A 56,144-nucleotide genomic window follows, 5' to 3' on the forward strand; every position below is an offset into this window, starting at 1 on the left:
TAGCGGCGCTTTCGGCAATTTGACTACAACTAACTTTGATGCTGTTAGCGGTAGTGCTCCTGATATTACTGGTAAAGAGTTGGTGATTTTTACCGGCGGTACTTATGCCACTGTCGAAGCTGCTCAAACTAAGGCTCTAGGCTCTTCCACCACTCCTGGTTTCTTCGTATTTACGAATGCAGCTAACGAGACTGTGTTGGTGTTTGACTCCAACGGTACTGCACCTGGTGGTTCTACCACAGTGGCTAACTTTGGTACTGCTGCTGTGAGTTTGGGCACCTCGGACTTTGTATTCACAGGTTCCCTAGGCTCTGCTCCGGCTGGTAATACTACTGTTTCTGCTTCTAGTAGTGTGGTTGACTTGACTGCTGCTGGAAATACTTTCCCGGTTGCTATTAACAACTTCGGTTCCGGCGCAGGCGGTTACAACTTTACCACCCCTGTATTGTTTACAGGCAATAGTGCTGTTAATAACGTCACCGGTACGGACTTTGCTGACATTTTGAACGGCGGTTCTGGTGCTGATATTTTCAATGGTGGTTTGGGTAACGACAGTCTCTCTGGGGATGACGGTAACGACAGTCTCTTCGGTGGCCCTGGTAACGATACCATTAATGGTGGTGCCGGAAATGACACTTTAATCGGCGGTTTGGGAACTAATGTTCTCAACGGCGGTGCTGGTTCGGATGTGTTTGTCTTCAGTGGAACTTCTGTTGGTGGCGGGGATTTAATTACCAATTACAGCACTGCTGATGATGTAATTAACCTCGACAAAACTGGTTTTGCTGCCTTTACGACTGGTTCTGGGCCTTTGGGTTCGAGTTTCTACGCTTATAGCAGCACAGTTGCTACTGTAAGTGGGATCGAGTCAACTTTGACTGGCCCGTCGATTATTGCTCTCTACGATGGTGCAGTTACTAAACTGTATTACGATAGCAACGGTTCTACGCTTGGTGGCAACAGTTTGTTTGCAACTGTCGATGTCAATTTGGGAGCTTCGGGCAACTCTGAGTTGTTCTTGTTCTAACCCATTGCTCTAGTATTCCCGTTCTTAAACTGAATGGGAATACTAGACGACTGATTTTAGGTGGCATCAAGCCACCTAAAATTTCAAATATTTTTTTAAGTAGAAGGAAGAATTCACCCCCCCCTACCCCCCCCCAAGGGGGGAAATTCAGGAAGAAGATCGATGTGAAGAATAGCAAGCCAGTAAGCTTTTGAGCGATTTGGATCTTGCATTTAATTAGGTGGACTTACTTATTATTTGACCGATCGCTGGAAATAGATCGCGCTTTTGAAACTATTTTAAATTTTAGATTTATGTCAGGGGAAACTTAACCGAATACAGCAATGCTGGTAAACTAGCAGCTTCTGCGGGTTTAATTCCCTCATCGCAAATTGATAGCTGTTGGTGCCAATGACAAGGGGTTAAAATTGGGTTATGGTGGTGAGCAAGCCTTCCCTACAAGGATCATTGGCATGAAAAAGTTTTTCGTTCTGTGCTTATTTTTTATCGGACTCGGCTGGGCAATTTCTAGTTTCCCAGGATTGGCGACTCAAGGGACCTATGATTCTATTTTGCTGGATTTCCGCGAAGATGTTGGTGCTGTTGAGATTGTCAAACAAGTAGAGGCGATCGCCAACAAGTACCACGTCAATCCCCAACTCAATAGCGAGTTTTCCCAACAGGATAATGTGTATGTTGTCAAGGGCGATCGCAGTTTGTTAAATGCCCTGAAAAAATCAAATTTGGCTAAAGATACCGAATACATTGAACCAAACTACGTTTACAGCGCTTTCGAGATTCCCAACGACCCCATGTATAACAAACAGTGGAATCTCCGCAGCATCAATGTAGAATCTGCCTGGAACGAAACCAAAGGCAGTGGCACAACAGTAGCGATAATTGATACGGGAATCTCCCCAGTTGCGGACTTAAAAGAAACCAAATTTGTACCGGGCTACGACTTTGTAAACGATCGCGCCGAAGCCTTTGATGACAACGGCCATGGTACTCACGTCGCTGGTACAGTCGCCCAATCAACTAACAACAATTACGGTGTTGCTGGCATTGCTTACGAAGCAGCCTTAATGCCACTCAAAGTCTTGGGTGGTAGTGGTGGCGGTACCGTTGCTGACATCGCCGAAGCCATCAAATTTGCGGCGGATAATGGGGCTGATGTGATTAACATGAGTCTCGGTGGTGGTGGCGAAAGTCAGTTAATGGCAGAGGCGATCGACTACGCCCACAGTAAAGGCGTTGTCGTCATCGCAGCCGCCGGCAATTCGGGCGATAGTTCCGCCTCTTATCCAGCCCGTTATCCCCACGTCATCGGCGTTTCTGCCCTCGGCCCGGACGACGAAAAAGCTTCTTACTCCAATTTCGGCGCGGGAGTTGACATTTCAGCCCCCGGTGGTTCTGAAACTGGGAAAATTCTCCAAAGTACGATCGACCCAGAAACTGGTGCAGAAATTTTTGAAGGCTACCAAGGTACAAGCATGGCATCTCCCCACGTTGCCGCCGTTGCAGCCCTGATCAAAGCCTCCGGTATCCAAGAACCAGACCAAATTCGCAGCGTACTTTTACAATCGGCGCGAGTTGTGGGCGAAGACCCCCTCAACCATTTTGGTGCCGGAAACCTCGACGCCGCCGCGGCTGTTCAGCTAGCCCGCAGAGGCCAAATCAACTTCCGCGATTTCTTCCGCTGGTTGCATGACAATGGCTATCTCAGTCCCCATTTCTGGATCGATGGCGGTGCTGTGGCGCTGTTACCTAAGATTGCAATGGTACTCGGTTCCTATCTGCTGGCTTTCTTGTTGCGGAACTATTTCCCCTTCCAGTGGACTTGGGGTTTTTCGGGCGGTTTGATGGCTGGTAGTTCTGGGTTCTTTTTCCTCAGAAATTTGTTTGTATTTGACCTGCCGCAATGGCCGCTGCGGGTGATGGGCAGTTCTATTCCCGAACTTGGTGGCGCAATTAATGGCAGCAGTATGCTAAATCCGATGTTTGCTAGTGTGTTGATTCCGGGGATTTTAATTGTGTTGCTGTTGGGACATCCACAGTGGAAATGGATTGCGATCGCCACATCTATCGGCTTTGCTAGCAGTTTAGCAGTCAATGCTTTTGTGTCTCCCAGTGTTTGGGGATTGGGAACTGGTTTAGTAGCACAAACATTTTTAATTGTCAATGCTTTTCTATGTTTCGGGCTAGCACGTTTAGCAATTAAAACAGAGGTTCAGTCAGCATGAGTATTACAGTCAAGGGTGTAATTGAACGCCAAGGCTTCGGACCTGGTACTTGGGCCTTGGTGGGCGAAGATGGGGAAACTTATGAACTTAAGGATGCTTCTTCTGAACTGAAAAAAGAGGGTTTGAAAGTCCGTGTCAAAGGTTTGGTGCGTAAGGACATTATGACTTTTGCGATGATCGGGCCTGTGCTTGAGGTGCAGTCTTTTGAAGTGCTTTAGGCTAAACGATTCCTTCGATGGCAAACAGTCGTAGACGCAAAAAACCCACTTTCTTTGAAAAATCGTCTTGGCTGTCCTAGACAAAAAAAACCCCGGCCAAATTTGGCTGGGGTTATTAATCAGGGTGCATCTACTGATCAAGTTTCCGGTAGGTTCTGACATCTTTCAGGATGAATTTGATTTTTTTACGGCAGAAGGACGCAGATGTTTGGCGCTGGGGCTTTAGTAGACAAAAAAAACCCCGGCCAAATTTGGTCGGGAGTTAATTAATCAGGGTGCATCTACTTATCAAGTTTCCGGTAGGTTCAGACCTCTTTCAGGATGAATTTGATTTTTTGCACCGCCGAGGGACGCAGATGTTTGGCGCTGGGGCTTTAGTAGACAAAAAAAACCCGGCCAAATTTGGTCGGGAGTTAATTAATCAGGGTGCATCTACTTATCAAGTTTCCGGTAGGTTCAGACCTCTTTCAGGATGAATTTGATTTTTTTTACCGCAGAAGGACGCAGATGTTTGGCGCTGGGGCTTTAGTAAACAAAAAAAACCCGGCCAAATTTGGTCGGGAGTTAATTAATCAGGGTGCATCTACTAATATAGTCTCCGGTAGGTTCAGACCTCTTTCAGGATGAATTTGATTTTTTCACCGGAGAAGGACGCGGAGGTTTGGCGCTGGGGCTTTAGTAGACAAAAAAAACCCGGCCAAATTTGGTCGGGAGTTAATTAATCAGGGTGCATCTACTAATATAGTCTCCGGTAGGTTCAGACCTCTTTCAGGATGAATTTGATTTTTTTTACCGCAGAAGGACGCGGAGGTTTGGCGCTGGGGTTGTACTAGACAAAAAAAAACCCGGTCAAATTTGGTCGGGAGTTATATCGTTTCCGGTTGTATGGGAATGATTAAACCACAGAGAACACAGAGGACACAGAGAAAGAGAAGAGAGAAATAATAATTCCGATGTCAACGGATTTGATATTAGTAGACAAAAAAAACCCCGGCCAAATTTGGCTGGGGTTATTAATCAGGGTGCATCTTTATTTACTTTTCATGGGCTGGAGGGATGTTCAGGATGAATTTGATTTTTTGACCGCAGAGGGACGGATATGTTTGGCGCTGTGGCTGTCATAGACAAAAAACCCGGCCATGTTTGGTCGGGAGTTATCAATCAATCAGGGTGCATCTACCAATCTACTTTCCCAGGGATGTTATCTAGATCCGGAAAATCCTCAGTTAAAAATCCAAACTATTTTCGGTGAACTAGGGTTGCAGTGGCTTGGTCTGTGGGAACTAGCAAAATTTCGCTAATATTAACGTGGGGCGATCGCGTCGCACAAAAATACACGACATCGCCTACATCATCACCAGTAAGCGGTGTTAATCCTTGATAGACATTTTTGGCTTTTTCTGCGTCGCCGTGAAACCTGACATTGCTAAATTCTGTTTCCACTAAACCTGGTTCTATCTGTGTGACTCGGACTGGTGTTCCTAATAGGTCTTGTTTTAACCCTTCGGAAATTGCTTTTACCGCCGCTTTGGTAGCACAATAAACATTGCCTTTTGGGTATGTTTCGCGACCTGCAATGGAACCAATATTGATTACATGACCGCGACTTCGATTTACCATTCCGGGTACGATGTAGCGAGTCATGTAAAGCAAGCCTTTTACATTGGTATCAATCATTTCTTCCCAGTCTTGAAAGTTCCCTTCGTGCAGTTTGTCTAAGCCTCTACTTAACCCGGCATTGTTAATCAGAATATCGATCGCTTTCCAAGCTTCGGGAAGTGTATTTACAGCGGATTCGACTTTTGGGCGATCGCGCACGTCTAACTCTAGCAAATAGATTTGGTTGGCCGATGCTATTAATCCGGTTTCTACCAGTTCCTTTGCCAGTCGATCGAGCTTGTCGATGCGTCGCGCTGCTAAAATTAGTTTAGCGCCACCCCTAGCAAATATCTTGGCACAGGCTGCTCCTATACCGCTACTGGCACCGGTAATTAAAACAATTTGATTTTGGATAGAAATCATTTTTGTTATTAGTTATTAGTTATTAGTTATTAGTTATTGGTCATGAATGATTAGTTATTAGTTGTGGGTTTTTGCCAATAACCTGTTACCAATAACCAATAACATCTTTACTTGACAACTCGCAAGCGCACAGTGACTGTGGTTATACCACCTTGTCGCATCAATACTGCTGAAACGAAGCGATTTTCCGGTGTGGCTGGAGCTTTACCTACTTTAAAAATTCCCCCGGAATTCAACAACTCTAAATCGACTTGTGGGGGCTTGATGGATGTTTGCTCGCCGACTGGTGCTTCCACCACAGTTCCTATTAAAATGTCATCCCCGATCGGCTCTCGAACAATTGCATCAAAATGGTAGTCTTCACCCACCTTAACTTGCTCTGGCAAGTTCACTTGAATCGTGGGAGGATTTTTGCCCGAACTAAGCTGAGTTTGTTCTGCTAAAATCTCTTGTTTGACTATTTTTTGACCTTCAAAGCGCTGCTGAGAACGAATAGTAGCTTTGAGAGTTAAGTCTCTGCCGTCTTTTTTCTGAGTGCCGGCGATTGTAGTCACGGTTTCAGCAACAATCGCGCTGCCTTCGGCTTTCCAAGATTTGAGCTCTGTGCGGTAATTTAAACTGGGATAGCGCTGCCAAAGTTGAGTTAATGCTGTTTCCATATTCTGACTGTTCAATCCGTCAGAATGAGTGAAGTTTTGACCATAAAATGCCATGACTGCTTTGACATCGCGACGATTTGCCGCTGCGTCAATTTCTGTTAGCAGTTTTGTCAATTCCGCCGGTGCCGCTGTAGGGGTTTGAGCTTGTACTCTGGGATTCGCCTCCCGCACTCCTTGGGCTCTGGCCTGGGCCGGATGCAGTATGCTACTACTGAGAACTGTCAAACAGATCAACAAAGGGGCGATCGAGCTTTCGACTACGCTCAGGGGAGCCGACAAGCGGATGTACGGGCGATCGGCTTTTTTGCGCCGATCGCTGGTCCAATACTGAGATACACTTGGCACTAAATTCAAAAAATTACGCATTAGATGATAATTTGGTTATTTGTCAGGGGTCGTGCAGCGGACAATGGTTCGCCTGCAACGAAGACTGACAACTGAGCGGAACACGGCACTATCTAATTTTAGATGGCTGATGGGAAATTGGCTGAAACTGCCGGAAAAATCAGCATAATAATCTAAAACGTTAAACCCAAAATCGATCGAGCTGTGGAACTTGTAACAGAGACAAATACCTTGACAAAATCCCCTATCCGGTTGTTGATTGCAGCTAGTGGCACAGGAGGACATTTATTTCCGGCGATCGCCACCGCTGAACAGTTGCATGACTGTCACATCGAATGGCTGGGAGTTCCCGACCGCATGGAGACTCAGTTAGTCTCCTCCCTTTACCCCCTCCACACCATCGCCGTTGAAGGCTTTCAGCAGCGATTTGGACTCGGTACAGTGCGAATTTTAGGTGGTCTCGCTAGCTCGATTCTGCAAGTGCGCCGATTGCTCAAACAGGGAAAGTTTCACGGAGTATTTACTACCGGAGGTTACATCGCAGCACCGGCAATTTTGGCCGCTCGCTCTTTGGGTTTGCCGGTGATTCTTCACGAATCTAATGTTTTTCCGGGTAAAGTGACTCGTTGGTTTAGTCCTATTTGCAGTGCAGTGGCGATCGGATTTGAAGCCGCAGCCCAGTATTTACCCCGCGCCAAAACTGTGTTTGCTGGTACGCCGGTGCGATCGCAATTCCTGACTCGCGAACCTCTCAATTTACCAATTCCTGACAACGTACCTGTAATTTTAGTTATGGGTGGCTCTCAAGGTGCTGTCGCAGTTAATCAGTTAGTGAGACAGTGTGCTCCTGCTTGGTTTGATGCGGGTGCTTGGGTAGTTCACCTCACCGGAAATAATGACCCGGATGCTGAAAGTTTGCAGCACGCACAATATATATCGATGCCATTTTATGATAATGTGGCTGGTTTATTGCACCGGGCAAATTTAGCAATTAGTCGATCGGGTGCTAGTGCTATGACAGAATTAGCAGTGACGGGAATGCCTGCTATTTTAATTCCTTTTCCTTTCGCCGCGGACAACCACCAAAGTTTTAATGCCGAAGTATTTGCCGCTTCGGGAGCGGCTTTGGTATTTCGTCAAAGTGAATTAACTGCTGATATTTTGCAAAGTAAAGTTTTACATTTACTTAGCGACACTCAATATTTGGCAAAAATGTCCCAAGCTGCTGCTCAATTAGCTGTGACAGACAGTGCAGAGCGTTTGGCTAATTTGGTTAGGGAATTGGTGGGTAACTAAAATCCGGCTAGATCTCAATTCTATCTTTGAGTTAGCTTTCAAAATTTTACCTATAATTGGTAAACTGCAACGCTACGGGGTAATCTTCTTGCTTCAATCGTTGAATTACCAACTGCAAATCATCTTTATCTTTGGCAGAAACCCGCACCGCATCGCCTTGAATCGATCCTTGAATCTTTTTAAATTCATCTCGAATTAATTTAGTAATTTTTTTGGCAATTTCCTGGTCAATCCCTTTTTTTAGTTTAATTTCTTGGCGAACCCGACTGTTACTAGCCGCTTCAATTTTGCCATAATCAAAAATTTTCAGAGACAAATTGCGTTTGGCAGATTTAGTTTGCAAAACAGTGTGAATTGCATCCAAGGTGAATTCACTGTCGGTATTGACAATAATGGATTCAGCACCTAATTCCACGGTGGTTTTGGTGTCTTTCAGGTCGTAGCGACTTTGAATTTCCCGTGTTGTTTGGTCAACAGCATTAACTAATTCTTGACGGTCGAAGTCGCTCACAATATCAAAGGAATAACTGGCTGCCATAAAATGATAATTGGGAATGGGGAATGGGGAATTGGGAATTGGGAATTGGGAATGGGGAATGGGGAATGGGGAATGGGGAATGGGGAATGGGGAATTGGGAATTGGGAATTGGGAATTGGGGATTGGGAATAGGGAATTGGCTTACCCCCCCAAGGGGGGAGGAAATTGGGAGATTGGCGATTGGAATTAATACAAATAACCAATAACCAATAACCAATCACCAACAACCAATCACCAATCACCAACAACCAATCACCAACAACCAATAACCAATCACCAATAACAATTAGTTATTAACAGCCATCAAACTGAAATAAAATAGAGTGACAGTGCAAGAAGAACTAATGGCAAACATGAGCGATCGCCCCAGTGGTACATTCAGGATATAGAAAACGGAAAACAACAACCGGGCGATCGTAAAAGCGATCGCAGCCCAACCAGCCACCTCCGAATCTACCCCCGTCACAAAAGCCATCAAAGCTGCCGCTGAAAACAGCATAAACGTCTCAAAGGAATTTTGGTGAGCCCAAGTAGCCCGTTGAGCGTAAGCAGGTAATTTCTCAAACATAGCGCGGGGCGCTGCTTGATCGTAGCCTAACTGCAAGCGGGCGTAGGCAACCACCAAAAACGGGGCGTACACCAGGGCGGCCGCAGCAACAATACAATCAAGCAGAATAACCGAAACAGGTAATCCCAATAGCATTATCCGCCTCGCATTTCAATCAAAATAGAATAGAGTAACGACCTTGCGCTGTTCCTCTGCATCCTGACAAGTTTTCAGCAAAGTGTGACTTTCGTGAAAAGCAAAACAGAGCAGTTGCTGACACCGAGAAATAATCTCCTGATTGCACAGGGCGCTTGCTTCTGGGAGAGACAAACTGTCATTTTTGGGATTTTCTACCAAATGTATCACTTGTTCTAGCTGCTCGCGAGACTCTCGTGGCTGGCGGCTCATGCTTTGTGGCAAAATCACGGTCAGCAGATTGGGATCTGCTCGCATCGCCCCCCGAATCGCGGCTGAATTGGTGCCTGTAGCGCCAGAAGTTATGAGCTGATTACCAGACAAAACTAAGGCGTAGCTCAGCATCTCAATTAGCTGCTGGTGGGTAATTGGAACATGGCGAGAACCCAAAAGAGCAAGCCGCTTGGAGCTTGTTTGCTGGATTGCCGCAAGTTCTTGTAAAAAATCATCAACTCTGGGTAGCTCAATTGATTGACTCAAAGAATTTATTAAATTAAATAAAACTACGTTGTGGATTCTAGCAGACGGAATAGCTATTGGAGCCAAAAAGAAGTTAAGAATTACAGATTTACCCGATCGGACTGGATGAGGAATAAATCCTCTCATCACAAATATACCACCCGGAACCAGCAAAAAGCCACAAGGAAGAAGGCCAATGCCATAAAATCAATAGCTTGGGGAGACAAACCCTCTGAGGCTATCTAAATTAAGCTCGATATTTGGTTCTTTTGAACGGATACCTGGTTTAAACACTGCCGCAAGGATAGATAGTTTTAAGGTATGTCGCAGAACCAAGAATCCCCTCGCCTTCAGGCAGGGGAGTGTCAACTATCATAAGCAGAAGTAGGAAGAATCAAAAATTGAGACTTCCTTTTTGCTTCTGGCTACTTATTTTTTCCTTAGATAGGAATTTAATCACCCAGGGTTAGGGAAGCCATCAGTGCGTTAATGTCAAAATGCTCTGCCATTAGTTGAGTAACGCATTCCACCTTAATGGTCTCGTGCAGGCGCACGTTGCCAAAGGTGCTGTCGATAATTTCCACAGTGGTTAAGGTATCTAAATCCACAGACAACACTGGAATTTCCATTTCTTCTGCTCTGCCGATGACCAGGGGAGAAGGAGGCAAGTGTCCTGTCAGAATTAAGCACTGAGTAGAGCTTTCCAGAGCGGCCAACTGGATGTCGGTGCGATCGCCCCCTGTCACCACTGCCATATTTCTGGCTTTGCGGAAATACTTGAGAGCGGAACTAACATTCATTGCACCAATTGTCAAGGTTTCGACCATCAAATCCAAACGGTCTGGGCGACACAGTACCTCAGCTTTCAATTGGTGAACCAGTTCTTTGACGCTGACACTGCGTAGCAAAGCGCTTCTCGGTAGCATTCCCAACACAGGAATTCCTTTTGCTTCCAGAAAAGGTCGCACAGTGGAGGCGATGGATTCGAGTTTGTCGGAGGGAACGTCGTTGAGGACGACACCTAGCAAACGGGAACCTAAACGTTGCTTAGCTGAAAGCAAATCATCTACAAACAGATCGATCGGGCGTGTCACCAGCAGCACAGAGGCATCAACGGCCTGGGCCACTTGAGGCAAAGACAAGTCAAACAGACTGCCTTCCTCCAAATTAGCAGGACCTTCTAGCAGCACTAAGTCTGTACTTTGGCCTTGGACATATTCCGCTAGAGACTGGCGGTAATCAGTCCGATCTTCTCCTCGCAGTCGCTTGTGAACAGTTTCTTCGTCCAAAGCAAGCAGAGTAGATGGCATTTGGGTATCTTTGAGCTTCAGGGTCTCGATCGCGAAGCGCACGTCTTCCTCTTCGGCACCAGGTACATCAGAGTTAAAAGAAGTTCCCAGGGGTTTGCCGTAGGCGACGGTCAATCCTTGTTCCCGGAGTCCGAGTGCTATCCCCAGGGCGATAGCGGACTTGCCACTGTAAGCTTTAGTGGAACCGATCAGTAAATATTTAGTCAATTTCGGTAAGCCTTTACTCCTCAATTTGCACCTGTCTATAGCGTTTCTCAAATAGATGAAGTAGGTTAGACTCTTGCGATCGCCAAACCCAACACCTTATTTTAAATGAAGAATTGGGTAACGGGAACCTCAACCCAACCTCTCTATTTTGAACTTCACTCCTTTGAGAACCGTTATATTTCAATAAATTTAGTTTATTCAACAGTATTTCTGCACTGCGACTCAATTTGGCAATAATATTATACTCGATTTATAATTTTAAATCGATAGGTATTATTAGTGATTAATTATTAGTGGGATCGCGCTCGTTCAAACTGATATCTGGTGCTGCCAGCAATAAACTGTTTAGGAGAGGACTGGTAGATCTTGCCTAAACACATCAATTGTCTGGTGCAGTGGGCTGGCATTTCGAGCGCCCAAAGGTTGATTCGATGCCAGCCCGATCGAAGTTCAAGGGCTGTAGATTGAGTTTCGATCACAAGCGCCGTAGGCGTTGTCCTCTCAGCTACCGAGTCGCAAAATTTGAACGAAATCCGAGGGCGCGATCGCGCTTGCTTGCACCCCATTCAAAACGGCTAAGAGTTCCCCAGAGTTGGCAATTCTGATGAATGTAGTGGGACTGGCATCTTGCCCGTTTGTACTGTGGCTAATGCTCAGTTGAGCGAAAGTCAAACCGCCGGCTAAACTTAGCAAATCTTCCCCTTTCCTGAAATCATAAACGGTATCACTTCCTTGTCCTGATGTCAAGAAAAATAAATCGCGCCCGCCGCCACCGAGCAAAGTATCACTGCCCTCATCGCCGATGAGCAAGTCGTCGCCTTCCCCGCCCACCAAGCTGTCACTGTCTTTGCCCCCCAAAATCGTATCGTTGCCAGCATCGCCGTTGATGGTATCGCTGCCTTCATTGCCGAACAGCAGGTCATTGCCTTCCCCGCCACACACTTGGTCTTGACCGCCAACAACCCCGACAGGCAGGGCGCTGCCGATATCCCCATACACCGTGTCATCGCCCTCGCCGCCGCAGATAGAGTCATTGCCTTGGTCGCCCAACAGCGAGTCGCTGCCACCATCGCCTAAAATTACATCGTTCCCTTTGCCACCACGGGCAGTATCGCTCCCCTCACCGCCAGAAAGACTATCAGAGGCATCTTGACCGTAGAGTAAGTCATTTCCTGTGCCACCGAATAACAAGTCGTTTCCGGCGCGATCGCGGTCAGATTCGGTGTTGGTGCCACCGTAAAGAGTATCGTTTCCTTCCTCGCCCTCAAGGGTGTCAGCACCGAGTCCGCCCCAGATCGCGTCGTTATCTTTGCCACCGAAACCAGCGTCGTTGCCCTCACCGCCCAACAGGGTGTCGTAGCCTGCTTGACCGTTGAGGTAGTCGTCACCGGGCCCACCGTCTAGCAAGTCGCGATCGGCAGAAGGCCCAACAGGAATGTTGCTGATCAATCCGCCAAAGAGGTTGTCGTTCCCAGCCAAACCGACAAGAACGTCTTCTCCAGGCAAACCATTGATGCCATCACCGCCACTGCCGCCAGTAACCGTCTCGTTTGTATCTCCACCAACCAGGTTGTTGTCAACACGATTGAAACCCTGAAGACGACTGATCTCCGGTAAGGTAATTTGCGCGCAAATGCAATCTGGATCTTCGGTTGGCTGCGGGGTTAGGACAGGAGTTGTTTCCGAGAGGGGGGTTGGGGTTGGTGTCGGCGTCGGTGGGGGTGTCGGTGTCGGCACGATAATGGTGGGCGAAAAATTGATGATTGGTGTCGGCGTCGGTGGGGGTGTCGGCGTCGGCACGATAATGGTGGGCGAAAAATTGATGATTGGTGTCGGTGTCGGCGGGGCGATGTCGTTGTCGGCGATGGTGACGCTAACGGGCGCGATCGCCACTGGCAAGTATTCGGCAGCGCTGTCGGGGGCGACGCTGGAAAAAATCAACCCGGTGTGGGTTCCTTCCACTATGGTGTCGTCGGTAGCTTTGACGGTGACATTTTGCGCTGCATTCCAGTTAGCGGGAGTGAAAACCAGAGGCGCGATCGCATCTATTTGACTGCCGGCGGCAAAATTGACGGTGACATTAGCCGTCGGCGCTTTGGTGAGAACCACGCTGTAGCTGCCAGTTGCACCGCCTTCTGCGGCATTGGTACTGGTGGGGATGACAGCAATGCCGGGGGAGTCGTTGTCGAGAATCAACACATCGACTTTGGAAATGCCGATCTTGTTGTAAGCGAGATCTGTGCTGCTAGCGCTGAAAGTAATGGTGCTCAGGTGCGTTCCTTCCACAGCCGAGTCGTCCACTGCTTTAACTGTGGCGGTTTGAGGCAGGTTCCAGTTAGCGCTAGTGAAGGTGAAGGAGGCGATCGCATCTATTTGACTGTCTGTGGCGAAACTAACTTTAACGTCATTTTTGGGCTGGCTGTTGAGCGCTACTTGATAGGTGTCGGCTGTGCCGCCTTCAGCGACAATGGTGCTGCCGCCTGTTTGGGTAACAGTCACGCCAGCAGTAGTAGCTGTGTCGTTGTCGGTAATGCTGACGCTAACGGGGGCGATCGCCACTGGCAAGTATTCGGCTGCGCTGCCTGTTGCCACGCTGTGATCGATCGTGCCTGTGTGGGTTCCTTCGACAACAGTGTCGTCGGTGGCTGTCACCGTGACTGTTTGTGGCACATTCCAGTTAAGGGCAGTGAAAACGATCGGGGCGATCGCATTGATTTCACCGCCCGTCGCGAAATTGACGGTGACATTAGCCGTCGGCGCTTTGGTGAGGACAATGCTGTAACTGCCCGCTGCACCGCCTTCTGCTGCATTGGTGCTGTTAGGAGTGACGGCGATGCCGGGGGAGTCGTTGTCGATCACCAAGACATCTACTTTGGGAATGCCGATCTTGTTGTAAGCGAGATCGGTACTGCTAGCGCTGGCAGTGATGGTGCTAAGCTGCGTTCCTTCCACGGCCGAGTCGTCCACTGCTTTAACCGTGGCGGTTTGAGGCAGGTTCCAGTTAGCGCTACTGAAGGTGAAGGAGGCGATCGCTTCTATTTCACTGTCTGTGGCGAAGCTAACTTTAACGTCGCTTGCAGGCTTGGAAGTCAATACCGCACTGTAACTGCCATTGACACCGCCTTCTGCCGCTGTGGTGCTTGTCGGAGAGATTTTTACTCCAGCAGTTGAGGTAGCTGTGTCGTTGTCGGTGATGCTGACGGTGACGGGCGCGATCGCCACTGGCAAGTATTCGGCAGCACTGCCTGTGGCGACGCTGTGGTTGATCGTGCCTGTGTGGGTTCCTTCGACAACAGTGTCGTCGGTGGCTGTCACCGTTACTGTTTGCGGCGCATTCCAGTTAACCGGGGTGAAAACAAGCGGGGCGATCGCATTGATTTGACTCCCCGCAGCGACATTGACGGTAACGTTAGCAGTTGGTTTGGTGTTGAGGGAGACTTTGTAACTGCCTGTCGCGCCGCCTTCGGTAGCATTGGTGCTCGCAGGTGCGATCGTCACGCTGGGCGTACTGGGATTAGCGATATCGTTATCGGTAATGCTGACTGTTACCGGGGCGATGGCCACGGGCAGATATTCGGCCGCGCTACCGGCGGCGATGCTGTGGTTAATTGTGCCTGTGTGCAGCTCTTCTACTAAACTGTCGTCGGTAGCTTTCACCGTAACTGTCTGCGGTAGGTTCCAGTTGTCTGAGGTGAAGGTAAATGTGGAAATCGACTGGATTTGAATGCCCGTATTGAAGTTGACCTTAACAGGTGCCGTCGGTTTGCTAGTCAGGGCTACTTTGTAACTGCCTGCGGCGCCACCTTCAGTAGCAGTTGTGTTTGCAGGGCTAATCGTGACTCCGGCGGTATCGTTGTCGGTAATTTGGGCCGTCACTGAGGCCGTAGGAATCAGGTTGTATTTCGCGTCTGTACTGGTGACTTTGTGGGCGATCGTACTGGAGTGCGTGCCTTGGTCTACAGCATCGTCCACGGCTTGCACAGTCACCAGTTGAGGCACGTTCCAGTTGTCGGCAGTAAATTTCAGGGCGATCGGGTTTCCGCCTCCTGTCCCCACATCGCTTTGACTGTCTGGGAAGGCAGTGACAGTAACATCGGCCGTTGGCTGGCTGGTTAACACCGCCGTATAGTTATCGCTAGCCCCGCCTTCGCCGAGTTTTGTGGTGCCGCCAGTTTCGGTAATTTTTACCTGTGCAGTGTCGTTGTCGGTGATGTTAGCTGTGAGGGTAGAAATAGCAGTACCGTCTATTCTGATGGGTGGGGTGCTGCCGTCGTAGTTGGGATCGGCACTGCTGGCTGTGTGGAGAATAGTGCTGGTGTGGGGGCTGGCTTCCGCCACAGCATCGTCTGCTGCCTTGACAGTGACGGTTTGCGGAACGTTCCAGTTAAGGGGGGTGAAGTTGAGGGCGATCGGGTTTCCTGCGCCAGTCCCCAAGTCTGTCTGGTTGTCGGGTTTAACAGTCAGAATGACTAAGCTAGCGGGCTGGCTGTTGAGTACCGCTGTGTAGGTGTCTGTAGTGCCACTTTCGGTGACTGCCGTGTTGCCACCGCTTGAGGTAATGGTAATCCCTGTGGTGTCGTTGTCGGTAATATTTAAGGTCGCAGTATTCTGGGTGATGCCGATCCTGGCATTGGCGGGATTTGTTAATGTCAGAGTCAGATTTTCTGTCGGTTCAACTAAGCTGTCATCGTTGATGGGAATGATAACTTCCGCAGTGGTTTGATTGGGTGCAAAGTTGACAGTTTGGGTGGTGAATACAAAATCTACCCCTAATCCCAAGGTAGCGCCGCCTGTGGCGCTGCCGTTAGTTAATTTTACGTCAATATTGGAAGTGCCGTTGGTAATGCCTGTGCGGTTGATGGTAACTGCTGCCCCGATTACTTTTCCATCTTCCTTGACTTGATATGTAGGTTGGGAGAAATTGAAGCTGGGCGGAACGTTCAAGAAAATTGCCGAGTCCAAGGCACTATCGCGAGTGTCGGCGATCGCAATCCTCAGTTTATTCGTGATATTCGGGATTACGGTTCCTTGAGCGGTTAACAACTTGGTAAAACCGTCAAATTGCGTGTTATAAGGAGTTTTCCCCAAACCATAGGTAGTGGGGTCGTTGTCTATGTAAAATGCTGAGTTTTTGTTCTTATTAATAGTGTTGATGGAAACTGGTTGGTTCGTCCCAGGAATCAAGGGAATGTTGACCCCATTCAAAACAAAGGCAAATACATCGTTGAAGCTCCCGACGTACTCATTGTATTCTTCAGAAGCAAACACGTATTCCAAGCTAAACTGACTTTGCTTTGCGATGAACTCAAACTCCAAAACAGCAGCATTTTTTGTCGTGTCAGGAGCAACAAGCGGATCGAGAGTCACTGGATCGCCAGCACTCGCTAAGCTGGAACTCTTACCGTCTGAATTATTAGGCCCGTTAGCATTCTTAATTTCTCCGGTGCTGAAAATCACCCCAGCTTCGACATTTATCCCTTCTGATATCCCGCCGCCGAAAGTGCCCGACGCTCGATTGTCACCCGTAAATTTCGCAGTACCAGCAACAACAGTGCCTGTATCTCCAATGATAAATTCGGCAAGTTGCTGGGCAGTCAAAGCAGGAGTATTGAGATCCTTAGTTATCAGAGCCATAATATACCTCTTTGCAAATATTTGTCGGTTTTAATCTGTATATGATGAGTTAATTTTGATCGTAAGCTATATCAGTAATATCACGTAAGACTTTTACAAATATTAATACAGGACTTACGCGCGGGGTCAAAAACCCGGTTTCGGCGTCAAGATCTCAGGCTGCAAGAGCGACGATTTTTTCTCATAAACCAAGTTTTTTGCGTCCAGGATTGTAATAATTAGGATAAAAGTTGATATTTAGTGGGGGAAATTTGTGTTGCCGATAGATCGCACACAAATGTCAGAAATAGGCTTTGGGGCTGTTCGACAACAAATACAGCAGTTTTCAAATAGGAATGGCGCACCAGTAGTGTAAAGTCCCTGTGGTGGTCGATTTACACTACTGGTGCGCCAGTTATAGCGCCAGTCTATTGCAGAATTTCGAGAGTAGGGGTGTGAAAAAAATCACTCATCCATCCGCATTAGCTTCCGGTAAAAAACTTTAGAAAAATCGACGGTGCGAGTGCGCTGAAAAATCATCAGTACCTCAATCAAGCAATTCACAAAATCCGAGCTTTGCATCGTTACTTCGTAGCTGAGTTCAGCATTACCATCAAACAAGACCCGACAGCGGGTTAAATCGATCGGCAGTGATGAAATATTCCAACTAGCTACAAACGGAATCTCCTCGCCACCTTCAATTTTTCTGGCACCTTCCAAGGTTTTGAGCTTGTAGAGAGCTATAGCGTAGGGTAAAGACTTGCGCCTCTGCTCTGGAAAAAAAGGTGCATAGACTTTTGATTCTTTTTCATCAGCGGGCTTGAGTTGAGGAATAGACATATTTGTTAAGTAGAATATCGATGGGTCCAAGGCAGAAGGAAAAAGGAAAAATGCTCATTCAGCAAGCTTTTTAGCCATCCGTATCAGAGGTTTAATTAGGTGGATTTACTTAGAAAAAAAATTGGTAGAGCATCAGTGTCAGCAGAGTGGGGCTGAGTTGCTCTCTCCGTCAGCTTTCGACAAAATCCCAGAAACTGATAGAGTAGATACTTATCTCTACTAGGCATCTCTCATAATTCCTGTGGGGTAGGCATCCTGCCAGTCCTTGACAGGCTTTTTGGGAGAAGTCTATTAAATCCAAAACTATTGGTGATTGAATCAAGTAACCTATGCAGGAGAGTTCTTGGCAAGAAAACGATGTTCGCAGCGAGCTTAACTTGGATATCCCTGATTTAGCTCCTGAAGAACACGAGAGTTTGACCTCAAACCCGAAGGTTGGCACGATATTTGCTACAGCCTCCGGTGGTGAAAGGAAGTTTGACGTGGTTTCCACAGATCCAACGGTAGCGCTTAAGTTGCCTAATTCTCCCTCTTTTCCTCAAAAATTATACCAGGGACGCCGGAGGAAAGCTGCTATAGTCCTGACGGTGATTTGGGGCGGAACGATTACTTTGCACTTGGTTTCTTGGGGTGCTTGGGTAGTCTGGGGATTGACGGGACTGCTGTGGATGCAAGTATTTCGATTTTTGTTTGCTTCACCCAAGCCGACAATGCAGCCTCTTTCAGAATCCAATCAAGAGGATTGGCCTTACGTGTCGCTGCTGGTAGCTGCGAAAAATGAGGAAGCGGTAATTGCCAGACTGGTACAGTCCATTGGCAATTTGGATTACCCGATCGACCGTTATGAACTTTGGGCGATCGACGATAATAGCACAGACAGTACGCCTCTTGTATTGGAACAGCTAACCAAACAGTACCCCCAACTCAAAGTATGGAGGAGAGGAGCCAATGCTAGTGGTGGCAAATCGGGAGCCCTGAATCAAGTTTTACCCCTGACTCGCGGGGAATTTGTGGGGGTATTTGATGCGGACGCGACGGTGACACCAGACTTGCTGCGCTTGGTACTGCCGGTGTTCGATCGAGCCCAAGTTGGAGCTGTGCAAGTCAGAAAATCGATCGCCAATGCTCCCCTAAATTTTTGGACTCGCAGCCAAGAAGCAGAAATGGCGCTAGACAGTTTTTTCCAACAACAACGGATTGCGATCGGTGGTATTGGAGAATTGCGCGGTAACGGTCAATTTATGCGTCGCACAGCCTTGGAAAGCTGCGGAGGTTGGAACGAGGAGACGATTACCGACGATTTGGATTTAACAATCAGGCTGCACTTAGAGCGGTGGGATATTGAATTTTTGGCTGTTCCCCCCGTATCTGAAGAAGGAGTCACCAACGCTCAGGCTCTTTGGCATCAGCGCAATCGCTGGGCCGAAGGTGGCTATCAGCGCTATCTTGACTACTGGCAGCTCATTGTTCGTAACCGCATGGGAACGGGAAAAACTTGGGATTTATTTGGATTTTGGGTATCTCAGTATTTGTTGCCCACAGTAGCTGTACCCGACTTTTTGATGTCGATCGTACTGCGCCGAATGCCGATCGCCAGTCCCCTAACTTTCATGACTATTACCCTGTCTCTGGTGGGAATGTTTATCGGTTTACGTCGCACTCGCCAAGAGACCAAATTTGACCTCAAAAGAGTTTTTGCCACCTTGATGCAAACCCTGTTGTCTACTGTATATATGCTTCACTGGCTGCTGGTAGGTGCTGTGACAGCTAGGATTTCCGTGCGTCCTAAACAGTTAAAATGGGTGAAAACAGTCCATGAAGGCACTGCTAATATCAAGTGAAACTGGCAAAAAATCATCTAAAATTGCCAGGATTAAGGAAAATATCAACAATTAGAATTCTACTCACTAATGATGGTAGAATTTTAAAAGAAAATGTCTTTTATCAAAAAAATACACAAGAGGCGATGGGTAAGAGCAAATAAGTAATCGGTAATACAAAAGTCGTAAATTATAAATATCGCCAAGATTTTTAAATTTTAACTTGACAAAACACCAATTACTATCTATTAATTATGATTAATTGATAGATTGCGAATTACCAATTGCTTGTTGCCAACTACGAGTCACCAGTTATTGATAATGGATTTGTTAGAGTACCAAGCTAAAGCTTTATTTCGTCAGATGGCAATTCCGGTTCTGCCCTCCCAGCGGATTGACAATCCGGCAGACCTCAAAGGGCTGAAGATTCCCTACCCAGTCGTACTCAAGTCCCAAGTGCGGGCGGGGGGACGGGGTAAGGCCGGTGGGGTGAAGTTTGTGGAAAATACGATCGATGCGGTGGCTGCGGCTCAGACAATTTTTAATTTGCCGATCGAATCGGAGTATCCCGAAGTCCTGCTAGCAGAGGCAAAGTACAACGCGGACCAAGAATTGTACTTGGCTGTATTGCTAGATCCCGTAGCGCGACGCCCGGTACTTCTGGGCTCGCAACAAGGAGGTATGGATGTGGAAGGGTCGATCGAGAAAATGCAGCAAGTTGTTGTAGACCAAGAATTTTCGCCTTTCTACGCGAGGCGACTGATGCTGAAAATGGGATTGCAGGGAGATCTGATTCAATCAGTCAGCACAATTGTCGAAAAAATGTATCGGCTGTTTGTCGAAAAAGATTTAGATTTAGTAGAAATCAATCCTCTGGGCATCAGTCCCAAGGGAGAGGTAATGGCTCTAGACGGTAAAGTCAGTGCCAATAATGATGCCTTGGGACGTCATCCAGACTTGGCGGCCCTGGGGGAAAAGAAAGCAGATAGCAAGCTCCCAGGAGACAAGAGACGTCAGGCCGATCGCCGCAGTGCCCACTCGAACTTGCTGCACTCCCCCTTGGAATTGGGAGGGAGTTGTCAATCCCAATTCTCCAATGCTGAATCTTTGAATTTGGTGGAACTAGAGGGGAATATTGGGGTGTTGTGCAACGGAGTGGGTTTGACAATGGCGACTTTGGATGCGGTGACTCACGAAGGAGGCAAACCAGCTAATTTTGTGAATCTCGGTTCCCTAGACCGCTACGATGGAACCAAGACCCTGCGCGATCGCTTGGAGTTATCTCTGGAGTTAGTCTCTCAGGATAAAAGCGTGAAGGTGGTGCTGGTGAATATTTTGGCTAGTACCGCAGCCAGCGAGGCGACAATCTCCGCAGTGGTAGGCTATCTGGAACGGAAAGCCCGTGCCAATCGCCAAGTTCAGGTGGTGCTGCTCTTGGTGGCAATCGATCGAGATGGGGTGAAAAAGCGTTTGGGGCAGTTGCCTGTGCAACTAGCGAGCACTTTGGATCAGGCAGTAGCACAAGCTGTGTCTTTAGCTAAATAGCGGGAAGCCCAGACACTATAGAAACCTTCAATCAATGGCCGATCGACTCCGTAGTTGGGCAAACTTCCTCCTTCCTCCTTCTTTTCCCCCCTTGGGGGGGCAGGGGGGGGTGACTTCTTCCTTCCTCCTTCCTCCTTCTTTTCCCCCCTTGGGGGGGGCAGGGGGGGGTGACTTCTTCCTTCCTTCCTTCCTTCCTTCCTTCCTTCCTTCCTTCCTTCCTTCTTCCTTCTTCCTTCTTCCTTCCTTCCTTCTTCTGCGATATAAAAAATGAATTTAACTCCTGAGAGTAAAGTCCTCATACAAGGCATTACAGAATCTCCCGCGTCAACCCTTGTGGGGCTGATGATGAAAGCATACGGCACAAATGTAGTGGCTGGTGTCAGTCCCGGTAGGGGCGGGCAGGAGTTGGAGGGAATTCCGGTTTTTGATTTGGTGGAACAAGCTGTGGCGGCGGTGGGGCACATTGATACCACGGTGATTTTGGTGGAACCCTACTGGGTGCTGGATGCGGCTCTCGAAGCGATCGCTGCTGGAATTCGGCAAATCGCGATCGTCACTCCAGGAGTGCCTCCTCTGGATATGGTGCGCTTAGTCAGAAAAGCTGAAGCCATGGAAACTTTGGTGATTGGGCCCAACAGTCCGGGAATTATTGTGCCTGACAAGTTATTGCTGGGAACTCATCCCAAGGAGTTTTACACTCCCGGCCCGGTGGGGATTATCAGCCGCAGCAGCACTTTGACTTACGAGGTGGCTCTAGAATTGACTAATGCGGGGTTGGGACAGTCGATGGCTGTTTGTATTGGCTGTGATGCGATTGTGGGCTCTTCTTTTATGCAGTGGCTGCAAATTTTGGACGAAGATGAGACTACGGAGGCGATCGTGTTAGTGGGGGAAGTTGGCGGCTGGAGCGAACAAGCGGCTGCTTCTTATATCGCTGAGGCGATCGACAAACCCGTGGTGGCTTACCTGGCTGGCCGCTATGCTCCCAAAGGGCCGTCTTTGGGCCACGCCGGCATCCTGATCAGCTCTAGGGCTGCGGCGCGGACTGCCTTTGGGGTGACAGCAGAAAATAAAATGGCTGCCTTTGAAGAGGCAAATATCCCAGTCGCTTCTCGACCTTCCGAGGTACCTAAGTTGATAAATAAATTACTCAAGAAAAATCAAGACGTCTCCTAAATCCGATCGGCTTTATTCATTTTTTCTGAATCTGTATTTATTCATAGGTTTGGAAGCTAATATTTGGGTAGCTATGGTTACAAAACCTTGACAAAACCTCTGTTAATCTGGTAGCAATTAATGATATTGGAAGCTCGCTGCTGTGGGATGTCTTAGTATTTCAATTGTTGAAGGGAATCCGCACCTGCGATCGCTCTTGGGCTGGCATCTACAGCAAGTCGGTCACTGGGTGCATCAATCAGCGGATATCAATCATGCTAGGGAAATATTTTTCAGCCAACAGCCATCCCTAGTAATTCTGGATGCGGAATTGCCAGATGGAGACGGTTTGGAATTTTGCCGATGGCTACAAAAACAGCAGCAGTCGCTGATTTTAATGCTGTCAGCCCGGAATTCCGAAGCGGATATTGTTGAAGGTTTGAAGTCGGGGGCTGACGATTACCTAACTAAACCTTTTGGGATGCAAGAATTTATGGCGCGGGTAGAAGCTTTGATGCGTCGCAACCGCACGATGATACCACCGGCTACCCTGGAGTGCGGGCTGCTCAAAATTGATTTGGTGCAACGCCGAGTGCGTTTGTACGAACAACATATCGAACTCACTCCCCAGGAATTCAGCCTGTTGTACGTGCTGGCTCAAGCTGGAGGAGTCCCTCTGTCGCGATCGGATTTACTCCGCAGAGCTTGGCCCGATGCTATTGACAACCCGCGCACCATTGACACTCATGTACTGTCTTTGCGGAAAAAAATCGAAATCGATCCGCGACAGCCGAGTCTGATTCAAACTGTGCGGAATGTTGGCTATCGGCTGAATTTGGAATTGTTAAATGGGAATGAATGGAATTCACCGCTATCTAGGGTTGTAATTTCTTAATTTGCTTGCTGATTTGATGTTGGGAATTAATTGGCGATCGCCTCGGTTTTTCCTGACAGCATGAATTGGATTATTTGGGACAGGGCAATTGTCCGTTAGGAGTTACGTAAACATTGTGATTGAAGTCATTAATGAAACATACGAGCAATCCTTGGCGGTGATTTTTTTTGCCATCATTCCACCGGATTAGTTCGGTATTTGCAGTTGTCCGCCGTGGTGCATCGGCAATTTTTTCTAATGTACTTTCCCCTGGATTGAGGGATGATTCTACGGGAATACTTATTTTCTCGACTTCTCCGGTTCGTTTGCCAAATTCATTAACTTTGTGATTATGAAGGACAAAGTTTTTGATATAAATGCGCTGATTGGAAATATTAGTCAGCCTTAACATTCCCTGTTTGACTGTTTCTACTCGCAGCACGTAGGTAGGTGGAATGAAAGCAGCAAGAGATACAGACGCGATCGCCATTCCTGTCAAAAGTGATAAGATATTTTTCATATTATAATACTTAAACTCTGATTTTGAGTCTTTATTTTACTACAGTATTAACCATTCAAAAAGTCACCCGGCGGTTGAAACCGCGTCTATACAAACAAAGTCCGCCTCCGCGGACTAAGAAGATCCAGATCGAGAATCTGGCAAATCTCCCAGCAGACGTTGTGCTAATTCTAAAAATTGTTCGGCTTGGGCGATTAATTGATTAGCCTCATCTTCGGGAATGGCTGGATCGATATTGTAATCACCTTGGTTTCGTTGATTTTGAGCAGAAATTAGGTAACGGTGAAACTCCACCGGCACCCGCCCTGTACGAGCAAATTCTCTACCAAATGCAGAAATCACAGCAGCATGACTGGAGAAACTTAAACCCTCACCCAGTAAGAAAGCTTCGGCAACATAAAACATGGTGTAATAAGCTCGTGACGCTGCAAAGTCAGGAAGTGCATTAACTACTAATAACCTAGCTGCCCGTAAGCTTTCACTGGCTTTGGTTAAAAGAGCAATTTGTTCTGGTATCAAATCAATACTCCTTCTCTACGAACATTTAGAAAGAAAGGACTTTTCTCTTCCTGAAAACGTATGGAAGAAGCAAAAGCACTAGAAATTACTACAGTCCGATCTAAGCACAAAGCGGCAATAAATTCACTGGTGCTAGCGATTTCTTTGCCAGCATGAACTTGCCCGTCCAACACAACTAAAATATCAATATCAGAATCTGGTTTGGCATCTCCTCTAGCTTGGGAACCGTAGAGAATTAACTGCACGAGTCTTTCGCCGTATAAGTTATGAAAGTAGTGGCGGAGTTCTGCTAAAATTTCTGGTAATTTATCGTTCATTTTGATTCGTTATGTTTGTAATATCAATTCCGGCTGCACCGGAATGATATAGAGGAGATGGCAGTGCCGTTTCCCTACCCCGATTAATTGTAGGGACAGGGCACTGCCCATTGGTGTCAACTTAAGCTGTGGGCCCGCCAAGTTCGTTGGTCATCCCACCAGTCCGACAGGGGTTTAAACCCCTGTCTCATAGCTGAAGTCAGTTGAAACTGACTGAAGATTTGCCCCAAATTAAGACATATAAACCAACTCTTCAGTCCTCTTTGAGAGGACTTTCGCTATGAGACAGGGGTTTAAACCCCTGTCGGACTATTGGTTTGACCTGATTGTTGACACCTATGGGCAGTGCCGTCTCCTCCGTTTATATCATTTCAACCAATCACTTTTTTAATCAAATCTAACTTGCCCTGATAAGGAGCATATCTCCATTTCAAGTCCAGCCAAAAAAACTTTTGCAACACGCTTTTGTAATGGGAAAAAGTATCAAAACTTGCTTTCCCGTGATAACTCCCGATGCCGCTTTCTCCAACTCCGCCAAAGGGCAAGGTTGTTACTCCCACTTGCATTACTGTGTCGTTGATACAAACTCCCCCAGAAGAAGTTTCCCGCAGAACTCGTTCTTGTTTCTGCTTATCCTTGGAAAAGAAATATAAAGCTAAAGGTTTGGGGCGGGCGTTGATTTGGGCGATCGCCTCTGATAAATTATCATACTCCAACACTGGCAAAATCGGCCCGAAAATCTCATCTTCCATCACCGGGGAATCCCAGGAAACTTTATCTAAAACCGTCGGTGCAATATATCTATCTTCCGGTTTCACTTGCCCGCCGGTCACAATTTCTCCATCTTTGACGAAGGCACTCAAACGTTCTAATTGCCGCTGATTGATGATTCTGCAATAGTCGGGACTTGTTTGCGGGTCGTTGCCGTATAATTCAAGAATCGATGCTTTGATTGCTGGCATCAAATCCGGCTTAATTTTGCGATCGACTAACAGGTAATCTGGAGCGATACAGGTTTGACCAGCGTTGATAAATTTGCCCCACGCAATCCGTTTGGCAGTGTATTCTAGCTGCACGTCTGAGTCTACAATGCAAGGACTTTTCCCACCTAATTCTAAGGTGACGGGAGTCAGGTGTTTGGCGGCGGCTTCCATCACGATTCTACCAATTTTTGTACCTCCTGTAAAGAAGATATGGTCGAATTTTTCCACTAACAATTGTTGGCTAATTTCTACACCACCTTCGATGGCGGCTATGTAAGCTGGATCGAAGGTTTTAGCAATCATGTCAGCAACAACTGCTGAGGTATGTGAGGCGATTTCTGAGGGTTTGAGGATGGCACAGTTGCCCGCGGCGATCGCCCCTACTAAGGGTGATATCATTAACTGAAAGGGATAGTTCCAAGGTCCGATGATTAAAACTACGCCTAAAGGTTCGGGAAAAATGCGGGCTGAGGCGGGGAATTGGTCGATCGAAGTTGGCACTTTTCTGGGCTTTACCCAAGATTTCAGATTTTTGATGGCATACTTAACTTCAGCGATCGATGCGATTTCAAAGTAAGCCTCGAATTCCGGCCGATTTAGGTCAGCATTGACAGCATCCACTATTCGTGATTGATTAAGTTGGATTGCGCTTTTAAGTTTATGCAATTGTTCCAGCCGAAAATCCACCTCTTTAGTTTTCCCCGTCGCAAAAAATTGTCGCTGCTGCTGGAGCATATCGCTAACTAACATCTTTTGTCCTCCATGTTTATCAATAAATGTTAAAGCATTTCTGAAAATAGGCGATCGCAGCTAAAGCGCGATCGTATTTCCCGGAAAGTCCCTGCATTTGAGATTAATGTTAAAATAAAAGGGTTGACATGGGTATTGTGTTTATGGTAACACTTCTGCTTGCTGTGAGTATGTGTCAATGTCACCAGTGTAACAGCTTGGCATGGGACAGGGATACTCCCAAAAGCTCGGAAAAGCTCGGAAATTACTGACAAGAGTGAGGGCCGCGAATCTGTGACACCAGATTCAGCATTAGGGGAATTAGCCTAAAACAGGCAAATTATCTTAAAAAAGCGGGTTTCTGCCTAGGTCCACAGTTGACTCAAAAACCTTACTGTTTAAGAGTTTTTACTTAGTAATAGGAAGCAGAACAGTTGACTCTTGGCGATCGCCTAAGCAAACCTTTGATTAAGTGTCACACTTAGGCTCCTTTGTTTTCTCAAGCAGAAGCACTATCAATTAATGAGAGCAATTATCAAAGTAGCAACTCAGGTTCAGCGAGGACAACTGTCATACTCAGTTTCTATAGAGGATAACATTATGAAAAACATGACGACGCGACAAACTATAAGTGCCTTAGTAGCAATGCCTATTTTGCTCATGGCACAGACAACTCAATGTTTGGCTAGTATTAGTGCTATGACGGGAACTCCAATCAAACCAGTTTTGGTTGGTGGCGATGGGATGAATTCGGAGAATTTGCATTCACAATTCATCGCCGTTGAAGAAAGCGAAAATTGGGACTTACCTAATTTTTCTGAGGATGGGAATATGCAGACAACCAAAATTAAGCAATCTCCTGTTAAATCAGAAATTACTTCCCCAGAAACAAAGCTTTATATCAGTGCAGCTAGGGGTAGATCCAGCCGCAGTTGTCGTATTTCAGGACTCTGCTAATCAATCCATAGTCATTTCCAAAAATATAAGTCTTAGGCTGGCAAGAAGCCTACCCCACCAGAGTGGTACAATTTGATGCAGTAATTGTAAATTTTTCCCCTAATTTTTGGTTGATTTTTATCGAAATGTGCTAAGAACACAGAAAGGATTTTTTCAGGGTATGTATTTTTTCGCTGGACTGAAACAATCATCGGCTATGTGATATCAAATCCGTTGACATCGGAATTATGATTTCTCTCTTCTCTTTCTCTGTGTCCTCTGTGTTCTCTGTGGTTTAATCATTCCGATACAACCGGAAACGATATGACATCTCCAAAAAAGGCGATCCAGGGCTGGGAGGATGCCAACCCTACAGAAATTAGAGGAGATTTCTATTGGGCGATCGCCTTTTGGGAAGCAGAGAATTGTCCCACCGATTTCTCTATTTCTCGGTGGTTAATACCAACGGATTATTCAAATATTTTTTCAATATTTAATATGATTAATTCACACTACCAAGAAGATACACCAGGGCTGGAAAACAAAAATTCGCTGCAAACTCTCGCCCGCACTCTCAAAATGTCTCAGGGGCAGTTTTCTCTCACTTTGGTGCGCTGCAATTACGGTGTGCTCCGAGAGCAAATTGTCAGACAATTGCACCAAGCTTGTGCAGTGGATCTGCGAGAAATTTTTCTCCCGGCATCTGTAAAAACTCTTTACACTACCATAGAAGCAGAACTTGCTGGTAGCCAGCCCCAGGCTTTGATGGTGTTTGGATTAGAGTCGGTAAATGCGATCGATAAAGTGCTGACTTCTACCAACTATGTCAGGGAAGAATTTCGCAATAACTTTCCCTTTCCGGTGGTGCTGTGGGTTACAGACAAAATTTTAAAAAAACTGATTCGCTTAGTCACAGATATTGAAAGTTGGACGACAACTATTGAATTTGTACTCCGCCCCGATGAGTTAGTAGACTTTTTGGGAAAAAGTGCCGATCGCATTTTTTCGGGTATTTTAGAAAACGGCAATTGGCGTTTAACTAATTCTGCCATTCTGGGTACTGGTGCCTTGACTGAATTAGAGTCAGCCAGGAAAGATTTGGAAACTTCCGATATCCGGGTGGAACCAGCCATAGAAGCTAGTTTACAATTTCTGCGCGGCCGCAACGAATATGCTTGTCAGCGCATGGATACTGCCATTGCATTATATCAGAAAAGTCTCAATTTTTGGAAGTATCAAGTAGGATTACTTGGTCATCAAACAGAATTTAGCAACTTGTTATTTACGATTCACCCAGCACCGGTATTAGAGGGGATTCTGCTCTTTCACATCGGACTTTGCTACCGATTTCAAGCAGAACAGCACCGTAAAGGGAACCGTCCTTACTGGACGGAAGCTAAAAATTATTTTCAAGAATCTATTGATGTTTTAGAAAGAGCCGGACAGCAAGATCCTGTTGGTAAATTTATCAATCAATTAGGCGAAGTATTACAGTATTTAGAAGATTGGGATGCACTCTGGAATTTAGCTATCAAAGCTCGGAGGTTACATCAAAACATGGAAAATTCAGCAGTTAATTTAGCTCAAGATTATGGCTTTTTGGCTAAGGTAGCTTTAGAGCAGAAAAATTGGCAAGGGGCTAAGGAATGGGCTTTAGTGGCTCTAGATGTTCTGAACTCCAATTTAGATACCGCTGGACAAGGAACCTCGTTAAAGTCCCAGCATCAAGGCTTGTACCTGTTAATTTTAGCAGAAGCAGAGAAGGAAATTGGTGAAATTGAACAGGCGATCGCACATCTAGAAATGGCGCGAGCCCAAACCCCACCTTGCTACAACCCGCAGTTGTATTTGCGAGTGTTAGAACTGCTGCGATCGGTTTATTTTCAACGAGGGGAATATCTCGAAGCATTTCAAGTTAAGCAAGATTATCGATCGATCGAACATACCTATCGTTTCCGAGCTTTTATTGGTGCAGGAAAGTTGCAGCCCCACAGACAAGCAATGAATCCCACCACAGAAACTGTGGATGTCAATACTACAATTGCTGATGAAATTACTGCTTCCGGCAGAGAACAAGACCTCAACCGTTTGATAGCTAGGATGAACAGCGCCCAAAACAAAATAACAGTAATTTACGGTCAATCGGGAGTTGGTAAAAGTTCCATGGTCACGGGGGGATTAGTACCAGCGCTCAAACAAAAAAAGATAGAAAACCGCACGGTTTTACCAGTATTGCTACAAGTTTACAATAATTGGCCGCGGGAATTGACCAGACAGTTATCTGCTAGCAAATCGGAAATATTCGAGCGAGTAATTGCCGAAGATAGGTTAGGTTCAATCGAAGTCGAATCGGAAGGGGAAACCAGGGAAACCAATGACACTTTAATGGCGATATTAAATACCCACGAAAATCGCCCTACCGAAGATAAAATTGTTCCCGAACAGCCTGTAGAAGTAATCCTCAAAAAACAGACTATAGAATACGATAAAATCATCAAAGAGTTGCAAATAAATGCAGAACATCTAGTCACAGTTCTGATATTTGACCAATTTGAAGAATTTTTCTTTGTGTGGAAAGAACAAGCAGAAAGGGAAATATTCTTTGAGTTCTTGCGGGAATGCTTAAAAATCAAATACTTAAAAGTTATCCTATCTTTACGGGAAGACTATTTGCATTATTTGCTAGAATTTTGCAGACCAAAAAGCAATCAACAAATCATCAACAATGACATTTTAAGTGACATTCTCAGCAAAGATATTTTGTTTTATCTAGGCAATTTTTCGGTAGCAGATGCTACCGCGATTATTCAGAGTTTAACTCAACGTTCTCAGTTTTATTTGGAAGCGAGATTAATCAAAGAATTGGTCAAAGATTTAGCAGGAGACTTGGGAGAAGTTCGCCCCATAGAACTACAAGTTGTCGGTGCTCAACTGCAACAAGATGACATTACCACCTTCACTCAATATCAGGAACTAGGCAATAATCCTAAACAAAAATTAGTAGCCAGATTTCTCGAAGAAGTCATCCAAGACTGTGGTCCAGAAAATGAAGGAGCAGCCCGTAGAGTTTTGTACTTGCTGACGGATGAAGATGATATCCGTCCTCTGAAAACTCGTGCCGAACTAGCCTTAGATTTAGCCACCTTTGAAGAAGCTGATAAATTAGATTTAGTCTTAGAATTGTTGGTAAAATCTGGTTTAATTTTTCGTTGGACAGAACTGCCAGCCGAGCTTTATCAGCTAGTTCACGACTATCTAGTTGGTTTTATCCGCCAGCAACAGGAATTGGATAAAAAAGCCGAATTTGAGGAACTACGAAAACAACACAAAATTAATAGAGATGTCATCGAACAACTCCGCAAGGAAAAAGAACTAAATGCCCTGCTTTCAGAATCCAGAGACAAACAGCGTCAAGCTAAAGAAAAACAGCATGAGGCTGAAGCAAAACTCTACGAAAATCGCAAATGGCAACTGCGATTAGCAGTGCTGGGAGTGGTGGGATTAACCGGTCTTTCCTGCGTAGCGCTTTATCAAACAAAATTAGGAGACGAAGCGCGACAACAGGCTGAAAAAGCTCGCACTGATGCCCTAGATTCCGGTTCCCGTGCTCTCGTGCTTTCTAATGAAAAAGACCAAATGGGAATCTTGGAAACCAGTGTGAAAATTGCCAAAGATTCTGTCAATAGTACAGCCTTACCTCTGGATACTAAAAACCAGATTACAGAAAGACTCAGACGAGCAGTTTCTGGCGTGCAAGAATACAATAGTTTTGAGCAGCACACCAACTTTGTTTTGGATGTGAGTGTCAGTCCTGATGGTAATAAAGTTGCTTCGGCAAGTGCGGACAAAACTGTTAAATTGTGGAGCAAAGAAGGTAAATTATTAAATACTTTTAATCACAGCGATGGTGTCACGAGTGTTACTTTTAGTCCCGATGGCAAAACCATTGCTACTGGTTGTGGCGATGGCAAAATTAGAATTTGGCAGTTAGATAATAATAAAAAGCCCATGGCCACTTTAGAAGGTCACAAAGATATAGTTACCAGCGTCAGTTTCAGTCCCGACGGCAAAACCATCGCTTCGGGTAGTTACGACAATACTATCAAAATCTGGAACATCCCCAGCCAAAAATTGCTACAAACTTTAACCGGACACAAAGACTTGGTACTTGGTGTCAGATTCAGTCCCGACGGCGACACAATTGCTTCCGCAAGTGCGGACAAAACTATCAAACTTTGGGACAAAGAAGGTAAAAGCGATAAATTTAAAACTATACCCAAAAATTTAAATAAGCATTCTGACATTGTTTACAGTGTCAATTTTAGTCCCAACGGTAAAGAAATAGTCTCGGCAAGTGCGGACACCACAGTCAAAATTTGGAATCGAGAAGGAAAGGAAATTAAGACAATTAAAGGACACAACGAAGAAGTTGTGAGTGCGAGTTTTAGTCGCGATGGCAACAAGATTGTCAGTGGTAGTGCGGATAACACTCTGAAAGTTTGGAGTCGCACCGGCACTTTGCTGAACACTTTTCGAGGACATCAAGATGACGTGAGGGCAGTAACTTTCAGTCGCGATGGCACTATTGTTTCGGCAAGCAAAGACCAAATGGTTAAAAGTTGGAAACCAAACAATACTCCTTTGAATCAAATTTTGGCTGGGCACGGTGACTGGGTGAATAAAGTTAGTTTGAGTTCAGATGGCAAAATAATTGCTTCTGCTAGCAGAGACAAAACTGTGAAACTTTGGCTGGCTAATGGTAGTTTGTTGAGAAGCTTAGTAGGTCACGAAAATTCTGTTAATGGGGTGAGTATTGCGCCGGACAATCGCACCATTGCTTCGGCCAGCGATGACAAAACAGTGAAAGTATGGAGTATAGACGGGAAACTGTTAGATACTCTCCCACACGGCGACATTGTTAACAGCGTGAGTTTTAGTCCTGATGGCAAAATAATTGCCACAGGAAGCGATGATAATAAATTGTACCTTTGGCGTTGGCAGAATGGTCGGGCAACTGCGATCGCCAAACTAGACCACATGAATCAGGTAGTGAGAGTAAGTTTCAGTCCCGACGGTAAAACCATTGCTGCGCTGACAAACGACAAGCCAGAGCCCAAAAAAAATCCTTTAAAAGTTGCAGCAACCAAGAAAGTTTACCTGTGGCAAATTAATGGTATGTCGGCAAAATTGCTGACTACTCTCGACCACGACAATAGTGTTAAGGATGTTACTTTCAGTCCTGATGGAAAAACCATAGCTACGGGTTGTGCTGACCAAAAAGTTTACTTGTGGAATTTTGATGGGAAAAAAGCAGTTTTAGCCGAAAAATATAACCATAGCGATAGTGTGGAAAATGTGAGTTTCAGCCCGGACGGGAAGTTAATGGCTGCTGCTGCGGGCAATACTGTTAAATTATGGAATTTTGATGGTCGGAAGGCGACCCTATCTAAGACTTTGGAATCTAGCTATCGGATGTTTAGCGTTACTTTTAGTTCTGATAGTAAAAATCTGGCTTTTGCTATGGACAGAAATGTGGTTCTGTGGCCTGTGGAGAATTTAGAATTGAATCAGATAGTTGCTAAGACTTGCGATTGGTTGGGGGATTACTTGAAGAACAATCAAAATGTGACTGAGGGCGATAAAAAGCTTTGTGTTGGGTTGGGGAATCAGGGTTTAAATCAGGGAAATAAGTAAAATTACTGATAGAAATTTAGTTGTCACTATAAACCTGCGATGGTTCTTAGTAAGGACTTTAGGAACCGAACACAGTTCTCATAAATCTATCTATTGGCTAATCTTTCTAGTAATAAATTTACGGTAAAATTCCAGTAGTCAATTCAACAGCGAGGTAAGCCCGATGGACACCAACTCACAAAATGTCCAACCAGTTCCGCCATTCAACGAGAAAAATCAGGAAACGCCAGAGATAGGTGGCGGTTTGCCGGTAATTGAGTTTTGGGCAGAACATACCTTGTCACCGGAAGGCCCAAAACTTTGGAAAACTTTGCTGCATAAAAGCGCGTGTTTGTCTTGTTCTTGGGGGACGGGTGGCCAGAAAGGAGGCTTTACCAACGAAGAGGGTGAAAAGCTTCAGCGCTGTATGAAAAGTGTGGAAGCAATTTCAGCAGAAATTAAACCTGCTGTCTCCAGTCACTTCTTTGCAAACCAGAGTATTTCCCAACTTCAACAATTAACTTCCATGGAAGCTGACAGGCTGGGAAGGCTTGGTTTTCCGATGATTTTGCGGGCGGGAAAGTCTCATTACGATCGCATTTCTTGGCAAGAGGTTTATGAGATTGCCGCCGATGCTTTGCGAAAAATCCCGGAACGAGTGGCATCTTATAGTTCTGGTCGCTCCTCCAATGAGGCGGCTTTTTTGCTGCAATTGATGATGCGATCGCTAGGTTCTAACAATTTAGCAGATTGTTCGGATCTGTGTCATGCTCCTTCAACCACCGGGTTAAATGAAATGTTTGGTACCCGCACTTCGGTGGTGAGTCTAGAAAATTTGAAACAAGCAGATTGCGTGGTACTTGCAGGTGCTAATTCTGCTTACAATCATCCCCGCTTGATGAACGAGTTGATTAAAATCCGTGACAAAGGCGGTAAAATAATTGTGATTAACCCCATGATGGAAATTGGGTTAGTCAAGTTTGGTTCTCCCGCGTTTCCAGTCAAGTCACTAATCCCTGGTTCCGATATTTCTTCCCTATACTTGCAACCAATTCCCGGTAGCGATGCAGCCCTATTTGTGGGGATTCAAAAATCTGTTATCGAACAAGGGTTGCTGGATGAAAGTTATTTAAAAGCCTACACAGAAGGCTGGGAAGCAGTAGTACAACAAGCCCGCGAAACTACCTGGGAAACGATTACTGAAACTTGTGGAGTTTCCCGCGCTGAAATTGAAGCCGCGGCCACAATTATCGGTAGTTCCAAGCGAGTTGTCTTTGGTTGGGCGATGGGAATTACCCAACATGAGAACGGTGTAGATAATGTTTTCAGTATTGGCAATACTGCCTTAATGACCGGAAATGTCGGTAAAGAAGGGGCGGGATTAATACCGGTGAGGGGACACTCAAACGTCCAAGGATTTGGCTCTATGGGCGTGACAGTGAAGCTGAAAAAAGAAATCCAAGAAGCTTTAGAAAAATTGTTGGATCGCCCCCTCAGCCGCGTTAAGGGCTACGAAACGCGATCGCTCATTGAAGCAGCAGATGCAGGGAAAGTCGATACGCTGATTTGTCTGGGCGGTAATTTGTATGGGGCGAATCCAGATTCAACTCAAGCAAAACGCGCGTTAGGTAAAATTGAAACTATTATTTACCTCGCCACTAAACCCAATTTAGGGCATTTTCACGGATTGGCTAAACACAATACCATTGTGATTCCGGTTTTAAATAGATTTGAAAATCCTCACAAAACCACTGTGGAATCGGGGAATAATTTTGTGCGTTTCAATGATGAGGGCAAAACTCATCTCACTGATGCTGATTTGATTCCTGAAGTGACATTTTTAACAGAATTAGCTAGCAGAATTCACGGGACTTATCCCGTAGATTGGCGTCAACTTCAGGACACAAAATATGTGAGAAAACTGATTGCTCAAACTATTCCTGGCTATGAAAAAATTGGCAAAATTGATGAAACAAAAGAGGAATTTACCATTAGTGGTCGCATTTTTACCGAACCTAAATTCCCTACAGAGTCTGGTAAAGCGAAGATGTTTATCACGCCTTTACCTCATCTGAAACTACCGGAAGCCCAAGAGTTTGGAGTGTCACCATCAGTGCGGGGTATCGTTGTGGCATTGATGACGGGGCGCAGCTATTCTCAGCATAATACTGTGGTTTACAAAATTGATGACAAGTATCGGGGAATGCCACACCGGAATTGCATTTTGATGAATCCTGCGGATGCAAAAAGTGCTGGTTTGGCAGAACATCAGCGGGTTACGGTGCAGGGAAATGTGGGAAAAATGGAGAATGTTGAGGTGATTTATGGGGCGGTGCGTGTGGGTGCTGCTTTGATGTTTTATCCTGAAGTTAATGTGATTTTTCACCCGGAGATTGAAAAGCGATCGGGCACGCCTGCTTATAAGCGTGTACCTGCTTTTGTTTATGCGGCAGGGTAAAAACAGCGTACTTTGATCTCCGATTTTTTGCAGCAGCGGGGCTCAAAAAAACATACTTTAAGCAACTAAAAAATCAAATTTCCCGATCGCACTTATGGGAGTTCCGGGCAACTCGACCAAGACTTGTCCGGTGCTGCCGAGCTTAATTGCAGTACCATTAGCTGAAGGTACGATCGACAGTTGCTCGAATTTCAAACCTTGAACCAACGCCAGGTAGTCAAAACCATCGGCAAAATCAAGAATTGTATCTGTACCCCCATCCGGCTGTAACACAATGCGATCGCGACCGAAACCAGTGATAATAGTATCGTTCCCCTGACCGCCCCACAGCACATCGTCACCGCCCCCACCAGTTAACACATCGTTGCCTTTGTTGCCATAAAGATAGTCATCGCCTTCGCCACCATCCAAAGTATCGTTTTGTCGCAGCCCACTAATCGTGTCGTCCCCCGCACCGCCTAGAATACTGTTAGCTAATTCGTTTCCAACTGCCTCGTCATTTCCCGGCGAACCCACCAGATTTTCGATACTTGCGCCAAAAGCAATGTAGGTGCCAAAGTTTTCAGTCCAGTAAAAGCGATCGGGATCGGCACCTGGTGGCAACTGCGAAGGTTCTAAATAGTAGTTGAGATCTCCCAAAGCGCTTTTTGCTGTTAGCGACTTACCCTGATTCATGTCCAAACGATAAACATCGTTGGCAGGCAGTGCCGAAAAGTCCAAAGTATCACTACCACCGCCGTCCCAGATAGTTTCAACGGTATTAAAATTACTGCTGTCAAATTTGTAAACATTATCGCCGCCGTTCCAGTCGCTGCGGGTGCCGTAGAGATACTGCAAGGCCCGAATGTCATAAGGCATCAAACTCCGGGGATTTTCGGCGTTGGGGTCGTTAAATGTTTTATATGCGGCATTGTAGGACATGATCGTATTTCTGGTGTTGTCCTTGTCCAATGGAAGATAGGGAGGGTCTGCGGAGTTTGCTGTTCCATTGCTGCCGAAGTTGTAGTTGCCGGGGTGCTTTAAACCCATGGCGTGACCGATTTCATGAATTAAAGTATAGTAGCCGTAACTGCCGGGGCCTGTGGAAAAAGCTGTTTCCGGATCGTTTTCATAGAGCTTTTGAAGGTGGATGGCGCCACCGCGCAACAAACCCGGAGTATAACTGTAGGCATAGCCCTCAGCACCCGGCCCGTCGGAAAACATAATTCTGATGTTGCTTTGGGCGGAGTCTGGAACTTCTACAAAGTTGAGTGGTAAGACTGTAGCGTAATTGTCCCGCAAGATTTGGCGGACATTCTGTTTGATGCGATCGTTAACTTCCTGAATATTAGTTTCGTTTCTAGATGCAAAATAACTGTTCGCGCTGCTAGCACTCACAAAACTGTAGGTGAGGGTGCCACCGGGAGCAACGTTCCATTTTGCTGGCTGTTGGGGGTTGATGATGCTGCTGTCGAGCAGAGCATCGATATCGTTAGAGTTGCTGAAGGTGAAAGCTTGAGATGCCGATCGCTCGGCGCTGGCATCTGAGGTTTCAGGCAGGCTGTCACAGATGGGACAGCTATGTTTTGAAGCACCTTGCAACAAATCTGAATTGTGATTCGTGAAATCGCTCAGAGTGTAAACTGACATGAGCTTGCTTCCTATTCGATCTAAAAGAATGTTTATTAATATTATCAAATAAGCATATATCAAAGTCAATTCATAAAAGTCATAATTTTGACTTCATAAAAGTCATATAGCAGTCCTAAATGAGTCGCAAGTTTTTTACCCCACCCCAACCCTCCCCTTACTAAGGGGAGGGAGCAAGAAATTCACAAATGATTTAGGATTGCTATATAGCAGTCCTATATGAGTCGTAAAGTTTTTACCCCACCCCAACCCTCCCCTTACTAAGGGGAGGGAGCAAGAAATTCACAAATGATTTAGAATTGCTATAGCAGTCCTATATGAGTCGTAAAGTTTTTACCCCACCCCAACCCTCCCCTTACTAAGGGGAGGGAGCAAGAAATTCACAAATGATTTAGAATTGCTATATATAAATAAATGTTGCGAACTAATGCTCGGTTGTACTCAATTATCCCACATTAATAGTCGGACAGGGCAGTACCCATTAGTGTCAACAATCAGGTAAAACTCATAGTCCGGCAAGGGTTGAAACCCCGCTTAGGACTTGGGGGATGACTAGCGGACTTAGCGGGCTTTCTGGCGATTGTTGACACCTATGGGGATTGGCGAATCCTGATTTCTTGCTTGCGATTAAGTCTTGATTTGTAATGGTCTACCGCGCCAAGTCCATCCCCAACCAGTTTCGGTTTTAATTGCAGAACCGATCGCGATCGCCGCCACTAATGTTCCTCCCAAACCTCCCAACCACCAGTATTTCGTGGAACAGTCGGAAATCTGGGCACCTAAACGTCGCAGATTGTACTGTTGCCAAATTACGATTATTGCTAACAGGGAAGAAGGAAGAAGGAAGAAGTCACCCCCCCCTGCCCCCCCCAAGGGGGGAAATTCAGGAAGATGGAAGAAGTCACCCCCCCCTGCCCCCCCCAAGGGGGGAAATTCAGGAAGAAGCCAGAAGTCACCCCCCCCTGCCCCCCCCAAGGGGGGAAATTCAGGAAGAAGGAAGAAGTCACCCCCCCCTGCCCCCCCCAAGGGGGGAAATTCAGGAAGAAGGAAGAAGGAAGAAGGAAGAAGGAAGAAGGAAATTAGATCTTTGAGAATAATGAATAATCCGATCCAGGGAATTGGATAGAGAAATAACATAATTGTGGCCATGTAAATCATTGCTACCCAACTGCGGTTAGCACCCAGATACAAATTCTTTGTCCAGCCTTCCCACAAGGCGCTCCAAGACCGATACATCCGCACAAATGCCAAATTTGACCCTGCATAAAGTCCTAGCTTTAAACCCGCACGTTTGATGCGTCTGGATAATTCTACATCTTCGACAATTTCGCCAGCAACTGCTTCGTGACCGCCGATTTTTTCGTAGGCCGATCGCCTAAATAGCATGAATGGCCCAGCGGCAAAAGCACTGTCTACTGTCGGATCGTTGACGGCGGTAAAGTCGAAGCAAACTGCTAGGTGATTGAACATTAAGGGCTGGACTAACCATTCGGCGAAACACTCACAAACTAGGGCGGGCATACAGGTTAGTAGGTCAATTTTTTCGGTTTCGACGGTTTCCAGGGCGGTTTCGATCGCCTGGGGTTTGAGTCGAACATCAGCATCGATAAATAATAAGAAATCTCCCGTTGCTACCTGGACAGCTTGGGCGCAGGCCCAGTTTTTGCCCGCCCAATATTCGTTGGCCGGTCGGGACTGACCTGCTAGTATTTTGAGGCGGGGGTCATTAAGTTGCTGTTGGAGAGTTTGGGCGATCGCCAGTGTGTCATCTGTGGAGCGATCGTCTACAATCAAAACTTCTAGGTTGTCCACAGACAGCCGTGTACTCTCCAAAATCGCGATCGCGCAATCCCGAATATTCTCGGCTTCGTTGTATGCTGGTACGATTACAGAAAATTTAGGGAACTGAGCAGTAGAGGGTGCTGACTGCTGAGCCGGACTTTTACCCGTTCGAGGTGCATTTTCGACCGATCGGCGTAAATTCTTAGTGTAGGCTGTACTGACAATTAGGGAAAAAATCAGCAGGGTTAGCAATATCAAAGTGATGTTACCTCAAAATTTCGTCGCGGTCACGCAGTTGACTTGCTTAAATACTAAAAAACATTACAGCAAAAAGCTAGTCGATCGCCCGGAAAGTTATTTTGGCGATCGCTCTTGCTATAATTTGTGAGCATCTTTCGCTCAACGGGGCTTCATGGGTCAAACCAAACACCCGGTTAGCGAGGGAAAAACCGAGGATATATATCAGTTGTCAGAGGATACTGCAATGGGTGAATTTCTTACCGTCGATATATTAGCAGACGGGATAGCGATAGTGGGTGCTTTGGGTTTCTTCTTTTTGGGATACCAAGCTTTGCAGATGTTAAAAAAATAAAGTATGGCGGATGTTGAAGCAAGAAGATCCAACGACTGCGTTGATCCGCTCCCGTAGTCTAAGGACAGGAACCGAGTCAGGAAGAAGCAAGAAGGATTAGCTCCTTGAACCCCCGATCAGAGGATGGTTGCATCACCCCCCTACTCCCCTTGGGAAGGGGGAGAGGATGGGATGGAGACTCGACTACAACCGACCCAACAGTAAAACTGTTTCTGGCGAAAATCAACCAAAAAAAGGCTGCGTTATTATCATGGTGAGCCAACTTTTAGATGGACGCTATCAAATCATTGAAGTCATAGAAACAGGAGAATTTGGACTAACCTATCTGGCTAAAGATATTCGCCGTCCAGGTGAACCTCAGTGTTTTGTCAAGCACCTGCGTCCAGGTAGCAGCGAACCGAAATTAATTAATGCTACGCGCCGTCTTTTCCAAAAAGAAGCAGAAGTTCTAGAAAAGCTCGGTTTACATGACCAAATTCCTCAATTATTTGCTTATTTTGAAGAAAATGAAGAGTTTTTCTTAGTAGAATCATTTATTGCTGGTCACTCCTTATCCACAGAGATTGTCCCCGGCAAGCCACTAACAGAAGAAAAAATGATTTCTTTGCTGAAAGAACTGTTAGAAATTTTGGTATTTGTACATGGACATGGAGTAATTCACCGAGATATCAAACCTGCAAATTTAATTCGCCGCTATGCCGACAATAAATTAGTTTTGATCGATTTTGGGTCGGTGAAAGAAATACATATAGCCCAAAGACAAGCGCCGGTGACTGTGCGGATTGGGACTCTGGAATATATGCCGATCGAACAATTTCAATATAACCCCCAACTCAATAGCGATATCTATGCTTTGGGAATGATGGGAATCCAAGCGATTACTGGCGTGCCGGCTTACGATTTGCCGAAACTGCGAGATTTGAAAAATTCTAATAAAGGTGAAATAATTTGGCGGCATTTAGCAAACTGTTCCCAAGGGCTAGCTGATGTTTTAGATAATATGGTGCGCTACGATTTTCGGGAACGATATCAGTCGGCGTCGGAAGCTTTAGCCGATTTGAGAAAAATAGGCGATCGCTCGCGATCGCGCATTCCGAAACTCACCATATATCGCGAAGAAGTCGATCGACGCACTAGCAGTCGCGGCGACATTACAGTTGTCGGCCGCAGAATATTAGATGAACTGCGTGTCAGCTTGGAATTGCTACCAGAAGAAGCAGAAACCATCGAAGACGAGGTATTAAATCCTTACCGCAAATACAGGGAAAAAGGGGAACGCTACGAACAAGCACTGCAAGAAGCAATGCAGCAAGAATATCCGTTTTCGGCGACAACTCGCGACGAATTAAAACGATTGCAGCAAGTTTTAGGACTTACGGATGAAGATGCCGCCAACATAGAAGAATTAGTCGTCCCTAAATCTTTATTCTCGAAATTATATAAGGCAATTTCTACAGTCTTAGCAGGACACGGCAAGTCCAATCAGTCCCCTGGGGAAACTATTTCTCCACTCAACTTGCAGCCCCGTCAAGAAACCTACTCACCGCTTAATTTAAACGGTAAAACTGACTTGACCGTCAAGAATACCGCACCAACTGCCCCGCCGGAAAGTCGCAAATTCAATCCTTTACTTGCGGGAGCTGCAATGGCGGCTATTTTAGCGGCGATCGGCGGAATTTATGGCTATTTAAAATGGCAAGAATGGCAGCAGCGACTGGCGAGAGACTCGCAACAAGTTAATCAAATTAATGCTCTTTATCAAGAAAGCAATTATGAAGACTGCATCGGCGAAATACCCAAAATTGCTAACACTTCCACTAGCTATTTATCAGCTCAAAAATTACAGGAACAATGCCAAGCAGGCCTCCGCTGGCAACACCCGAAAGTCAAAAATTTTGCTCAACATTCCGATGCAGTTGGAGCAGTGGCTTTTAGTCCAGATGGCTTGATATTAGCCAGCGGTTCCAAGGATAAAACTATCCAAATTTGGGATTTAGCTACAGGTAAGTCGCTCCGTACTTTTCAGGGTGATTCATCCACCGTTTGGTCCGTTGCTTTTGACTCAAATGGCTCGCGATTGGTAACTGGTACGGGTTTTTGGAGAGTGATGCTGTGGGATTTGAAAACAGGGCAATTGATTCGCAGTCTTGACCATAATGCTTCTGTTTGGTCCGTGGCGATTAGTCGCGATGGTAAACTAATTGCTAGCGGCAGTGGAGATAAGACAACCAAGATTTGGGATGCTGTAGATGGCAGACTAATTAATAGTTTGCCAGACCATACAGATTTTGTTTATTCTGTGGCTTTTAGTCCCGATGGCAAAAGTTTGGTAAGTGCTTCTAAGGATAATAAAATTACAATTGTTGATGTGGTAACTGGGAGGTTGCTCAAGACTCTTGATGGTCATGCAGACCAGGTGAGAACCGTGGCTATTAGTCCCGATGGCAAAACATTAGTTAGTGGTTCTTATGATGAAAGTATTAAAGTTTGGAATCTGGAAACCGGGGAGTTGATTCGTTCTCTTAAGGGACATTCTGATGATATTGTATCGATTGCTATCAGTCCTGACGGGAAATTTATTGCTAGCGGTAGTAAGGATAAAACTATTAAAATTTGGGACTTGGCTACTGGTGAATTGCTGAATACTTTGACCGGACATTCCGATGAGGTTTATGTGGTGGCTTTTAGTCCCGATGGCAAAACTATTGCTAGTGGTTCTAAAGATAATACTATTAAGTTGTGGCTGAGATAATCATTGTCTGGGAGACTTTTAGATTTGAGATGGGAGATTTTAGATTTTCGATTTTAAATTTAGTCCACAATTGACAACTGACAACTGCTCTAATTCCTCGTGATTTGGATAAATGTCCATTGAGTCTTCTCGGAACTTAAAATAATAGTAGAGATTAGCTACAGTTAAATCTGATATTTCTTGCCAATTGGAGGGGGCTAAAGCTGGATATCCAGTGGCGATCGCCTGTTGGGTGATATAAAATTCCTGTCCTCGGCGGAGTTCCGGCTTCAGGGCGATCGCTAGCTGGTCCCGCAAGGAGAGAAAGTGAGACTTTTGCTTTAAATTTTCATAGAGTGAAAATTCCGGTGCTACTATAGTGAATGGAGTCTGGATAGTGCTTTTTAAATTATCTACACTTAGTTGATCTAAACTCGCTAATTGGTGCTGATCTTTTGGGGACAAAGTTTGCATCCAATCAACCTCCAGATGCCAAAATTCCAGCGCATTTAAATCGTGACCGAGAATTCTGATAACTTCGGGAAATAAAAAATCTAGTTCTAGTTCCGATTGGCATTCTTTAACCACAGTTAAACAATGTTGATGGATTTTTGATTGGAGTTCCTGGAGGCGATCGCTAACCATATCATAGGCCCGCTGCAACTGAAACGTAACGGCGATCGCCTGTTCTATCGCCCAAACGCATTCCATTTTCCTCATTTGTCCCGCGGAACACAACCCCTCCAAAAAACAGGAATTTTCATAAATTTTTAAAGCCTCAAACAACTCTTCGCGCCCGCTATTAATTTCCGAATTCCGCAGTTTCACATCCCCTACAGTCAGGGCAGACTGGCAGCGTTTAATCCCTTTAGAAAAAACATCATAACCATTAACCAGTTGCAGGCGGTGTACCTCAAATTTTGAGTCATGAGCCACCTTATACATGTGCTGAATTACCTCTACTCCTTTGTCTTTGAGGATATGCCTGAGATCGATAAAACCATCTTTAATTTTTAGCCTTTGCTGCTTTGCTTCTTCTTTTAATTGTAATATTTGTTCGAGATTTACTGCTGACAAAATGGTGGGGGATACATTCCCGACACCAATAACAGCAGTAGTGGCTTGCATCACAGCCAAATTAATTTTTAGGGAATTAAGCACTCTGTATATTTTTTGAAATCCCACATGAGTTTGAGCAATCTGCAAGGGTGCCATTGTCAGATGCACAGGGGCTACCAGTGGCTCTAGGGGGCTACCTCCTGCCAAGTGTGCTAGCAATCCTAAAACTCCGCGAGTTTCTGGAATTTCACTCGTTGATTGATAAAATATTTTGGCAATCTCCACAAACTCCCCAGTCACTGGATCTCTAGCAGCCGGCAGCAATTTTCCTGTTTGGGTAGCAGGCTGCACCAGGTTGCCAGTATTGAGTAGAGCCTGAGTTGTAGGGGTGAATACATAATTCATGTTGTGGCTCAGTTTGCATTCAAAAAGGCAGATGTTCTGTATTGTATGCTATTTAGGGAGAGAGAGGAATAAAACGAAATGAATGAATATCTCAAGGTATTCCAGGCTATTACCCAGTTTAGCGATCGATTGCTCGCAGACGAATACAAATCCCTAGAAATGAAAAAGTCAGCTACTAGCCTCAGCGTAGATGTGCAACCTTGCATTCAAGAAATCAAGCAATCTGCCCTCAGACTCCAGGCTTTACTTCAGGTGTGTTTTAAAGATGTATCTGATGCTGAGGATATCTGGCATAGCAAGCCGAGAATTGCTCAAGCATCTTCCGTGGATATTTGGGAGCAAATTGGCAAACTCAGCGGATGCGATGCGAGAATTCGTAATTTAGGAAAACATGGCAAATATGAAGCTGTTGTTAAAGTGCGCCAACTCTGGAAAGAAAAGGCTGCTAAGTTACAAAATCAGTGGTTTTTGTGGGATGAACCTCAGCAAAAGTTTCAAAGAGATAATATCGGTTTTTATGAGAAAAATAATTTACATAAAGAGTTACGAAGTGAAGTGAATTCCCATGCCGAGCGGGTAGTTTTGATTGTGGAAAATGAACTTAATACAATTTTTAAAGAATTACAAGGTCTAGACATAGAAAAACTTGAATTTTGTATTGAATGCTTCGATAGCCAAAGTCAATCTAAATTTAGAGAGCAATTACAGTCTATAGGCGGAGAAATTGTCTCTAAGTTTACCGAACCCATGAAATATTTGCCAATCTCTGATATGAAGACTTTCAAAGAAACGGTCAAAACTCCTGTGGAAACTCTGGTGCATAAAAGCAATATGGGAATTAGTTTGGTCGATTTTGAAGAATGTTGTAAGGTGATTGGAGCGATTATAGATAATTTGATTATTTTAATATTTGAAGACCGGATTAATTTAGCAATTCAAACTATTGAAAAAATGATGAGGTTCTACAATGATTTTTTAGATAAGCAGGTGAGATACCAGAAAGAAACACCGGAACAGCGAGAGGCGGAAAAAGATTGGATGGAATTGCAGTCCCAACAACTGCGGCAAGTTCAGCAGCATATTGAATCAGTTATTGGTCAATAGTTATTTGTTATTGGTTATTGGTTATTGGTTATTTGTTATTGGTTATTTATTGTTTGTTATTTATTGTTTGTTATTGGTTATTTGTTATAGGTTATTGTTTTTTTGTTATTGGTTATTTGTTATTGGTTATTTGTTATTTGTTATTGGTTATTGGTTATTGGAGGCAGAGCCTCCAGGTATGTATTCCCAGGAATATCCTGGGAACAAGACTCTACAAGACTCAAAACCAACAAAACAAATAACAAATAACAACTAACCCTCAACAACAGTCAACAGTCCACTGACTATTGATATTGACCGCTGATTTCGTAGGCGATCGCTCCGAAAGAGGCTAAGCTGGCTAAAATTAACATTCCTGCTGGCATGAATTTGCGAGTTTTTACTAACCGCAGAATAAACACAACTACTAAAACAGCAGAAATGGCTGCTGCTAATATCAAACCCCAACTTTGTCCCATGAGCTGGGCGATACCAGCTAAAATTAGCAGCGAACCGCTAACGAGACCTGAAATTAAGGAGGCTTGGCTTTTTGCCTTGACGTAGCCCATGATGCCACCAATCAGGGTTAAAGTCCCATAGCCCAGGGCTGCTGCTATACCTAAATTCATTTTTTATCCTTCTGATTTCACAAGTGCATCTAAATTTATACAGCGCTGCCTGCAATTAGTGTCACGAATTGTTAGAAAATTTATTAAACCCCACTGGGATATTTCACTTCGTTATACAACAGCAATTATGTCGGCCCTAACTTCTGGCGCGATCGCCCAAATTCGCTACTTCCAACGTCAAGCAGCATCCCTGTTGCTATATCAATCTGTCTTCAAAAGCCCTGCTGGTCAAGCTTTTCTGGATTTGCTGCAAACCCTGCACCACAGCGAAGTCAGCGGTTTTGACTGTCTGACAGCCTATGGGAACTGGTTTAAAGTTCAGGCTGCTCAAAATGTGAGCTGGAAAGGTTTCCTGATTTCCCAAATCCTCAAAGACGAAAACCCCTTTTCTCGCCAAGCTCAGAAAACAGATTTTGCTAGTTTGTCTCCCGCCTTAGTGGAAGCTGCACGACATGATTTACAAGTGTTACAAAATCTTTATCAATGCAGTGGGGAGCAGTTGAGTAAGTGGGTGCGAGTCGCTGGACAACTGGAAGCTGTACCTCCGGTTTGGCATTCAGAAACTATCAAAGAAAGCGATGATTTGCCTCTGCATGGAAAACTGGAAAATTGGTCTAGTGCTGCGGAATCTTTGGCAGAATATTACCGAAAGTTTGGCACTGGTTTATTTGCACAATATCGCGCTTTTCAGTGGCGAAACGGTCAGTTGGCGAGTATTTATCATCCCGATCGCATCAAGTTGAAAGAGTTGGTTTGCTGCGATTGGCAGCGAGATGCTTTGGTCAAAAATACGGAATTTTTGCTGGCTGGTTATCCGGCTTTGCACGTTTTGCTATACGGTAGTCGTGGTTCTGGTAAGTCTTCTCTGGTGAAGTCGCTGTTGAATGAGTTTGGCGATCGCAATTTGCGCTTGATTGAAGTATCTAAATCCGATTTGCAAGATTTGCCGCTAATTATGGAACAGTTGCGAGGTGTTCCTCAAAAGTTTATTATTTTTGTAGATGACCTTTCCTTTGAGGAAGATGATGATGCTTTTAAAGCCTTGAAAGTGGTTTTAGAGGGGAATGTCACCGCCAAAGCTCAAAATGTAGTTGTTTACGCCACATCTAATAGGCGGCATTTAATTCGAGAGTTTTTTGACGATAGGCCCCGCCCCCGCGATGGTGATGAAATTCATGCTTGGGATACGGTGCAGGAAAAACTTTCATTTAGCGATCGCTTTGGCTTGACTTTAACTTTTGAACCGGCCGATCAAAACACTTATTTAACCATTGTCCGACATCTGGCACTCCTGGCTGGTATCCAACTAGCACCTGAAGATTTGGAACACCGGGCTAAAGAGTGGGCAACTCGCCGTAATGGGCGATCGGGCCGAACAGCGCGACAGTTTGTAGATTTTCTGAAGGCAGAGTTAGCTCTTTCACAAAAGTAGTACAATTCAAACATTAAAGAATGAGGAAATTACCATGGGTTTATTTGATAAAATAGCGCAGACTCGCCAACATAGTGAAGTCACTTTGGGGCCGGCCGAAGCATTTGCAGCGATCGCCCTAATTGCCGTAGCAGCCGATGGTTACATTAATGACAACGAAAGTCAAGTCTTAAGCATCACTTTATCTCGGATGCAACTGTTTAGAAGCTATCCGAATGATGTCATGAAAAAAATGCTCGATCGACTACTGATGCTGCTGCAAAGACAAGGAGTTCAGGTATTATTTAATGCGGCTTTAGCCACACTTCCCGACGAACTCAAAGAAACTGTTTTTGCGGTGACAACTGATATTGCTTTAGCAGATGGTGAAGTTTCCGAAGAAGAAGAACAGCTTTTGAACGATCTGTACATTGCCTTGGAAATTTCCGAAGAAATTGCCCTCAAAATTATCGACGTGATGTTGATTAAAAACAAAGGTTAAAAAATCAATCTCAGGACAAAATTAATGAGTTTTGAATTAAATAAATACCAGATTTTTAACTCAAAACTCAAACCTCAAAACTCAAACCTACTGCAAATGTCTTTTACTTACACCCGCACTGTCCGCTTTCAGGATACCGATGCTGCTGGAGTTGTATACTTTACTAACGTCTTGGCGATGTGCCATGAAGCTTACGAGGCATCTCTGGCCGCATCGGGAATCAATCTCAAAGCATTTTTTAGCAATGCCCAGCTAGCCATTCCGATAATTCATGCTAATGTAGATTTTTACCGCCCGATGTTTGCGGGCGATCGCCTAACTATTCAATTGACACCAAAACAGCTTGCAGGCGATGAATTTGAAATTGCTTATCAAGTTTTTTTGGGAGAAATTACAGGGAAATCCGCAGCTAAGGCTGTTACTAAGCACGTCTGCATTGATTCAGTTAACCGAACTAGAACACAGCTATCGGAACAATTGATGCAGTGGCTCAGCCAATTTTAGAGTTTAGATTGCTTCTACTGTTTATTTCTTGATGATTAATATGCCAAATCGCAATCGCAATTATGCCATCGTCGGCACCGGAGCTTTAGGCGGATTCTATGGTGCTAAATTGCAAAAAGCCGGTTTTGAAGTTAATTTTTTGCTACGCAGCGATTACGAGCGCGTCAAAAAACACGGTTTGATTGTCGAGTCTCCCGAAGGTGATTTCACCCTCTCCCAAGTCCGCGCCTACCACGACGCGCACAAAATGCCTAAATGCGATGTCGTAATTGTAGCCCTAAAAACCACTCAAAATCACTTCTTGCCCAAGATTTTACCTGGTTTATTAAAAGATAATGGCGTGGTTTTAGTATTGCAAAATGGACTGGATATCGAACCCGAAGTAGCTAAAATAGTCGGTGCAGAACGAGTGATTGGCGGGCTGTGTTTTTTGTGTTCTTATAAAATTGGGCCCGGTCACATCTGCCATCTCGATTACGGGACTATCACCCTGGGGGAATATTCCGAAGACTATAATCCCCCAAAAATAACTAATAGATTGAATCTGATAGCGAACGATTTTAAACACGCCAAAGTTCCGATTAAAGTGAGCGAAGATTTACTTTTGTCGAGGTGGAAAAAACTGGTTTGGAATATTCCTTATAATGGACTGTCTGTAGTATTGAATGCCAGAACAGACGAACTGATGGCTAATCCCGATACTCTGATTTTAATTGAAGAAATCATGAGGGAAGTAGTAGCGGGGGCGAAAAGTTACGATCGCATTATTCCCGATAATTTTATTCCACATATGCTCGACTACACTCACAAAATGAAACCTTACCGCACCAGCATGAAAATCGATTACGATGAATTGCGCCCCCTCGAAGTTGAATCGATTTTTGGGAATCCCATACGATTAGCGGAGCAAAGAGGAATTAAGTTGCCACAAATAGAGGTGCTTTACCGAATGTTGAAGTTTGTGGATGCTCAAAATCAAGAATTGGAAAGGAAGCGACAGCTATTAAGTTTGTAGTAATTGGGAATTCAATAGGTTTGTAGTCATGACTTTAGTCGCGTTCAAATTTTGAGGACTTTAATCGTCACTACAAACCATTTTTTATTACCGACTAACAGGAGATGATATCAATTCCGGTTGTAGCGGAATGATTTAACCGCGAAGGCGCAAAGGACGACCCCCCCCTGCCCCCCCCAAGGGGGGAAAGAGGAAGATAAGAGAGAGTTTAATAATTCCGATGCTAACGGATTTTATATGACACAATCGCCATTTCTTGTAATAATTCGCGATTGATTTTCCCTTGGGGATTTCGCGGTAATTGTGCCGCCAAAACCCAATATTTAGGGCGCTTAAACTTGCTCAATTTACCTTCTATTGCACTTTGCAAAGCTGTGACAGTAACTGTGGTATTTGTGGGAACGTAAATCGCCGTTACTACTTGACCCCAATGTTTGTCTAGCACACCAATGACTGCCACGTCGGCAACTAAATTAGTCGTCCTAATGGCGGCTTCTACTTCGGCAGGAAATACGTTTTCTCCGCCTGTAATAATTTTATCACTGTTGCGTCCCACAATGTTTAAGTATTTATTATTATCAAAAAATCCCAAATCATCTACTGAAAAATAGTCGCTACCGCCCCAGGTAGTAGGATAATAACCCAAGGCTAAAGACTTAGCATTTACTGTAATATTTCCGACTTGATTGTCACCCAAAATCTCGCCTTTAACACTACGAACTGTTATTTGAGCGTGGGGCAAAATATGACCAGAACTGTTATTACCCGCTAGGAAATCTTCTGGTTTGAGTGTGGCAATTTGCGAAGCTGTTTCTGTCATGCCATAGGTTAGGGCTAATTTAATTTCATATTTTCTAGCGGCTGCCAAAAGTTCTGGCCAAGCGGGAGCACCGCCCAAAAGTACGGTAGGAAATCGTCGAAGCCAATTAGTTGTATCTGGGTTTTGCAGGAGGCGTTGCAGTTGAGTTGGAACTAGGGAAATGAAAAATTCTTCGGGTTTGATATCGCATTTGTCGCCTGATTCTAGTCCTTTAAATACCTGGATGGCTAGTTTTCCTCCCGTACTAAAGCAACGCATGAATTGCATTAAACCGCTGACGTGATATAAAGGTAAAACGCAGAATGAGTTAATTCTATCGACTTGAAAATATTGTTGGAAACCTTGAACTGATGCGGTTAGTGTTTCCCAAGTGTGGATGGCAAAACGGATTTTTCCCGATGAACCGCCGGTGGGAATCATAATTAATGGTAATTGGTAGTTGGTAATTGGTAGTTGGTAATGGTTTTTCTGTTTTTCGAGGGGAGATGTGACGAATCCCTTTTCAGTGAGGTTTTTCGGTGCATTTTCCCCAATAATTATGTCTGGTTTGACTAAATCAAAAACTTGTTGCCATTCTGATTTTCCCCAGTTGGGATTGCACAGAAAAATGTGGGATTTGGTGGCACAAGCAGCTATGAAACTGGCAATAAATTGTACTGGTTCTGATTCGGCTAGGAAAATTATTTTCGGTGTGGGCTGTGCTTGATTGTGGGTTAGTTCGTGAAATAGGCGATCGACTATTTGACCAATTTGGCGACTCTCACCACCAATCAGCCAATTCTCAGGCAATCTGGATGCGATATTTAGAATATTTACTGTTACATTTGTTGCCATAGATGCTTTCACTAATTTTCTGATTTTTCAGTAGTAATGTCAAATTAAAAATCTAAGATTGAATGATATTTGTCGTCGAACCAGTGATCAGTGCCGAAGCCTAATGCTCTAGAATTGGGAAACAATTCTAGAGCTAAATTCAATGCTGCTTGTCTGCCTATCTCGGTTTCAAATACGGATGAAAAAACAGCGTCTATAGGGTGGATTTCACAAAATTTCCGCAGTTGGGATGGCGAACCGAGGATGGCTGGCTTGATGACGAAAATTCCCCTCCAGCCTCCCTCGTAGCATTCTTGGATGCGATCGAGATTGGCGACTGATTCGTCTAGGGCGATCGGAGTTTTGTAAACAGCACTCAATGCTAGCATTTTATCAAATTGTGATACAGGTAATGGCTGTTCTAAAAATTCAATTGTTACGGATAAGTCTGGATTTTTTAACAGATTGTCGCCAGTGTTTAGCCAGGTTTCAGCTTGGGAGTAATTGAGTCCACCGTTGGCATCTAATCGTAAAAATACTCGATCGCGATCGCCCAAATCATCCATTGCCTCGATTAGCTGCTGAAAAACCTGTAATTCTTCGTCCATCGCAGCAACACCAATTTTCCATTTAAACGTCCTAAATCCCTGTTGCCAAAGCGTTTGTAAAGCTGATAAAGCTGTTTTTCCCGCGGGCAATAAACCACTGTACCGACTATTTTCTGCCTCGTGTAGAATGGAGGCAGAGCCTGAACACGAGTTAGATAGTGCTGACTCAAAGCCAAATTGACAAGCAGGCAATTCACTGGAAATAGCGAAAATAGTTTCTTTTGAAATATTAGTTGGTAACGATGTGCAAAAATCTAAAGCTTGGTCAAAAGTTTCGGAACCAAACCAGCTCAAAGGGGCAATTTCTCCCCAACCAATTTGACCTTTTTCGTCCGTAAGTTTCAGGATAATTCCCGCTCGCATATCCCAAACACCGTGACTTGTTTGTAATGGACGCTTAAATTTTCGATGATAAGTCTGAAATTGAAATTTATATAGCATTTACTGAATAGGGAATAATTAGCACTGAGATTGCGCGCGTCACTCAGAATTACACAGAGGTTTAGCGTAAGTTTTGTCAATCATAAAATTGTCTCACAGCGCCGACAAATTCATCGATATTTTCAAAATGGATGTTGTGACCAGCTTTGGATACAATTTTGTTATGGGCTGCGGGACATAAACTGGCAATTTCTGCATTAATCCTTTGAAATTTATCATCGTATTCTCCCGCGAGCAAGAGGAGAGGAATTTGATTTTGTGCTAGTTTTTCCCAGAGAGAGGGCTGCTTGCCGGTTCCCATGTTGCGGAGGGATTTGGCTAATTCTATGGGGTTATTTGCTAAACGGGTTTCGATGAGTCGCTCGAAATTAGGAGATTTTTTTAATGATTGGAACAAAGGGCGATCGTACCAGTAGTATAAAAATTCTTGAAGGTTGCTATTTTCCAGTTTTTGTGCTATCTGCAAATCGGATTCTAGGCGGTGCGATCGCTCTTTTTGGGTCTTCAATCCCGGCGAAGCTGACTCCAGCACTACTTTCTCGAATCTGTCAGGAAAATGTAAGGTCATATAAAGCGCCAATCGCCCGCCCATTGAATAGCCTAATAACAAACATTTGTGTATTTGTAAATCATCTAATAGGTGTATCAATGCTAGGGCTGTATTTGACATATTATAGCAAGTTTCTTCGCCCCTGATGCTGGTTTTTCCGTGACCTGGAAGGTCAACTGCTAGACAGTAATAACTTGGAGAAAGTAAGGCAATGATGGGGGTAAAATCTTGCAAATCACCAGTAAATCCGTGGAGTAATAAAATTATTGGCTGTGTGGATTTTCCCGTTAAATAATAGTGAATATTATATTTTTTAAGGTGTTTCATTTGTGATTAATAGAAGTAATTCTGTTGGTAGTCAGGACTTTAGTCATGATTGACTAAAATTTGGCAAAAATGACTAAAACCTTGACTACGAAACATATTTCTATTTTACTTCAATTGGCGATCGCCCGATTTACAAAACAAACCCCAACGCCAGCAGTAAACCGCTGACAAAATGCAGGGTGACAGCAATAAACTTGCAGTTGCTGACTTGTGCTGGCCGATCGTGATTGTCTGTGACATGGCGGCAAAGGTCGATCGCCAATGACAAACTCCCAAAAATCAACAGCGTCCAAATTGGAAAAATTTGCAACAGCACAAACAGCACAGTCAAAGCATAAATGCTACCGCAAAACCACTGCAACAACAGGGCACTTTTTTCTGTACCGAGTCGAACAATCGGGGATTTTTTGCCTGCCGCCAAATCATCCGCAACTTGATGAAAGTGAGAACAAAATAAGATAATACTCGTAGTAATTCCCACGATTACTGAAGCGCCAAAATTAGTAGCTGACCAACTTTGAGTTTGACTGTAATAAGCAGCAGCTAAAGCTAGGGGACCGAAGGTAAAAAAGCAGATAAATTCTCCTAAACCCTGATAGCCCAAACGAAAAGGAGGCCCTTGATAAGTGTAGCCCAGAGCGCAACACACAACTACCAGCTCAATGACTGTTAAGTCCTGTTGCCACCAGCTTATGGCACATATTCCCGACACTCCCAAAGCTAAAAACAGATTAGCCAACCAGAAAATTAAAGCTTTATTTCCGGTTAAATTAACCAAGGAATGTGCTTTGTTTTTATCGATGCCGGTTTCTGAGTCAAACACATCATTGGTGAGATTCAGCCATGCTATAATTAAGATGGCTGATATTAAAAAAGTCGAAAAGATTGACGAATTAATCGTTTTAGTTTCCGCAAAAGCAATGGCTGTTCCTACCGAAATAGGAATCACGGCTACGCTGTACATGGGTGGCTTGATTGCGGCTAGCCACAGTTTACTATTGGGACGTTCAATTAACTTTGTTGTCATTATACAAACTTGATTCAATTGATAGCAGCTTAGTAATTTTACAATTTTATTGGTTAAGTAGGTGTAATCTGTATCAGGTTGAGTGCGTGCAGGCATCGATTCAGAGGCTGTGGAGGTACTCAAACAGTGGAAGTATCCCGTCTGTAAACCTCTGTGGGGCGATCGACTTTTGCCGACTGTTAGGCGATCGATCTATAAAGTTTTGTGTCTAAATGTTTCGATAGATCGCCCCAGAGTCTGTTTTTTTGCCCTAGGGAGTCGAAACCGGGAGGGAAACTAGAAAGGTCATGTTTGGCGATCGCCCTCCCGTGCTTAGATCGAAATAGGGGTTATGGCGGGACAAACCCGCACTCTTGCTGACAAATCTGCTATTCTCGATTTCATGACAGTAATACCGCACCGCGCTAATCTTTTGCAAGACCGCAATCAACTGCATCAGTTGCTGTTAGATTGTCAGCAGTCTTTAACTGACAAATATCAAACCAAAATAGTTAGTATTTCTCAGGAGATTTACCCTCTCGATCCGCTAGCTGTACTGCAAGAGATTTCCGAACCTTGTCAGCGGCAATTTTACTTTGAAAAAAGAGACCCCATTCCCGACAAAAGTTTTGCGATTGCCGCCCTTGATTCGGCAATCCATCTCACAGTAGCAGGAAGCGATCGATTTGCTGCGGCGCAAAACTTTATTCGTTCAACACTTGCCAGTACAATTACGATTGGTACGGAACGCTTGCCCTTAAGCGGGCCTCACTTTTTTTGCAGTTTTGCTTTTTTTGATGAGAACCTTGCCTCTAGTTCTTACTTTCCACCCGCTACCATATTTTTACCAAAATGGCAGATTTCTCGACAACAAGATAGCTGTATTATCGTCGCCAATGCCCTGGTAGAAAAAGAGATAAATGTAAAAAAAATAGCGGAAAACATTTGGCAAACTTTTGAAAAAATTGCATCTCTGCCCTACCGTAAATTAACTAATTATATCCATAATTCGATAGCTTTCAAACAAATACCAGTGAATGATGCCAATCAATTTAAAACATCAGTTAAATCTGCGTTAGAATTGATCGAGTCTAAATATTTTAGTAAAATTGTTTTATCCCAAGCCATCAATGTGATTTCTGAAACCAGTTTTAGTGCGATCGATTCCTTAAACAATTTACGGCTCAGTTATCCTGGCTGCTATGTATTTTTAACCAGTAACGGTCAAGGTCAAAATTTTATTGGAGCCAGTCCAGAACGCTTAATTAGCATTCACAATAATCAGTTATCAACAGATGCTTTAGCTGGTTCAGCGCCCAGGGGGAAAACAGAGGCAGAAGATGGGAATTTAGCCAAAGGTTTATTGCACAGTGAAAAAGATATTAGAGAACATCGAGTTGTGATTGATTTTATAGTCGATCGCCTGTCGCAACTTGGCATAACTCCCAATTATTCCCCAGTACCAAGACTGCTACAGCTATCAAACATTCAGCATTTGTGGACACCGATCGCGGCTCAAATTCCGCCTGATATTCATTTATTAAATATTTTAGCCCAACTGCATCCAACCCCAGCGGTAGCGGGCGTACCGAGAGATATAGCCCTAGAACAAATTCGTCGCTGCGAAACCTGCGATCGCTCTTTGTACGCAGCACCCATCGGCTGGATAGATGCCCGTGGTAATGGGGAATTCGCCGTCGGCATTCGATCGGCATTAATCGATGGCGATCGGGCTATACTCTACGCTGGTGCCGGTATTGTGGCCGGTTCGGAACCGGAAAAGGAACTAGCAGAAATTCAGCTCAAATTACAACCACTTTTAAACGCCTTGGTTTAGTTAATTGTTTATTTAGTTAGAGTAAGTAAAAATGTATTTTGATAATTATTTGGGTATAATATCTTAGCACAATACAGAGTTGAGCTACTCAGATTTAGCAATGCCCATAGATTTTCGCAATACAAACACTCTCTGGTCTTCAATATTAGCAGAAACATTACAGCGCCTGGGATTAACTACGGCTGTTATTTGTCCAGGTTCGCGATCGGCACCATTAACAATCGCCTTTGCCCAAAATCACAATATAGAAAGTATTCCCGTACTCGACGAACGTTCAGCCAGCTTTTTTGCATTAGGAATTGCCAAAAAATCTGGTTTACCCGTCGCACTCATTTGCACATCTGGAACCGCCGCCGCCAACTTTTATCCTGCTATCATAGAAGCCAGAGAAAGTCGAATTCCACTGCTAATATTCACAGCAGATCGACCTCCAGAACTGCGGGATTGCCATGCTGGACAGGCGATCGACCAAGTGAAAATCTACGGCAACTATCCCAACTGGCAAGCGGAATTAGCCATGCCTGCCACGTCCCTAGGAATGTTAGGCTATTTGCGACAGACGATCGCCTATGCTTGGGAGCGGACACAATTTCCCACTCCAGGCCCCGTTCACCTCAACATCCCCTTTCGTGACCCCCTTGTACCCGTTTCAGATATAGCTGTAGAAGCTTTAGAAACACAATTTGATATGGAGGATTTCTTTGCAGGATTAGAACCGATTGTTGCAGGAGAAATTTCTACCCCCCCCAACCCCCCCTTGCTAAGGGGGGGAGTAGGAAGAGGAAGTGGCATAGAACCCAGCCACCCCTTGTTAAAAGGGGGAGTAGGAAGTGGCATAGAACCCAGCCACCCCTTGTTAAGGGGGGGAGTAGGAAGTGCCATAGAACAATGGCAAAAGTGCAGCAGAGGGATAATTATTGCGGGCGTTGCACAGCCTCAATTTCCCGAACAGTATTGTAGGGCGATCGCTCAAATTTCCCAATCCTTAAACTGGCCTGTTTTAGCAGAAGGACTATCCCCACTCAGAAACTACGCTCAACTCAACCCCCATCTCATTTCCACCTATGATTTAATCCTGCGAAACGGCGAAATAGCAGATAAATTAACCCCAGAAATAGCCATTCAAATCGGAGACTTACCCACAAGTAAAGAACTGCGAAACTGGTTAGATAAAACGCAACCCAAACGATATATAATCCATCCCAGCCACCACAACTTCGATCCCCTACACGGCAGAACCATCCACCTGCGAATTTCCCCAGAAAATCTCGCAACAGTTGTCTCCCCTCAAGTCCCCCCCCTTACCAATACCCAATCAACTCAAGTCCCCCCCCTTACCAATCGCCAATCAACTCAAGTCCCCCCCCCTTACC

Annotated in this window: 43 protein-coding genes; 22 read left to right on the forward strand and 21 right to left on the reverse strand. The window is 45.0% G+C overall.

Annotation, left to right across the window (positions count from 1 at the left end; all coding sequences use genetic code 11):
• The 3 genes from ACBR23_RS14000 to ACBR23_RS14010 form a co-directional block, all read left to right on the forward strand.
• The coding region (locus tag ACBR23_RS14000) for a calcium-binding protein (RefSeq protein ID WP_371119752.1) at window positions 1-1,027 on the forward strand (1,027 nt) is incomplete at its 5' end.
• 452 nt (window positions 1,028-1,479) lie between these two features.
• Complete coding sequence (locus tag ACBR23_RS14005) at window positions 1,480-3,249, forward strand: S8 family peptidase (protein WP_341739881.1); 1,770 nt, start codon at window positions 1,480-1,482, stop codon at window positions 3,247-3,249.
• Window positions 3,246-3,467 (forward strand): hypothetical protein, encoded by a 222-nt coding sequence (locus ACBR23_RS14010; protein WP_341739882.1) that lies wholly within the window; start codon window positions 3,246-3,248, stop codon window positions 3,465-3,467. Before ACBR23_RS14005 ends, ACBR23_RS14010 begins: the two co-directional genes overlap by 4 nt.
• Before the next feature lie 1,239 nt (window positions 3,468-4,706).
• Here ACBR23_RS14010 and ACBR23_RS14015 read toward each other — a convergent pair.
• The gene (locus tag ACBR23_RS14015) at window positions 4,707-5,489 is read right to left on the reverse strand and encodes an SDR family oxidoreductase (RefSeq protein WP_341739883.1); all 783 of its coding nucleotides are present in this window, start codon (window positions 5,487-5,489) and stop codon (window positions 4,707-4,709) included.
• A 107-nt stretch (window positions 5,490-5,596) separates the two neighbouring features.
• Window positions 5,597-6,514: a nuclear transport factor 2 family protein gene (locus ACBR23_RS14020; RefSeq protein WP_371119753.1), complete on the reverse strand. Its 918-nt coding sequence runs from the start codon at window positions 6,512-6,514 to the stop codon at window positions 5,597-5,599.
• A 210-nt stretch (window positions 6,515-6,724) separates the two neighbouring features.
• On the opposite strand from ACBR23_RS14020, the gene murG reads away from it, so the two are divergent.
• Window positions 6,725-7,789 carry an undecaprenyldiphospho-muramoylpentapeptide beta-N-acetylglucosaminyltransferase gene (gene murG / locus ACBR23_RS14025; protein ID WP_371117468.1) on the forward strand — a complete coding sequence of 355 codons (1,065 nt, stop codon included), beginning with the start codon at window positions 6,725-6,727 and terminating at the stop codon, window positions 7,787-7,789.
• A 46-nt stretch (window positions 7,790-7,835) separates the two neighbouring features.
• On the opposite strand, the gene ACBR23_RS14030 is transcribed toward murG, so the two are convergent.
• On the reverse strand, window positions 7,836-8,327 hold the full coding sequence (locus ACBR23_RS14030) for a YajQ family cyclic di-GMP-binding protein (RefSeq protein ID WP_341739886.1): 492 nt from the start codon (window positions 8,325-8,327) through the stop codon (window positions 7,836-7,838).
• 16 nt (window positions 8,328-8,343) lie between these two features.
• Here ACBR23_RS14030 and ACBR23_RS14035 point away from each other — a divergent pair, with 16 nt between their 5' ends.
• Entirely contained in the window at window positions 8,344-8,517 is a 174-nt protein-coding gene (locus ACBR23_RS14035; RefSeq protein ID WP_371119754.1) for a hypothetical protein, read from the forward strand.
• Window positions 8,518-8,613: 96 nt separating this feature from the next.
• On the opposite strand, the gene ACBR23_RS14040 is transcribed toward ACBR23_RS14035, so the two are convergent.
• The 5 genes from ACBR23_RS14040 to ebsA all read right to left on the reverse strand — a co-directional run bounded on the left by ACBR23_RS14040 (window position 8,614) and on the right by ebsA (window position 17,498).
• Window positions 8,614-9,030, reverse strand: a complete 417-nt coding sequence (locus tag ACBR23_RS14040; RefSeq protein ID WP_371117465.1) for an MAPEG family protein — start codon at window positions 9,028-9,030, stop codon at window positions 8,614-8,616.
• A 15-nt stretch (window positions 9,031-9,045) separates the two neighbouring features.
• Window positions 9,046-9,549 carry a DNA recombination-mediator protein A gene (locus ACBR23_RS14045; protein ID WP_340525435.1) on the reverse strand — a complete coding sequence of 168 codons (504 nt, stop codon included), beginning with the start codon at window positions 9,547-9,549 and terminating at the stop codon, window positions 9,046-9,048.
• A gap of 431 nt (window positions 9,550-9,980) precedes the next feature.
• Window positions 9,981-11,069, reverse strand: coding sequence for a phosphotransacetylase family protein (locus ACBR23_RS14050; protein ID WP_371119755.1), 1,089 nt, complete (start codon window positions 11,067-11,069; stop codon window positions 9,981-9,983).
• 477 nt (window positions 11,070-11,546) lie between these two features.
• A complete protein-coding gene (locus tag ACBR23_RS14055) occupies window positions 11,547-16,679 on the reverse strand; it encodes a choice-of-anchor L domain-containing protein (protein WP_371119756.1) in 5,133 nt (1,710 codons plus the stop codon).
• A 444-nt stretch (window positions 16,680-17,123) separates the two neighbouring features.
• The gene (ebsA, locus tag ACBR23_RS14060) at window positions 17,124-17,498 is read right to left on the reverse strand and encodes a type IV pilus biogenesis protein EbsA (RefSeq protein ID WP_341732603.1); all 375 of its coding nucleotides are present in this window, start codon (window positions 17,496-17,498) and stop codon (window positions 17,124-17,126) included.
• Window positions 17,499-17,827: 329 nt separating this feature from the next.
• Here ebsA and ACBR23_RS14065 point away from each other — a divergent pair, with 329 nt between their 5' ends.
• Together ACBR23_RS14065 and ACBR23_RS14070 are read left to right on the forward strand one after the other, a co-directional pair.
• Entirely contained in the window at window positions 17,828-19,339 is a 1,512-nt protein-coding gene (locus ACBR23_RS14065) for a glycosyltransferase family 2 protein (protein ID WP_371119757.1), read from the forward strand.
• Window positions 19,340-19,639: 300 nt separating this feature from the next.
• Entirely contained in the window at window positions 19,640-20,863 is a 1,224-nt protein-coding gene (locus ACBR23_RS14070; RefSeq protein ID WP_371119758.1) for an ATP-grasp domain-containing protein, read from the forward strand.
• Here the strand turns inward: ACBR23_RS14070 and ACBR23_RS14075 are convergent.
• The gene (locus ACBR23_RS14075; protein ID WP_371119759.1) at window positions 20,827-21,162 is read right to left on the reverse strand and encodes a hypothetical protein; all 336 of its coding nucleotides are present in this window, start codon (window positions 21,160-21,162) and stop codon (window positions 20,827-20,829) included. The two genes, ACBR23_RS14070 and ACBR23_RS14075, sit on opposite strands and share 37 nt — an antisense overlap.
• Between ACBR23_RS14075 and ACBR23_RS14080 the strand changes: the two genes are divergently transcribed.
• Both ACBR23_RS14080 and ACBR23_RS14085 read left to right on the forward strand, forming a co-directional pair.
• Window positions 21,131-22,039 carry a CoA-binding protein gene (locus ACBR23_RS14080; protein WP_341740281.1) on the forward strand — a complete coding sequence of 303 codons (909 nt, stop codon included), beginning with the start codon at window positions 21,131-21,133 and terminating at the stop codon, window positions 22,037-22,039. The two genes, ACBR23_RS14075 and ACBR23_RS14080, sit on opposite strands and share 32 nt — an antisense overlap.
• Before the next feature lie 142 nt (window positions 22,040-22,181).
• Window positions 22,182-22,913, forward strand: coding sequence for a response regulator transcription factor (locus tag ACBR23_RS14085; RefSeq protein WP_340525422.1), 732 nt, complete (start codon window positions 22,182-22,184; stop codon window positions 22,911-22,913).
• 70 nt (window positions 22,914-22,983) lie between these two features.
• On the opposite strand, the gene ACBR23_RS14090 is transcribed toward ACBR23_RS14085, so the two are convergent.
• The 4 genes from ACBR23_RS14090 to ACBR23_RS14105 all read right to left on the reverse strand — a co-directional run bounded on the left by ACBR23_RS14090 (window position 22,984) and on the right by ACBR23_RS14105 (window position 25,981).
• Complete coding sequence (locus tag ACBR23_RS14090; protein WP_340525421.1) at window positions 22,984-23,412, reverse strand: hypothetical protein; 429 nt, start codon at window positions 23,410-23,412, stop codon at window positions 22,984-22,986.
• Between the two features lie 114 nt (window positions 23,413-23,526).
• Entirely contained in the window at window positions 23,527-23,931 is a 405-nt protein-coding gene (locus ACBR23_RS14095) for a HEPN domain-containing protein (RefSeq protein ID WP_371117459.1), read from the reverse strand.
• Window positions 23,928-24,248, reverse strand: a complete 321-nt coding sequence (locus tag ACBR23_RS14100) for a nucleotidyltransferase domain-containing protein (protein WP_371117458.1) — start codon at window positions 24,246-24,248, stop codon at window positions 23,928-23,930. The genes ACBR23_RS14095 and ACBR23_RS14100 overlap by 4 nt, the downstream gene beginning before the upstream one ends.
• A gap of 371 nt (window positions 24,249-24,619) precedes the next feature.
• Window positions 24,620-25,981: an aldehyde dehydrogenase gene (locus ACBR23_RS14105; protein WP_371117457.1), complete on the reverse strand. Its 1,362-nt coding sequence runs from the start codon at window positions 25,979-25,981 to the stop codon at window positions 24,620-24,622.
• A 579-nt stretch (window positions 25,982-26,560) separates the two neighbouring features.
• On the opposite strand from ACBR23_RS14105, the gene ACBR23_RS14110 reads away from it, so the two are divergent.
• From ACBR23_RS14110 to ACBR23_RS14120, 3 genes are all read left to right on the forward strand, one after another.
• Window positions 26,561-26,917: a hypothetical protein gene (locus ACBR23_RS14110; protein ID WP_371117456.1), complete on the forward strand. Its 357-nt coding sequence runs from the start codon at window positions 26,561-26,563 to the stop codon at window positions 26,915-26,917.
• A 303-nt stretch (window positions 26,918-27,220) separates the two neighbouring features.
• Complete coding sequence (locus ACBR23_RS14115) at window positions 27,221-32,590, forward strand: hypothetical protein (protein WP_371119760.1); 5,370 nt, start codon at window positions 27,221-27,223, stop codon at window positions 32,588-32,590.
• Between the two features lie 163 nt (window positions 32,591-32,753).
• A complete protein-coding gene (locus tag ACBR23_RS14120) occupies window positions 32,754-35,027 on the forward strand; it encodes an FdhF/YdeP family oxidoreductase (protein ID WP_371117454.1) in 2,274 nt (757 codons plus the stop codon).
• A 57-nt stretch (window positions 35,028-35,084) separates the two neighbouring features.
• Here the strand turns inward: ACBR23_RS14120 and ACBR23_RS14125 are convergent, their stop codons facing one another.
• The gene (locus ACBR23_RS14125; RefSeq protein WP_371119761.1) at window positions 35,085-36,656 is read right to left on the reverse strand and encodes a M10 family metallopeptidase C-terminal domain-containing protein; all 1,572 of its coding nucleotides are present in this window, start codon (window positions 36,654-36,656) and stop codon (window positions 35,085-35,087) included.
• A gap of 627 nt (window positions 36,657-37,283) precedes the next feature.
• Window positions 37,284-38,696 (reverse strand): glycosyltransferase family 2 protein, encoded by a 1,413-nt coding sequence (locus ACBR23_RS14130; RefSeq protein WP_371119762.1) that lies wholly within the window; start codon window positions 38,694-38,696, stop codon window positions 37,284-37,286.
• 4 nt (window positions 38,697-38,700) lie between these two features.
• Here ACBR23_RS14130 and ACBR23_RS14135 point away from each other — a divergent pair, with 4 nt between their 5' ends.
• The 3 genes from ACBR23_RS14135 to ACBR23_RS14145 all read left to right on the forward strand — a co-directional run bounded on the left by ACBR23_RS14135 (window position 38,701) and on the right by ACBR23_RS14145 (window position 41,782).
• On the forward strand, window positions 38,701-38,826 hold the full coding sequence (locus tag ACBR23_RS14135) for a hypothetical protein (protein WP_341732590.1): 126 nt from the start codon (window positions 38,701-38,703) through the stop codon (window positions 38,824-38,826).
• Between the two features lie 24 nt (window positions 38,827-38,850).
• On the forward strand, window positions 38,851-39,030 hold the full coding sequence (locus tag ACBR23_RS14140) for a hypothetical protein (RefSeq protein ID WP_341738109.1): 180 nt from the start codon (window positions 38,851-38,853) through the stop codon (window positions 39,028-39,030).
• 250 nt (window positions 39,031-39,280) lie between these two features.
• The gene (locus tag ACBR23_RS14145) at window positions 39,281-41,782 is read left to right on the forward strand and encodes a protein kinase (RefSeq protein WP_371117877.1); all 2,502 of its coding nucleotides are present in this window, start codon (window positions 39,281-39,283) and stop codon (window positions 41,780-41,782) included.
• A 39-nt stretch (window positions 41,783-41,821) separates the two neighbouring features.
• On the opposite strand, the gene ACBR23_RS14150 is transcribed toward ACBR23_RS14145, so the two are convergent.
• Window positions 41,822-43,225, reverse strand: coding sequence for a hypothetical protein (locus ACBR23_RS14150; RefSeq protein ID WP_371117872.1), 1,404 nt, complete (start codon window positions 43,223-43,225; stop codon window positions 41,822-41,824).
• A 78-nt stretch (window positions 43,226-43,303) separates the two neighbouring features.
• Between ACBR23_RS14150 and ACBR23_RS14155 the strand changes: the two genes are divergently transcribed.
• The gene (locus tag ACBR23_RS14155) at window positions 43,304-44,329 is read left to right on the forward strand and encodes a hypothetical protein (RefSeq protein WP_341738111.1); all 1,026 of its coding nucleotides are present in this window, start codon (window positions 43,304-43,306) and stop codon (window positions 44,327-44,329) included.
• A 284-nt stretch (window positions 44,330-44,613) separates the two neighbouring features.
• Here the strand turns inward: ACBR23_RS14155 and ACBR23_RS14160 are convergent, their stop codons facing one another.
• Window positions 44,614-44,937: a TMEM14 family protein gene (locus ACBR23_RS14160; RefSeq protein ID WP_340518725.1), complete on the reverse strand. Its 324-nt coding sequence runs from the start codon at window positions 44,935-44,937 to the stop codon at window positions 44,614-44,616.
• 127 nt (window positions 44,938-45,064) lie between these two features.
• Here ACBR23_RS14160 and ACBR23_RS14165 point away from each other — a divergent pair, with 127 nt between their 5' ends.
• From ACBR23_RS14165 to ACBR23_RS14180, 4 genes are all read left to right on the forward strand, one after another.
• On the forward strand, window positions 45,065-46,369 hold the full coding sequence (locus tag ACBR23_RS14165) for an ATP-binding protein (protein ID WP_371119763.1): 1,305 nt from the start codon (window positions 45,065-45,067) through the stop codon (window positions 46,367-46,369).
• 34 nt (window positions 46,370-46,403) lie between these two features.
• Window positions 46,404-46,850: a tellurite resistance TerB family protein gene (locus ACBR23_RS14170; protein WP_341738113.1), complete on the forward strand. Its 447-nt coding sequence runs from the start codon at window positions 46,404-46,406 to the stop codon at window positions 46,848-46,850.
• A 96-nt stretch (window positions 46,851-46,946) separates the two neighbouring features.
• Entirely contained in the window at window positions 46,947-47,354 is a 408-nt protein-coding gene (locus ACBR23_RS14175; RefSeq protein ID WP_371117876.1) for an acyl-CoA thioesterase, read from the forward strand.
• 40 nt (window positions 47,355-47,394) lie between these two features.
• Window positions 47,395-48,369, forward strand: a complete 975-nt coding sequence (locus tag ACBR23_RS14180) for a putative 2-dehydropantoate 2-reductase (RefSeq protein ID WP_371117870.1) — start codon at window positions 47,395-47,397, stop codon at window positions 48,367-48,369.
• 223 nt (window positions 48,370-48,592) lie between these two features.
• Here ACBR23_RS14180 and ACBR23_RS14185 read toward each other — a convergent pair whose 3' ends face one another.
• From ACBR23_RS14185 to menA, 4 genes are all read right to left on the reverse strand, one after another.
• Entirely contained in the window at window positions 48,593-50,023 is a 1,431-nt protein-coding gene (locus ACBR23_RS14185) for a 2-succinylbenzoate--CoA ligase (protein WP_371117869.1), read from the reverse strand.
• A gap of 44 nt (window positions 50,024-50,067) precedes the next feature.
• Window positions 50,068-51,051 (reverse strand): o-succinylbenzoate synthase, encoded by a 984-nt coding sequence (locus tag ACBR23_RS14190; RefSeq protein ID WP_371117868.1) that lies wholly within the window; start codon window positions 51,049-51,051, stop codon window positions 50,068-50,070.
• A gap of 76 nt (window positions 51,052-51,127) precedes the next feature.
• Window positions 51,128-51,928, reverse strand: coding sequence for a 2-succinyl-6-hydroxy-2,4-cyclohexadiene-1-carboxylate synthase (gene menH, locus ACBR23_RS14195; protein ID WP_371117867.1), 801 nt, complete (start codon window positions 51,926-51,928; stop codon window positions 51,128-51,130).
• A gap of 130 nt (window positions 51,929-52,058) precedes the next feature.
• Complete coding sequence (menA, locus tag ACBR23_RS14200; protein WP_371117866.1) at window positions 52,059-52,955, reverse strand: 2-carboxy-1,4-naphthoquinone phytyltransferase; 897 nt, start codon at window positions 52,953-52,955, stop codon at window positions 52,059-52,061.
• Window positions 52,956-53,337: 382 nt separating this feature from the next.
• Here menA and ACBR23_RS14205 point away from each other — a divergent pair, with 382 nt between their 5' ends.
• Window positions 53,338-54,771: an isochorismate synthase MenF gene (locus tag ACBR23_RS14205; protein ID WP_371119766.1), complete on the forward strand. Its 1,434-nt coding sequence runs from the start codon at window positions 53,338-53,340 to the stop codon at window positions 54,769-54,771.
• Window positions 54,772-54,871: 100 nt separating this feature from the next.
• On the forward strand, window positions 54,872-56,144 hold a 1,273-nt coding region (menD, locus tag ACBR23_RS14210; RefSeq protein WP_371125656.1), incomplete at its 3' end, for a 2-succinyl-5-enolpyruvyl-6-hydroxy-3-cyclohexene-1-carboxylic-acid synthase.

The sequence above is a fragment of the Microcoleus sp. genome, from assembly GCF_041354475.1.
Taxonomy (GTDB): Bacteria; Cyanobacteriota; Cyanobacteriia; order Cyanobacteriales; family Microcoleaceae; genus Microcoleus.

Coding starts and splice junctions, on each gene's coding strand:
- ACBR23_RS14015 (WP_341739883.1), bottom strand. CDS start 5,489: ATGATTTCTATCCAAAATCAAATTGTTTTAATTACCGGTGCCAGTAGC.
- ACBR23_RS14185 (WP_371117869.1), bottom strand. CDS start 50,023: ATGGCAACAAATGTAACAGTAAATATTCTAAATATCGCATCCAGATTG.
- ACBR23_RS14125 (WP_371119761.1), bottom strand. CDS start 36,656: ATGTCAGTTTACACTCTGAGCGATTTCACGAATCACAATTCAGATTTG.
- ACBR23_RS14205 (WP_371119766.1), top strand. CDS start 53,338: ATGACAGTAATACCGCACCGCGCTAATCTTTTGCAAGACCGCAATCAA.
- ACBR23_RS14005 (WP_341739881.1), top strand. CDS start 1,480: ATGAAAAAGTTTTTCGTTCTGTGCTTATTTTTTATCGGACTCGGCTGG.
- ACBR23_RS14080 (WP_341740281.1), top strand. CDS start 21,131: ATGAATTTAACTCCTGAGAGTAAAGTCCTCATACAAGGCATTACAGAA.
- ACBR23_RS14135 (WP_341732590.1), top strand. CDS start 38,701: ATGTTACCTCAAAATTTCGTCGCGGTCACGCAGTTGACTTGCTTAAAT.
- ACBR23_RS14170 (WP_341738113.1), top strand. CDS start 46,404: ATGGGTTTATTTGATAAAATAGCGCAGACTCGCCAACATAGTGAAGTC.
- ACBR23_RS14110 (WP_371117456.1), top strand. CDS start 26,561: ATGAAAAACATGACGACGCGACAAACTATAAGTGCCTTAGTAGCAATG.
- ACBR23_RS14090 (WP_340525421.1), bottom strand. CDS start 23,412: ATGAAAAATATCTTATCACTTTTGACAGGAATGGCGATCGCGTCTGTA.
- ACBR23_RS14010 (WP_341739882.1), top strand. CDS start 3,246: ATGAGTATTACAGTCAAGGGTGTAATTGAACGCCAAGGCTTCGGACCT.
- ACBR23_RS14165 (WP_371119763.1), top strand. CDS start 45,065: ATGTCGGCCCTAACTTCTGGCGCGATCGCCCAAATTCGCTACTTCCAA.
- ACBR23_RS14020 (WP_371119753.1), bottom strand. CDS start 6,514: ATGCGTAATTTTTTGAATTTAGTGCCAAGTGTATCTCAGTATTGGACC.
- menA (WP_371117866.1), bottom strand. CDS start 52,955: ATGACAACAAAGTTAATTGAACGTCCCAATAGTAAACTGTGGCTAGCC.
- ACBR23_RS14055 (WP_371119756.1), bottom strand. CDS start 16,679: ATGGCTCTGATAACTAAGGATCTCAATACTCCTGCTTTGACTGCCCAG.
- ACBR23_RS14150 (WP_371117872.1), bottom strand. CDS start 43,225: ATGAATTATGTATTCACCCCTACAACTCAGGCTCTACTCAATACTGGC.
- ebsA (WP_341732603.1), bottom strand. CDS start 17,498: ATGTCTATTCCTCAACTCAAGCCCGCTGATGAAAAAGAATCAAAAGTC.
- ACBR23_RS14075 (WP_371119759.1), bottom strand. CDS start 21,162: ATGAGGACTTTACTCTCAGGAGTTAAATTCATTTTTTATATCGCAGAA.
- ACBR23_RS14030 (WP_341739886.1), bottom strand. CDS start 8,327: ATGGCAGCCAGTTATTCCTTTGATATTGTGAGCGACTTCGACCGTCAA.
- ACBR23_RS14160 (WP_340518725.1), bottom strand. CDS start 44,937: ATGAATTTAGGTATAGCAGCAGCCCTGGGCTATGGGACTTTAACCCTG.
- ACBR23_RS14175 (WP_371117876.1), top strand. CDS start 46,947: ATGTCTTTTACTTACACCCGCACTGTCCGCTTTCAGGATACCGATGCT.
- ACBR23_RS14190 (WP_371117868.1), bottom strand. CDS start 51,051: ATGCTATATAAATTTCAATTTCAGACTTATCATCGAAAATTTAAGCGT.
- ACBR23_RS14180 (WP_371117870.1), top strand. CDS start 47,395: ATGCCAAATCGCAATCGCAATTATGCCATCGTCGGCACCGGAGCTTTA.
- ACBR23_RS14035 (WP_371119754.1), top strand. CDS start 8,344: ATGGGGAATGGGGAATTGGGAATTGGGAATTGGGAATGGGGAATGGGG.
- ACBR23_RS14145 (WP_371117877.1), top strand. CDS start 39,281: ATGGTGAGCCAACTTTTAGATGGACGCTATCAAATCATTGAAGTCATA.
- ACBR23_RS14040 (WP_371117465.1), bottom strand. CDS start 9,030: ATGCTATTGGGATTACCTGTTTCGGTTATTCTGCTTGATTGTATTGTT.
- ACBR23_RS14065 (WP_371119757.1), top strand. CDS start 17,828: ATGCAGGAGAGTTCTTGGCAAGAAAACGATGTTCGCAGCGAGCTTAAC.
- ACBR23_RS14140 (WP_341738109.1), top strand. CDS start 38,851: ATGGGTCAAACCAAACACCCGGTTAGCGAGGGAAAAACCGAGGATATA.
- menH (WP_371117867.1), bottom strand. CDS start 51,928: ATGAAACACCTTAAAAAATATAATATTCACTATTATTTAACGGGAAAA.
- ACBR23_RS14105 (WP_371117457.1), bottom strand. CDS start 25,981: ATGTTAGTTAGCGATATGCTCCAGCAGCAGCGACAATTTTTTGCGACG.
- ACBR23_RS14070 (WP_371119758.1), top strand. CDS start 19,640: ATGGATTTGTTAGAGTACCAAGCTAAAGCTTTATTTCGTCAGATGGCA.
- ACBR23_RS14120 (WP_371117454.1), top strand. CDS start 32,754: ATGGACACCAACTCACAAAATGTCCAACCAGTTCCGCCATTCAACGAG.
- ACBR23_RS14100 (WP_371117458.1), bottom strand. CDS start 24,248: ATGAACGATAAATTACCAGAAATTTTAGCAGAACTCCGCCACTACTTT.
- ACBR23_RS14115 (WP_371119760.1), top strand. CDS start 27,221: ATGACATCTCCAAAAAAGGCGATCCAGGGCTGGGAGGATGCCAACCCT.
- ACBR23_RS14155 (WP_341738111.1), top strand. CDS start 43,304: ATGAATGAATATCTCAAGGTATTCCAGGCTATTACCCAGTTTAGCGAT.